At 63.2% G+C, this 46,878-nt stretch carries 45 protein-coding genes, 7 tRNA genes and 2 pseudogenes (1 of these 54 cut by a window edge); 48 read left to right on the plus strand and 6 right to left on the minus strand.

Translation table 11 applies throughout. The features are described from left to right. The 7 genes and pseudogenes from mfd to Q0H23_RS04675 all read left to right on the plus strand — a co-directional run. Positions 1-2,152: the 3' portion of a transcription-repair coupling factor gene (mfd, locus tag Q0H23_RS04645; RefSeq protein WP_293836214.1), read on the plus strand. Its footprint begins 1,313 nt before the window's first position; only the last 2,152 of its 3,465 coding nucleotides appear in the window; the start codon falls outside the window, past its left edge; its stop codon occupies positions 2,150-2,152. Positions 2,153-2,224: 72 nt separating this feature from the next. Next, on the plus strand, positions 2,225-3,310 hold the full coding sequence (locus Q0H23_RS04650; protein WP_293836217.1) for a Gfo/Idh/MocA family oxidoreductase: 1,086 nt from the start codon (positions 2,225-2,227) through the stop codon (positions 3,308-3,310). Positions 3,311-3,885: 575 nt separating this feature from the next. Beyond that, positions 3,886-4,455, plus strand: a pseudogene (locus tag Q0H23_RS04655) (SGNH/GDSL hydrolase family protein); the annotation flags it as partial. Positions 4,456-4,464: 9 nt separating this feature from the next. Continuing rightward, on the plus strand, positions 4,465-5,373 hold the full coding sequence (mazG, locus tag Q0H23_RS04660) for a nucleoside triphosphate pyrophosphohydrolase (RefSeq protein ID WP_293836267.1): 909 nt from the start codon (positions 4,465-4,467) through the stop codon (positions 5,371-5,373). 83 nt (positions 5,374-5,456) lie between these two features. Beyond that, on the plus strand, positions 5,457-6,245 hold the full coding sequence (locus tag Q0H23_RS04665; protein WP_293836220.1) for a hypothetical protein: 789 nt from the start codon (positions 5,457-5,459) through the stop codon (positions 6,243-6,245). Continuing rightward, the gene (locus Q0H23_RS04670; protein WP_293836222.1) at positions 6,242-7,225 is read left to right on the plus strand and encodes a phosphatase; all 984 of its coding nucleotides are present in this window, start codon (positions 6,242-6,244) and stop codon (positions 7,223-7,225) included. The genes Q0H23_RS04665 and Q0H23_RS04670 overlap by 4 nt, the downstream gene beginning before the upstream one ends. Positions 7,226-7,314: 89 nt before the next feature. Then, positions 7,315-7,399 (plus strand) — tRNA-Leu (locus Q0H23_RS04675). Positions 7,400-7,526: 127 nt separating this feature from the next. Here the strand turns inward: Q0H23_RS04675 and Q0H23_RS04680 are convergent. From Q0H23_RS04680 to Q0H23_RS04705, 6 genes are all read right to left on the minus strand, one after another. Beyond that, positions 7,527-7,841: a PTS sugar transporter subunit IIB gene (locus tag Q0H23_RS04680; protein WP_293814378.1), complete on the minus strand. Its 315-nt coding sequence runs from the start codon at positions 7,839-7,841 to the stop codon at positions 7,527-7,529. Between the two features lie 233 nt (positions 7,842-8,074). Beyond that, positions 8,075-8,770 carry an SdpI family protein gene (locus Q0H23_RS04685; protein WP_293836225.1) on the minus strand — a complete coding sequence of 232 codons (696 nt, stop codon included), beginning with the start codon at positions 8,768-8,770 and terminating at the stop codon, positions 8,075-8,077. After that, entirely contained in the window at positions 8,763-9,032 is a 270-nt protein-coding gene (locus Q0H23_RS04690; protein ID WP_293836228.1) for an autorepressor SdpR family transcription factor, read from the minus strand. The genes Q0H23_RS04685 and Q0H23_RS04690 overlap by 8 nt, the downstream gene beginning before the upstream one ends. Positions 9,033-9,346: 314 nt before the next feature. Next, positions 9,347-9,423: transfer RNA gene (locus tag Q0H23_RS04695), tRNA-Glu, on the minus strand. 115 nt (positions 9,424-9,538) lie between these two features. Next, positions 9,539-10,579: a hypothetical protein gene (locus Q0H23_RS04700; RefSeq protein ID WP_293836230.1), complete on the minus strand. Its 1,041-nt coding sequence runs from the start codon at positions 10,577-10,579 to the stop codon at positions 9,539-9,541. Further along, positions 10,576-11,619 (minus strand): response regulator receiver protein, encoded by a 1,044-nt coding sequence (locus tag Q0H23_RS04705; RefSeq protein WP_293814382.1) that lies wholly within the window; start codon positions 11,617-11,619, stop codon positions 10,576-10,578. The genes Q0H23_RS04700 and Q0H23_RS04705 overlap by 4 nt, the downstream gene beginning before the upstream one ends. Positions 11,620-12,125: 506 nt before the next feature. On the opposite strand from Q0H23_RS04705, the gene Q0H23_RS04710 reads away from it, so the two are divergent. From Q0H23_RS04710 to tnpA, 41 genes and pseudogenes are all read left to right on the plus strand, one after another. Beyond that, a complete protein-coding gene (locus Q0H23_RS04710) occupies positions 12,126-13,979 on the plus strand; it encodes a carbon starvation CstA family protein (RefSeq protein ID WP_293836232.1) in 1,854 nt (617 codons plus the stop codon). A gap of 1,246 nt (positions 13,980-15,225) precedes the next feature. Then, positions 15,226-16,323: a DNA integrity scanning diadenylate cyclase DisA gene (disA, locus tag Q0H23_RS04715; RefSeq protein ID WP_293814384.1), complete on the plus strand. Its 1,098-nt coding sequence runs from the start codon at positions 15,226-15,228 to the stop codon at positions 16,321-16,323. A 2-nt stretch (positions 16,324-16,325) separates the two neighbouring features. Further along, positions 16,326-17,093 (plus strand): 2-C-methyl-D-erythritol 4-phosphate cytidylyltransferase, encoded by a 768-nt coding sequence (ispD, locus tag Q0H23_RS04720; RefSeq protein WP_293836235.1) that lies wholly within the window; start codon positions 16,326-16,328, stop codon positions 17,091-17,093. Next, positions 17,090-17,572 (plus strand): 2-C-methyl-D-erythritol 2,4-cyclodiphosphate synthase, encoded by a 483-nt coding sequence (gene ispF, locus Q0H23_RS04725; RefSeq protein ID WP_293836237.1) that lies wholly within the window; start codon positions 17,090-17,092, stop codon positions 17,570-17,572. Before ispD ends, ispF begins: the two co-directional genes overlap by 4 nt. Positions 17,573-17,686: 114 nt before the next feature. After that, positions 17,687-18,418, plus strand: a complete 732-nt coding sequence (gene cysE, locus Q0H23_RS04730) for a serine O-acetyltransferase (RefSeq protein WP_293836239.1) — start codon at positions 17,687-17,689, stop codon at positions 18,416-18,418. Between the two features lie 3 nt (positions 18,419-18,421). Continuing rightward, positions 18,422-19,909 (plus strand): cysteine--tRNA ligase, encoded by a 1,488-nt coding sequence (gene cysS / locus Q0H23_RS04735; protein WP_293836241.1) that lies wholly within the window; start codon positions 18,422-18,424, stop codon positions 19,907-19,909. Between the two features lie 2 nt (positions 19,910-19,911). Beyond that, entirely contained in the window at positions 19,912-21,015 is a 1,104-nt protein-coding gene (rlmB, locus tag Q0H23_RS04740) for a 23S rRNA (guanosine(2251)-2'-O)-methyltransferase RlmB (protein ID WP_293836243.1), read from the plus strand. A gap of 9 nt (positions 21,016-21,024) precedes the next feature. Further along, positions 21,025-21,573, plus strand: coding sequence for an NYN domain-containing protein (locus tag Q0H23_RS04745; RefSeq protein WP_293814390.1), 549 nt, complete (start codon positions 21,025-21,027; stop codon positions 21,571-21,573). Positions 21,574-21,628: 55 nt separating this feature from the next. Next, positions 21,629-21,703, plus strand: a tRNA-Thr gene (locus Q0H23_RS04750). Positions 21,704-21,890: 187 nt separating this feature from the next. Next, positions 21,891-21,974 (plus strand) — tRNA-Tyr (locus tag Q0H23_RS04755). A gap of 1 nt (position 21,975) precedes the next feature. Continuing rightward, positions 21,976-22,051 (plus strand) — tRNA-Thr (locus Q0H23_RS04760). Between the two features lie 9 nt (positions 22,052-22,060). Then, positions 22,061-22,137, plus strand: a tRNA-Met gene (locus Q0H23_RS04765). Positions 22,138-22,234: 97 nt separating this feature from the next. Next, positions 22,235-23,425, plus strand: coding sequence for an elongation factor Tu (tuf, locus tag Q0H23_RS04770; RefSeq protein WP_293814391.1), 1,191 nt, complete (start codon positions 22,235-22,237; stop codon positions 23,423-23,425). Between the two features lie 196 nt (positions 23,426-23,621). Then, positions 23,622-23,771: a 50S ribosomal protein L33 gene (gene rpmG, locus Q0H23_RS04775; protein ID WP_293814392.1), complete on the plus strand. Its 150-nt coding sequence runs from the start codon at positions 23,622-23,624 to the stop codon at positions 23,769-23,771. A gap of 15 nt (positions 23,772-23,786) precedes the next feature. Continuing rightward, a tRNA-Trp gene (locus Q0H23_RS04780) sits at positions 23,787-23,862 on the plus strand. Between the two features lie 73 nt (positions 23,863-23,935). Then, the gene (secE, locus tag Q0H23_RS04785) at positions 23,936-24,295 is read left to right on the plus strand and encodes a preprotein translocase subunit SecE (RefSeq protein WP_293836245.1); all 360 of its coding nucleotides are present in this window, start codon (positions 23,936-23,938) and stop codon (positions 24,293-24,295) included. 4 nt (positions 24,296-24,299) lie between these two features. After that, positions 24,300-24,845 carry a transcription termination/antitermination protein NusG gene (gene nusG / locus Q0H23_RS04790; protein ID WP_293814394.1) on the plus strand — a complete coding sequence of 182 codons (546 nt, stop codon included), beginning with the start codon at positions 24,300-24,302 and terminating at the stop codon, positions 24,843-24,845. 101 nt (positions 24,846-24,946) lie between these two features. Further along, on the plus strand, positions 24,947-25,375 hold the full coding sequence (gene rplK, locus Q0H23_RS04795) for a 50S ribosomal protein L11 (protein ID WP_293814395.1): 429 nt from the start codon (positions 24,947-24,949) through the stop codon (positions 25,373-25,375). Between the two features lie 149 nt (positions 25,376-25,524). Next, complete coding sequence (gene rplA / locus Q0H23_RS04800; RefSeq protein WP_293814396.1) at positions 25,525-26,232, plus strand: 50S ribosomal protein L1; 708 nt, start codon at positions 25,525-25,527, stop codon at positions 26,230-26,232. Between the two features lie 298 nt (positions 26,233-26,530). Then, positions 26,531-27,049 carry a 50S ribosomal protein L10 gene (gene rplJ / locus Q0H23_RS04805; RefSeq protein ID WP_293814397.1) on the plus strand — a complete coding sequence of 173 codons (519 nt, stop codon included), beginning with the start codon at positions 26,531-26,533 and terminating at the stop codon, positions 27,047-27,049. Positions 27,050-27,145: 96 nt separating this feature from the next. Beyond that, entirely contained in the window at positions 27,146-27,523 is a 378-nt protein-coding gene (rplL, locus tag Q0H23_RS04810) for a 50S ribosomal protein L7/L12 (RefSeq protein ID WP_073296321.1), read from the plus strand. Between the two features lie 409 nt (positions 27,524-27,932). Continuing rightward, positions 27,933-31,442, plus strand: a complete 3,510-nt coding sequence (locus Q0H23_RS04815) for a DNA-directed RNA polymerase subunit beta (protein WP_293836248.1) — start codon at positions 27,933-27,935, stop codon at positions 31,440-31,442. 6 nt (positions 31,443-31,448) lie between these two features. Then, the gene (locus Q0H23_RS04820; protein ID WP_293836250.1) at positions 31,449-35,891 is read left to right on the plus strand and encodes a DNA-directed RNA polymerase subunit beta'; all 4,443 of its coding nucleotides are present in this window, start codon (positions 31,449-31,451) and stop codon (positions 35,889-35,891) included. Between the two features lie 136 nt (positions 35,892-36,027). Continuing rightward, a complete protein-coding gene (locus Q0H23_RS04825; RefSeq protein WP_293814400.1) occupies positions 36,028-36,237 on the plus strand; it encodes a helix-turn-helix domain-containing protein in 210 nt (69 codons plus the stop codon). A gap of 225 nt (positions 36,238-36,462) precedes the next feature. Next, positions 36,463-36,831: a 30S ribosomal protein S12 gene (gene rpsL, locus Q0H23_RS04830; RefSeq protein ID WP_293814401.1), complete on the plus strand. Its 369-nt coding sequence runs from the start codon at positions 36,463-36,465 to the stop codon at positions 36,829-36,831. 64 nt (positions 36,832-36,895) lie between these two features. Next, a complete protein-coding gene (rpsG, locus tag Q0H23_RS04835; protein ID WP_293814402.1) occupies positions 36,896-37,366 on the plus strand; it encodes a 30S ribosomal protein S7 in 471 nt (156 codons plus the stop codon). 24 nt (positions 37,367-37,390) lie between these two features. Beyond that, the gene (fusA, locus tag Q0H23_RS04840; protein ID WP_293836252.1) at positions 37,391-39,487 is read left to right on the plus strand and encodes an elongation factor G; all 2,097 of its coding nucleotides are present in this window, start codon (positions 37,391-37,393) and stop codon (positions 39,485-39,487) included. Positions 39,488-39,554: 67 nt separating this feature from the next. Next, positions 39,555-39,863, plus strand: a complete 309-nt coding sequence (gene rpsJ, locus Q0H23_RS04845; RefSeq protein ID WP_293814404.1) for a 30S ribosomal protein S10 — start codon at positions 39,555-39,557, stop codon at positions 39,861-39,863. 429 nt (positions 39,864-40,292) lie between these two features. Beyond that, positions 40,293-40,913, plus strand: coding sequence for a 50S ribosomal protein L3 (gene rplC, locus Q0H23_RS04850; RefSeq protein ID WP_293814405.1), 621 nt, complete (start codon positions 40,293-40,295; stop codon positions 40,911-40,913). A 42-nt stretch (positions 40,914-40,955) separates the two neighbouring features. Further along, positions 40,956-41,582 carry a 50S ribosomal protein L4 gene (gene rplD / locus Q0H23_RS04855; protein ID WP_293814406.1) on the plus strand — a complete coding sequence of 209 codons (627 nt, stop codon included), beginning with the start codon at positions 40,956-40,958 and terminating at the stop codon, positions 41,580-41,582. Further along, positions 41,583-41,885, plus strand: coding sequence for a 50S ribosomal protein L23 (rplW, locus tag Q0H23_RS04860; protein WP_293836254.1), 303 nt, complete (start codon positions 41,583-41,585; stop codon positions 41,883-41,885). Between the two features lie 166 nt (positions 41,886-42,051). Next, entirely contained in the window at positions 42,052-42,885 is an 834-nt protein-coding gene (gene rplB / locus Q0H23_RS04865) for a 50S ribosomal protein L2 (RefSeq protein ID WP_293814408.1), read from the plus strand. A 24-nt stretch (positions 42,886-42,909) separates the two neighbouring features. Then, the gene (gene rpsS / locus Q0H23_RS04870; RefSeq protein ID WP_293814409.1) at positions 42,910-43,170 is read left to right on the plus strand and encodes a 30S ribosomal protein S19; all 261 of its coding nucleotides are present in this window, start codon (positions 42,910-42,912) and stop codon (positions 43,168-43,170) included. Positions 43,171-43,184: 14 nt separating this feature from the next. Beyond that, positions 43,185-43,547 carry a 50S ribosomal protein L22 gene (rplV, locus tag Q0H23_RS04875; protein ID WP_293814410.1) on the plus strand — a complete coding sequence of 121 codons (363 nt, stop codon included), beginning with the start codon at positions 43,185-43,187 and terminating at the stop codon, positions 43,545-43,547. 6 nt (positions 43,548-43,553) lie between these two features. After that, positions 43,554-44,261 carry a 30S ribosomal protein S3 gene (rpsC, locus tag Q0H23_RS04880; protein ID WP_293814411.1) on the plus strand — a complete coding sequence of 236 codons (708 nt, stop codon included), beginning with the start codon at positions 43,554-43,556 and terminating at the stop codon, positions 44,259-44,261. Next, a pseudogene (gene rplP / locus Q0H23_RS04885) lies at positions 44,261-44,656 on the plus strand (50S ribosomal protein L16); the annotation flags it as partial. The gene rpsC and the pseudogene rplP, both read left to right, overlap by 1 nt. Before the next feature lie 119 nt (positions 44,657-44,775). Continuing rightward, complete coding sequence (gene rpmC / locus Q0H23_RS04890; protein WP_293814412.1) at positions 44,776-44,979, plus strand: 50S ribosomal protein L29; 204 nt, start codon at positions 44,776-44,778, stop codon at positions 44,977-44,979. A gap of 20 nt (positions 44,980-44,999) precedes the next feature. Next, positions 45,000-45,266 carry a 30S ribosomal protein S17 gene (gene rpsQ / locus Q0H23_RS04895; protein WP_293814413.1) on the plus strand — a complete coding sequence of 89 codons (267 nt, stop codon included), beginning with the start codon at positions 45,000-45,002 and terminating at the stop codon, positions 45,264-45,266. An 84-nt stretch (positions 45,267-45,350) separates the two neighbouring features. After that, positions 45,351-45,719 carry a 50S ribosomal protein L14 gene (gene rplN / locus Q0H23_RS04900; RefSeq protein WP_293836256.1) on the plus strand — a complete coding sequence of 123 codons (369 nt, stop codon included), beginning with the start codon at positions 45,351-45,353 and terminating at the stop codon, positions 45,717-45,719. 14 nt (positions 45,720-45,733) lie between these two features. Continuing rightward, positions 45,734-46,069 carry a 50S ribosomal protein L24 gene (rplX, locus tag Q0H23_RS04905; RefSeq protein WP_293814415.1) on the plus strand — a complete coding sequence of 112 codons (336 nt, stop codon included), beginning with the start codon at positions 45,734-45,736 and terminating at the stop codon, positions 46,067-46,069. A 209-nt stretch (positions 46,070-46,278) separates the two neighbouring features. Further along, the gene (tnpA, locus tag Q0H23_RS04910) at positions 46,279-46,737 is read left to right on the plus strand and encodes an IS200/IS605 family transposase (protein WP_055250296.1); all 459 of its coding nucleotides are present in this window, start codon (positions 46,279-46,281) and stop codon (positions 46,735-46,737) included. Positions 46,738-46,878 lie beyond the last annotated feature (141 nt).

Here is a 46,878-nt window from a genome sequence, read left to right on the forward strand (position 1 = left end):
GCGTGGCCAGGTGACCTTCACGGACCTGCCCGTGCCCGCCGGCGTCATCGTGCCGTCGGCGCGTCTCGCGATCCTCTCCGTGGGCGACCTCGCGATTCACTCCGCCAAGCGCAAGACGCGTCGCCGCGTCGATCCCACGAGCGTGACCTTCCCGTTCAAGCCCGGAGACTACGTCGTCCACGCCACGCATGGCATCGCGCTCTTCTCCGACATCGTGCGCCAGGAGGTCGCCGGCAAGGAACGCGACTACTTCCTGCTCGAGTACTCCGGTGGAGACAAGCTCTTCGTCCCGCTTGAGCAAGTCGATCGCATCACGCGCTACGTCGGCCCGGATGGCTCCGCGCCGCGCCTCACGCGCCTCAACACCGCGGACTGGAGCCGTGCCACCGGCAAGGCTCGCAAGAACGCCCGTCGCCTCGCCTTCGACCTCGTTGACCTCTACACGCGACGTGCGAGCGTCCAGGGCTATGCCTTCGCGCCGGACACGCCCGAGCAGCAGGACATGGAGGCGGAGTTCCCCTACCAGCTCACGCAGGACCAGGCCTCCGCCGTGGCGGACATCAAGTCCGATATGGAGACCGCCCGCCCGATGGACCGCCTGCTCTGCGGTGACGTGGGCTTCGGCAAGACGGAGGTGGCCCTGCGCGCCGCATTCAAGTGCGTCGCCGAGGGCCGCCAGGTCATGGTGCTCTGCCCCACGACGATTCTCGCCCAGCAGCACTTCGAGACGTTCTTCAACCGCTTCGCGCCGTTCGACTTCGAGGTCGACGTGCTCTCGCGCTTCCGCACGCCCAAGCAGCAGAGGCTTGCCCTCGAGGGCTTCGCGAGCGGCAAGGTGAGCGTCCTCGTGGGCACCCACCGCCTGCTTTCCGCGGACGTGAACCCGCACGACCTGGGTCTCGTCATCATCGACGAGGAGCAGCGCTTCGGCGTCCAGCACAAGGAGCAGCTCAAGAACATGCGCGAACAGGTCGACGTGCTCACGCTCTCCGCCACGCCCATCCCGCGCACCATGCAGATGGCGATGAGCGGCGTGCGCGACATGAGCCTGATCATGACGCCGCCGCCGGGGCGTCTCCCCGTCAAGGTGACGGTGGGGGAGTATGACCCGGACATCGTCTCCGCCGCCATTCGCGCGGAGATTGCCCGTGATGGCCAGGTCTACTACGTCTCCAACCGTGTGAAGACCATCGACGAGGCCGAGGCTCGCGTGCTCGAGGCCGCGCCCGAGGCCCGCGTGGGCGTGGCGCACGGCAAGATGAGCGCCAAGCAGGTCGAGGACATGATGATGAAGTTCCAGCGCGGCGAGATCGACGTGCTGGTGGCGACCACCATCATCGAGAGCGGCATCGACAACCCTCACAGCAATACCCTCATCATCGAGGATTCCCAGCGCCTGGGCCTGGCGCAGCTCTACCAGCTCAAGGGCCGCGTCGGCCGCGGCCGCATCCAGGCGTACGCCTACTTCATGTTCCCCGGCGAGCGTCCGCTCACGCCCGAGGCGACGGACCGCCTCATGGCGATTAACGAGTACCAGGAGCTTGGCAGTGGTATGCGCGTCGCCATGCGCGACCTCGAGATTCGTGGTGCCGGTTCGCTCGTGGGAGCGGAGCAGCACGGCAACCTCTCGAGCGTCGGCTTCGACCTCTTCACCCAGATGCTTGGCGAGGCCGTCGCTGAGGCGAAGGGCGAGGCGGGCGGCGAGCTTGCGCAGAGCGAAGTCAACATCAACCTTTCCGCGGACTTCTACCTCGCGGAAGAGTACCTGCCCGAGGTCGACAAGCGCGTCCTGGTGTACCGCAAGCTCGCGGGCGCCGTGGATCTTGCCGAGGTCGACGCTCTCGAGCAGGAGTGCGAGCGCGACTTTGGTGCGATGCCTGCCGCCGCGAAGAACCTATTCGACCGCGCGCGCATCCGCATCCGCGCCCAGCGCCTGGGCGTCACGAGCGTCACGCTTACGAGTGGGCGCATCATCTACCTGGGCCTCAAGTGCTCTCGCGACCTCACGCTCAAGTTCAAGGCGCGCGGGGCGATCGTCTATCCCAAGACCGAGAAGGTCGCCTATCCCTTCAAGCGCGGTGCCGAGGACCTCGTCGCCTGCGCCTTGGCCGTGCTCGAGGAGGCCGGCGGCGACGATGAGCCAGAAGAATAACCGCTGGTGAGGACTCTGGCGCCATACCGTAGTCCCACCAAGAGTCATCCCTTCGAACGAACGGAGAAGATCATGGCCGAGAACAGCCCAAACACCCCGATCGATGCGGCGGCCGCCGCGGACGCCGCCTTTGCCGCCGTTGCCGGCAAGCCCTTCCCCTCGGATGTCTTTACCGCGCCCGACCTGCGCTGGGCCGTCATCGGTTGCGGTGTCATCGCGAACCAGATGGCGGAGTCCTTCGCGCTCGCGGGTCGCAAGCTCGCCGGCGTCCAGAACCGCACGCGTGCCAAGGCGGAGGCGTTTGCCGAGCGCTGGGGCGTCGCGCGTGTCTATGACACGCCGGAAGAGCTCTATGCCGACCCTGACATCGACGCCATCTACATCACGACGCCCCACAACACGCACATCAAGTATCTCCGCGGTGCCCTTGGCTCAGGCAAGCACGTGTTGTGCGAGAAGTCCATCACGCTGAACTCCGAGGAGCTCGCTGAGGCACTGACGATTGCGGACGCCAACCACGTCCAGCTCGTCGACGCCACCACCATCCTGCACATGCCCCTCTATCGCGAGATCATCCGCCGCGCCATGGCGGGCGACTTCGGCCAGATGAACCTGGCGCAGATCAACTTCGGCTCCTACAAGGAGTTCGATCCCAAATCGCGCTTCTACAACCGCGACCTTGCGGGCGGTGCCCTGCTCGATATCGGCGTCTACGCGATCACCCTCGCTCGCCTGTTCATGATGAGCCTGCCCGAGGACGTGCTCTCGATCGCCAATGCCTGCTCCACGGGCGTCGACGTCACGAGCGGCATCGTCCTGCGTAACCCCGACATGCAGATGGCCACCATCACGCTGTCGCTCCACTCGAAGCAGCCCAAGCGCGCCGTCCTCTCGTTCGACGACTGCTACATCGAGGTCACGGACTACCCGCGCGCAGACCGCGCCACCATCGTCTGGACGGCCGACGGGCGCCGCGAGGAGATTCGTGCGGGCGAGGAGGCCTATGCGCTGTGTTACGAGGCCGCGAACCTCGAGCGCGCCGTCGCCGGCGACCAGGTCGAGCAGAATATGATTGCCTACACCGTCGACGTCATGGCCATCATGACGATGCTCCGTCGCCAGTGGGGCATTCGCTATCCCGAGGAGGAGCAGGCGTAAAGCAGCTCCACGAGCGGTGGCCGCATGCGTTCCGCCGTTGCCGCATCTTTGGCGTGGCGGGCGTAAGCGCTCTGTCAGGAGTCGGCGTCTTTTCAGACTCGAGCGCTACACTTGGGCAAAACCAAGGGAGAGAAAGAAGAAACATGACTGCTGCTAACATCGCGCCGTTCATTCGAGGCGCCCGCCACCTCATCTATCGTCCCGATGGCCTCGTGAGGCCGTCGCGCATGTCGAACAAGCAGGCGGAGGCCGCGGCCGACGCCGGTCGCGAGCGCGCCGCAAGCTATACCGCTGGCGCCACGATCAACCTCGTGACCACGGGAGACGAAGTCTCGTTCGACCTCTCCGTCATCGAGGGCATTCACTTCGAGAGTGCCTCGGTGCGCGAAACCATCGAGCTCGCTCGCGCCGCCGGCGATGACCGCGCCCCCGAGGAGGGCGTGGTTGACGGCATCGATCTTGTCGTCGACGGGGTCTACGTGAAGACTGCCCCCGTTCGCGAAGGCACGGTCACGTTTGACTTCGAGAACCCCTCTCACGCGCCCGCCTCGGTCACAATCTATCTGCCCTGCCTCATGAACGTCGCGGTGGGCAACCTCTCCACCAACGGTAGCCTCGAGCAGCCCGCCGAGCGCGGCTACCTCCTTGCGCTTGGAGACTCGATCACCCAGGGCTACGTCGTGGGTAGGCCGAGCGCGTCCTGGCCGGCGGAGGTCTCCCGTGCCCTCGGCCTCGACCTCATGAACCAGGCCATCGCGGGCCATCACTTCGACGACCGCACCCTGCGCGGCATGAGGGCCTTCCGCGAGAACCCGCCTGCGGCGATCATCGTCGCCTACGGCACCAATGATTGGGCCCATACCGAGCGAGAGCGCGACCTCGTGGAGAACATGACCAAGTATCTCCAGAAGCTCGTCGACAAATTCTCCGATACGCCCATCTTCGCCGTGAGCCCCATCTGGCGTGCGGACATCGACAGTGAGCAGCCCCACGGCCGCACCCTTGCGTGGGTGCGCAGCATCATGTGCGACGAGTGCGCGCGCCTCGGTGTCGAGTGCATCGATGGTGCGGAGCTTGTCCCGGCGGACCCCGCGCTCTATGCGGATGGCAGACTCCACCCCAACGCCGATGGCGCCCATCTCATGGCCGAGGGCATCCTTCGCGCCCTCGAGGAGCGTGGTCTCGTCGCCGCTCTTGGCGGTCGTCACGATGAGCCTCGCGAGCTCGCGGACGTCCAGACGCTTCTCCGCCCGAACGCCCCGCGCGGCCAGCGCGAGCTCGAGCAGGCCGTGAGGACGATCTGGCGCCTTCGCCAGGACGACGGCTGTCCCTGGGATAGGGAGCAGACCCACGCGAGCATCGCGAAGAACATGATCGAGGAGGCCTACGAGGCGGTCGACGCAATTGAGGCCGGTGACGCCGCACACCTGCGCGAGGAGCTTGGCGACGTGCTCATGCAGGTCCTCCTCCACGCCCAGATTGCCGAGGACGCCGGCGAGTTCACCTTTGCCGATATCTGCCGCGACCTCGATGACAAGCTCGTCCGCAGGCATCCGCACGTGTTTGGCTCCGGCGTGGCCGCGCATGACTCCGCCGAGGTGCTCGACATCTGGAGCAAGGTGAAGCTCGACGAGCGCCGCGACGCGGAGCAGTCCGGCTCGACCTCGAGCCTGCTCGATGCCGTCCCTCGCGCGCTTCCCGCCCTCATGCAGGCGCAGAAGATCTCGAAGAAGGCCGCCAACTGCGGCTTTGACTGGGAGACCACGGCCGACGTCTGGGCCAAGGTCGATGAGGAGCGCGCGGAGTTCGCCGCGGAGGAGACGGGTTCCGAGGGGGCGCTCGAGGAGTTCGGCGACGTGCTGTTCTCCGTCGTCAACGTTGCCCGCAAGGAGCACATCGATGCCGAGACGGCGCTGAGGCGTAGCTGCGAGAAGTTCCGCGAGCGTTGGGCCGCTATGGAGAAGGCAGCCGCCGAGAAGAGCCGGTCGCTCGCCGACGTCTCTCGTGAAGAGCTTGAGCAACTCTGGACCGAAGCGAAGAGGGCGGGTAGGTCTGACTCCTAATCTGTCATAATCGATTAACGCGCGAAGGCGCGACCATAACCGCAACATGTGCCCAAACACAGCAGAAACGAAGCAGACGCCACATGAGTGCAAGTAATTCCATTGTCCTTGGACGCTATAACCGTGCGAACACCCGTGCCTCCTCTGGCTACGGGCGCTCCTCAGGTGCAGCGAGCTCGAGCTTCAGCTCTCACGAGACCCGTCGGTCGTCGCGCGAGTCGGCAGACTTTGGCTTGCGAGAGAGCCGTCGTGCGTCCTCCAGCGGCACCTCCGCAGCGTATCGTGACATGCCGCGTCGAGAGCGCGCTCGCGGTGTCGTCGCTGCGAACAGGCCGTCCCGCGAGGCTTCCTCTCGTGGCCGCGCCGTGTCCGGTCGCGCCGCGTCCGAGGCTCGTCGGCATACCACGGGGGAGGGCGAGGACCATCGCCGCACCGCGAATGTCGCCTCGCAGGCACAGGGTGTGCTCGCCTGGGCGATGGAGCATCGTGCCCTTTCCATCGCGCTCGTTGCCATTGTGGCGCTTGCGCTCATGCTCTATCCGCCGCTCAAGGCCCTCTATGGAGCATCGCGCACCAACGCGCTTCTCTCCACCCAGCTCAGCTCCGTCACTGCTACCAACGACACCCTCCAGGGAGAGGTCGATAACCTCATGACCCGCGAGGGCATCGAGGACGAGGCCCGTCGTCGCGGCTATGTGACGGAGGGCGATACACCGGTAGATATGTCGGGCATCGAGGATTCCGGCGGTGCTTCGAGTGATTCGACCGTCTCGACGGACGAGTCCGCCCCGGCGGCAAGCGACCCCTGGTACGTCTCCGCCCTTGACTTCATCTTTGGATACAACCCCGCCGATCAGGGGGTTTCCCAGTGAGCCGCGTTGCCGTTATCGATATCGGCACCGTGACGGCGCGTCTTGGCGTCTCCGATGTCGCCGCCTCGCGCGTCGAGCGCTGCGCCAAGACGTCGACCATCTGCAGCCTTGGCGAGGACGTTGCCGAGACGGGCATGCTTCGCGAGGATGCGTGCGCGCGCGTGCTTTCGTGCGTTGATGGCTATCTGGCCCAGGCTCGCGAGTCCGGCGCTGAGGTGGCGTGCTGCACGCTCACGAGCGCCGCGCGAGACGCTGCGAATTCGAATGTGCTGCTTGATGGCCTCGCGGAGCGCGGCGTTGTCGCTCAGGTCATTCCCGGCGAGGTGGAGGGATCGCTCACGTTCCTCGGCGTGGCCCAGGACTTTCGGGCGTCGCGCATCGTCGTTGCGGATAACGGCGGCGGGTCGACCGAGGTGGCCGTGGGAGTGCTCGACGGCGAGCGACCCGGCGTGGCGCTTGAGGCCGTGCGTTCGCTGGATGTGGGCTGTCGCCGCGTGACGGACCTCTTTCTCTCTCGCGAGGACCCACCCTCGGCCTCTGCACTGGACGAGGCTCGTGCGTTCTGTCGCGAGGCCTTCGAATCCGGCCTCCCCGCCGAGGCGCGCGATCCGGAGCGCCTTGTCTGCGTAGGTGGTACGGTCACGACGCTTGTCGCCATCGACGCGAGGCTCGACCCCTATGACCCTGCGTTCGTCCATCTTCATTCGCTCGCGCTTGACGAGGTGGATGAGCTGGTCGGCCGTCTTGCCTCGCTTCCTCTGGAGCAGCGCCGCGGGGTCGTGGGCCTGCAGCCCAAGCGCGCCGGCGTGATTTTGGCGGGTGCCGTTTGCGTGAGCGAGCTCATGCGCGCGTGCCATGCGTGCGAGCTCACCGTGAGCGAGAGCGACCTGCTCTACGGCCTGTCGCTCTCCGCGGCAGCGGTGGCGGATGGGATTACCGCCCCAGTTTCTTGGACGCCGCAACTCTTCTCTTTGCGCTAAGGTAGTCAGCGCGCGACTTTGCGGCATGATGCGTGACGGCGCGATAAGGGTGCCAAGCACTTTCACGTGACGATGGCGCCGCATGATATGGGGGCGTGGCGGAATTGGCAGACGCAGGGGCCTTAAAAGCCCTCGCCGGAAGGCTTGTGGGTTCGAACCCCACCGCCCCTACCAGACGAAAAAAGCGGGACGACGGCTCTGTGGCTGTCGTCCCGCTTTCCATGAGGAGCGAGTTTGGGGCACGCGCGCTTGCTGGTCTTGGTGTGGGCGCCGCGCTCCCGTTGTCCGCGCCGGGCGCGGGCTAAGAGCAAACCGACGTGCGAGCGCGGCTGGGTGCGCGCATGAGCGCGAGCAGGGAGCGCTCTGACGCGCTGGCGTCGCCTCCCGTGAGGAACGGCGTGCCGTTCACGTACGGGATATCGAGGGTGCCGGGGATGAGCGTGACGGCGATGAGGAAGTCGTGCGACTCGGCAAGCGCCGGGACATCAGCCATCTTGCACGGGGTGACGTCATAGGTGCCGGCGAAGCCGTGAGAATCGAGAATCTGACAGACGCGATCGCGTACCGCAGACGAGGTGCAAATGCCCGTGCCGCAGGCCATGAGGATGTGCTTCATTGCCGTCCTTCTAAAACGACAGATACCTGGCGACTCGTGGAGGTGTGATTGCGAGTTCGTTTATGGCGTGGCACGTGCGCTCAGGCGTAAATACAATTCGACAAGCGCGTACTTTAGCCGTTTCTCTCCCGTTTGTGTAGGGGTTTATTCGCGTGGGCCGCTGCCGCTCGCCGAATCGTATGGCGTTGGAGCGGGCGGTTCGCGGGCTTTATATGGCGAGAGTGGGCGAACGATTAGCGAATCTTGCCGATAAACAGCAGGTAGGAATAGACGTACATCGCGATGCATCCCCCAAGGCAGATCACGCTGATCGCCGCTGCGGCAACAGCGTCCGAGAGGTAGGGCCCTGCGAAGCCAAATGCTGCGACGGCAATTCCCATAAGCACGAAACACTTGCCACCAAAGCGCTGGGTACGGCGCCAGTTCTCCGGGTCGTTGAGGGCCCAGGGGGTCTTCACGCCCATCGTGTAGTTCTGGCCGATACGGGGCATGTAGTTGCCGATGCCGACGAGCAGAGCGCCGATCAGCACGGAGACGATGACGTTCGTGGAGCCCTTGGCCGCTATCGCGCCCCAGACGGTAAGCTCGGGAAGCCAGCTGATGACGATCGTGAGCAGGGTAAAGCCGACAACGAAGTGCTGGTAGAACTTCCCGGCGCGGGCATAGCCATTGCCTCTGGGGTCGATGCGCGGAATCACGTAGAAGAGGACGAGCATCCCGAGGGGCAGCGCGCCCAAGGCGGCTGCCGTCCAGCTTGGCCCCCAACCGTTGACCTCACCGCTCGCACCCCAATGGATGGGAATTTGTGCGGGCAGGCTTGGGAGCGCGACGAGGTGCGCGATGACGTTTGCGCCGGAAAGCGCGGCGAGCGCGATGAGGCAGTTGCGTGAGATGAGGCCCCGGGTGCTGCCGTTGTTGGTGCTATTCATGAGAGTCCTCCTTGAAGCCAAGGAACCAACCAATCAGGTCCTGCATGACGGTGGTGTTGAGGCTATAGACGATGTTCTGGCCGTGGCGCTCGTCTGTGACGAGGCCGGCAGCCTTGAGCGTTGCCAGGTGGTGGCTGAGTGTTGGCTTGCTGACGTCAAAGTTCTTGGCGAGCTCACCCGCCGTGAGGTCGCCCGACTTGAGTAGCTCGAGAATGCGTCTGCGCGTCGGGTCGGCGAGCGCCTTGAATCCCTCTCCTGCCATAACGCCTCCTGGGTGAGGTGTTCGTATTCCTCTCGGCAATTAGATAGTTAGACAAACATCTAACAACTGAGAAGTATAGCTTCGGTGCCAGGGGAGTCAACGGGTGGGTTTTGCATTTGCGGAGTATGGCGTGACACCTCGCGTGTCCATGCGGTGTACCGCCTCGCGTGTCCATGCGGCGTACCGTTCTACAGCCCCATGCGGCGTACCGCTCCGCAACTCTGTGTGGCGCGACGCTCTGCAGCTCCATGCGGCGCACCGCGCAAAAAAGAAGCAGGTCAGAGGCGCGAATTCCTCTGACCTGCTGCAATTTCTGGTGCCCCCAGCGGGATTCGAACCCGCGATATCCACCTTGAAAGGGTGGCGTCCTGGGCCGCTAGACGATGGGGACGGCGAACGAGAGTATATCAGAGCTCACGGCCCGTCATGCTGCGTTTCGTGCAATTCGCATCGAGACGCGGCCTTGGCGTGCGTCGGAGCCTTCCGTGGCGAGCTCGGTGCTCCACCTACCAGTCGAGGTCGTTATCGCGTGCGAATTTCTCTGCCTGCGCGGCGAAGCCATCCTGCGCGGTCGCCCACGCGAGGAAGTCGGGCGTGTCCATCACGACGGAATCGCACTCGTGAACGGCGAGCGCCGCCTCCTCAAAGCTGCCCGGTTCGAAAGCGGGGCGATCGGGGAGATATCCCTCGACGAACGTCGGCCGAAGAAGGGCGTAGGCGCCGCCGTGGCACAGACTCGTGTACCCACGAAGGGCGCGGCGAGCGGCGGGCATGCGGTCAAGCTTGAACATGAGCAGCGTGCGCGCGAGGTGGTTCCACGCGTTGCCCTGCCTGCCGAATCGTGCGTCAAGGGCATCGAAGCCCTTCTCGTCCTCAAGGCGTGCGAGCGCGATTGCCCAGGTATAGCGAGCGCCGAGCTGGTCTGTGGGATCGAGCTCGATGAGACGCTCGCACGTTTTGCAGGCGTTCTTGTAGCGGGCGGTCTCGAGCCTCGCGCGAGCGATGGAGCTCAGTAGGCGCAGGCGAGGGCGCGCGAAGACGTCGTTCCACTCGGAGGCGCAGACGAGAGGGGCCTCGTCACTGTCTGACATGGGATCATCTGCCCCCGGCGCGGACGGGGAGGCGTCGCCTTCCTTCTCCCTCGGCTCCGTATCAAGTTCGATCTCATTAGCGAGCTCCAGGAGCGCCGCCAGCGAGGCGTCGGGGTCCTTGGCACCAAGCATGGCAGCGATCGTACGAGCGTCGAGGCAATCGCCGTCCATGGAGATCGCCTCCGCGCATGCCGCACGAAGCTTGTCGAGCCTGCGATTGCGAGAGGATTCGTATCCCTCGTCATCAAGAAACTCCTCCTCCGCCTGGGCGAGGTCGTTGGCGGCGAGTGCGTCGGCAAGGTGCTTGAACGCGACGTCTCCCTTGTGTTCGAGGAACGAATCGGGGTCTCTCGTGACGGCAAGCCTGAGCTCGTCGAAGGCATCCTCCGAGAGCTTGCCGAGTTTTTCGGCGCGTCGCCATGACAGGCGGTCAATCAGCTCGTCCGCAAATTTCATGACTGGCCCTCCTTGAGCGTCGGGTCGATTGCGACCTCGCGAGCGTAGGCCTCGGCGACATCGGGCCTCGAGGAGACCCATGAGCCGAGCGTGCCGCGTTCGTTGGCGTCGAAGCCTTCCTGCAGCAGGACCGTCGCCTCGGAGGTGGCGAGGATGAGCTCGTCTTCGCTCCCGGGCGCGACGCAGATGCGGCAGAAGATGCCGTCCGGTAGATCATCCTGGCGAGTGAGCGTGGTCCCCGCGTTGGGATATGCCGCTATGATTGCGCGAATCTCCTCCTCGGCGGCATCGCGGTCCTCCCGCTTGAAGGCGAGCGCCATGCGCGCGAGGGAATACCAGGCGGTACCGGGCAGGGGGCCGTTGCCGGCGGCCTTGCGGGCATCGGCGTAAAGCGATGCGAACGCCTCTTCGTCCTCGAGCTTTGCGTATGCGATGGCGAGCGTGAAGCGCACGCCAACAGGGTCGCTCGGGTCGAGCTCGAGTGCCTCATTGGCGAGCCGTATGCCAAGACGGTAGCGGCCGCAGACGAGCGCGTTGGATGCTTCGATGGCAATCCAACGGAGATAGGGGCGGAAGGCAAGCAACGTGGCGACATCCTTGAGGTCGCCCTCGGGAAGCTCGTATGAAGCTGCGTCGCGTTCGCACGCCTCGCGAACGCCGGCGGCGTTGTCTGCAAGGTAGCGGTGGTAGGCGTTGGGGGAGCCGCTAGACGCGGCGGCAAGCATGCGGCGTGCGTCATGGCACGAGGGGTCTAGGTCGAGCGCCTCGTTGAGGCATTTGCGGGCTTCGAGAATGATCTTCTGCGCGGCGGAATCATCCGTGGCGAAGGGCAACTGGTAATCAATGAGGTCACTCGCCTTGACCACGAGGTGGAAGGCGCGGTCTGCGTCTGTTTGCGGAAGTGAGTCCCTGTTGGAGCGATAGCGACGAGCGAAATCCGCCGCGGCGCGTGCGGCGCCAAAGGGATCTCGAGGGTCGAGATCGCGGGCAAAGCGCACGCTCAGGCGCTGGTAGTCTTCAAAATGTGGATCGATGGACATGCTCTCCTCCTTTGGTTCTTATGGTAGCAAGGAGAACGTTTGACCTGCGGCGGGACGGGCGTTTCTCCCGCCTTTGCCGCGCGGCCTTGGCAGCGCTTGTCTCAGCGTCGCCTCCCGCCGAGCGATGGGAATCGATTGTTCGAGCTACACGACTCGCGTGAGATAGTCTTAAGGGCGCGTGAAACTACATAACTTCTGCATAATGTTACGCGTCTGTTTCCAATGTTATTCAGTAAGCATCTTTTTGTTGACACTGTCGGGCCCCGCGACGAAGATGCTGAACCATCCACTGGGGATGGCGCGTGGGGATACGCGCCAAGGTGAATCAGGAGCACATCGCAATGAACAAGCAGCTATCCATTATTGAGGTCGTCATTATCTAAGACGGGTGGCTGAATGCGAGCCGCCCGAATCTTCGGGCGGCCTTATGAGGGGCCGCAGGGTGATAAACCCAGCGGCCCCTTTTCTTGTCTCGCGATTTTCTCTTGGTACGGAAGGAGCTTTTTGTGAACGGAATCGCTGTTATGGTCGTTTGTGCAGTCGTGCTCTTTGCCGGCTACATGCTTTATGGCCGCTGGCTGGCCAATAGGTGGGGCGTCGATGTGAACGCCGTCACCCCGGCTCGTCGTATGGAGGATGGCAACGCCTTCTCCCCGGCCTCTGCCTTCACCGTCTTCTCGCACCAGTTCAGCTCGATCTGCGGCGCCGGCCCTGTTACGGGCACCATCGTCGCCATGGCCTTCGGCTGGCTGCCCGTCGTCCTGTGGGTTCTCGTCGGCGGCATCTTCTTCGGCGCCGTCCACGACTTTGGCGCCCTCTATGCCTCGATGAAGAACAACGGCAAGTCGCTCGCCCAGCTCGTTGACAAGTACATCGGCAAGACTGGCCGCCGCCTGTTCCTGCTCTTCTGCTGGCTCTTCTGCATCATCGTCATCGCTGCCTTCACCTCGATGGTCTGCGGCACGTTTGCCCAGTCCGCCAAGGCTTCCGACGCCGTGAACTACGCTGCCGCCTCCACGGGCACGATCTCGATCCTGTTCACGTTCGTCGCTATCGCCTTTGGCTGGGCCCGTAACAAGTTCAACCTTACGGGCGCTGCCGAGTTCGTCGTCGCCGTCGTCATGGTCGTCGCCATGTTCGCCGTCGGCATGGTTGCCCCGCTGCGTCTCGGCACCAACACCTGGATCGCCATCGTCATGGTCTACCTGGTCTTTGCCGGCGCCATGCCCATCCAGACGCTCAAGCAGCCGCGTGATTACCTCACGACCATCATGATGCTCACCATGATCGTCTGCGCCGTCTTCGGCATCGTCGTCCTCGGCGTTAACGGTCAGGCTACGATGACCGCCCCGATGTTCACTGGCTTCTCCACGAAGTCCGGAATGATGTTCCCCGTCCTGTTCGTCTCCGTCGCTTGTGGCGCCCTCTCTGGCTTCCACAGCCTCGTCTCCTCTGGCACCTCCTCCAAGCAGGTCTCTAACGAGGCCGACGCCGTGAAGGTCGGCTATGGCGCGATGGTCCTCGAGTCCTTCGTCGGCATCCTCGCCATCGTCGTCGCTGGCATCATGTGGTCTACGGTCAACACCCTTGGTGCCGACGGCGCTGAGGTGGGCACGGCCTTCCAGGTCTTCGCCCGTGGCGTCGCCAAGGGCATGACTGCCTTCGGCGTCGATAGCACCGTCGCCACCGTGTTCATGCAGATGAACGTTTCCGCCCTCTGCCTGACCTCGCTTGATGCCGTTGCCCGCATCGCCCGCACCTCCTTCTCCGAGTTCTTCGCCTCCTCCAACGATGCCCTGGCCATCGACTCCAAGAGCGGCGCCATGAAGGTTCTCGGTAACCCCTGGTTCGCCACGGTCGTCACGCTGGTTCCGGGCCTGGCCCTCACCTTCGGCGGCTACCTCAACATCTGGCCGCTCTTCGGCGCCTCTAACCAGCTGCTCGGTGGCATGACGATGATCACGCTTGCCGTGTTCTGCAAGTGCACCGGCCGCAAGGGCTGGATGCTCTACGTGCCCGTCGCGTTCCTGCTGGTCTGCACCTTCACCTCGCTCGTTCAGAGCGCCCTCGGCTGCTACGCCGCCGTCTCCACCTATGGCTTCTTTGGCACCATCCCGGCCACCGAGACCACCGCTGCCGTGTCCGTGGCCGCCACCAAGGGCCTGCAGCTCGTCTTCGCCGTCCTGCTGATGGTCCTCGGCCTCATCGTTGCCGTGAACTGCCTCAAGGAGCTCTTCGGCAAGGAGGCCGGCTCCATGCCCGACGAGCAGCCCGAGTGGACCGAGCTCGGCCGCGAGCACGTCTCCGCTTCCGCTGGCAAGGGCGCCGCTTCTGGTGCCGCTGCCACCGAGAAGGCCTAGGCGCTCGACTCCTAGCGCCGCTCTCGTCGAGAGGGCGTGGGCGCTTCGCATCCTGGCGCCGCTCTCGTCGAGAGGGCGTAGGCGCTTCGCATCCTCCTCATTTCCATCGCCGACTTATCGACTCGCAGCCGGCTTTGGTGGGCCCGCATCCTCGTGGTGCGGGCTTTTATTTGTGCGCTCGTTTGGCGTGCGGGGATGCCGTGGGAAGAGGGCACCTTCACGCGTTGGTGGCCTGCTGACATCGGAGCACTGGCATGTGGCACATGACACACATAAGCGCCCTAAGTGCGACGAAGCATGCGCGTGCCGCCGGGGCTGCGGTCGGGGACAGCCTGCGGCCGAGACGACCGGGACCCTGGCGCTCCTTCGACACATATAAGTGTCCTAAGCGCGACGAAACTGAGCGGCGGCGTTGGCCAAGCAATCCGTGGCGACAAATTGCACGCTTAAACGGATTGAATGCCTGTATCTATGTCGAAGCGTCGCCACGGATTCGGCGGGGTGTAGTGCGACTCTTATTTCGACGCACAAAGGACGGGGATGCGGCGTTCCTGCACGCTGGCTCCATTGCTGCGGCGTTCCTGCACGTTGGCTCCATTGCTGCGGCGTTATTGCGCGCTGCGCGGGCCTTGAGCGTGCAGAAGCGCCATGCCAACGAGCGGGACGTGCAAAAGCGCCACGGTAGCGAGAGGAGCGGCGCGGCGGGCGGGGCGGCGCGGCGAGACACGGCGCAGTGAGACACGGCGCAGCGGGGGGGGACGGCGCGGGAGAGTCGATTTGACGCGTATGAGCCGTCTAAGCATGCCGATTTTCGCTAAGCGTCCGCGCGTCATGGGGCCGCCCGCAGGATGGCGCACATGGACGGCTTAAGCATGTCGAATTATGCGTCCTGCCTGGGGAAACGAACTATGCGGCGCGGCCTCGCACCCGGGCTATCCCGTACGCCTCCACCCTCGCGCCCCGCGCCCGGGTCACCTTGCGCAGCTGTCCTCGCGCCCGGGCTATCCCGGACGCCTCCACTTTCGCACCCGGGCTATCCCGTACGCCTCCACCCTCACGCCCCGCGCCCGGGTCACCTCGCGCGGCTGTTCCTGCGCCCGGGCCATCCCGGACTCCGCCTATCCGACGTTCCGCTCCTGCCGCGCGCTTCACATCGACTGTCCGCTGATTTCGAGCTTATGTCGATAGGGAGAAGGCAAGCCGCGGGCGCGTATACTTGAAAAAACATGCAACTTGAGGGGGCGTTATGGATCAGGAAGTCGAGAAGAACGTCGAAAACGAGGGAGTGCCTGTTGAGGAGTCCCTCGAGGAACGTCTTCAGCGGGCAATCGCGGTCACTGCTCCCGGCACCGCCGTGCGTCGCGCGCTCGACATGATTATCGCCGGCCACCTCGGCGCGCTCATTTGCGTGGGCGACACGGAGACCGTTCTCGGCGCTGGCAATGACGGCTTTCCCCTGAACATCTCCTTTACCGCGAACCGCCTCTTCGAGCTCTCGAAGATGGACGGCGCCATCGTCGTCGATCGCGACCTCACCCAGATCCTTCGCGCGAACTTCCACCTGAATCCGGACCCGAGCCTCCCCACAAGCGAGACGGGCATGCGTCACCGCACCGCCGCTCGCATGAGCCTCCTCACGAAGGCGCTCGTGATTTCGGTCTCGGAGCGCCGCCAGGTCGTCAACCTATATGTGGGGGGAAGGTCCTTCCAGCTCAAGAGCGTCCCGCAGCTTATGGCGAGTGCCTCGCAGCTCATCACCACCCTCCAGACCACGCGCCAGTCGCTCGACCGTGCCCTGCTGCGCCTCTCCACGCTCGAGCTCGACAACTACGTCACCCTTGCGGACGTCACGACGATCCTCAACTACTTCGAGACCCTCATGACCGCCGCGGACGAGCTCGATCGCATCGTCGACCAGCTGGGCAGCGAGGGCCGCACCGTCGAGATGCAGCGCGAGCAGCTCGCTGGCGACATGGACCACGAGTACCTTCTCATGATCCGCGATTATGCCCGCGATTCCTCGGAGGAGAACGCCGAGGCAATTCGCGCCAAGCTCCATGCCGCCGCGCCCTCGCAGTGGCGTTCTCCCAATCGTGTCGCCAAGGTGCTCGGCTACGATGACCTGCACGAGGACAGCGTCCTCGTGCCGCTGGGCCTGCGCACGCTCAATCGCGTCTCGGTCGTTCGCGAGGGCATGGCCGATAAGATCGTCGACGAGTACGGCAACCTCCGCGAGCTCATGGATGATATCGAGCAGAATCCCAACCGCCTGGGCGAGCTGGGCGTCAGGAACCCGAACATCCTCACGGATAGCCTCTATCGCATGTGGGGCAAGAAGGAGTAGCGATGGACGCGAGCCTCATCAATACTTCTGCGCCTGATACCTGCGCCGTTATCGCCGCTGGTGGCCTTGGCATGCGTTTTGGCGATCCGCGCGGCAAGCAGTATGTCGAGCTTTGCGGCTTGCCGGTCCTGTGCTGGTCCATCGCCGCGTTCGACGACTCGCCCTCCGTGGGTGCCATTGTGGTCGTGTGCCCGAGGGGCCGCGTTGACGAGACTCGCGCTGCCGTGAGCCGTCTTGCGCCCGCCACGCCTGTTGTCTACGTTTCCGGCGGAGCGACTCGCCAGGAGAGCTGCCTTGCGGGCATCCACGCAATTCCCGAGGGCTACGAGTTCGCTGCCATCCACGATGGAGCTCGTCCCCTCATCGAGCCGGAGACGATCGAGCGCGTCATTGCTCGCGTTCGCGATGACGACTCCATAGCCGGAGCCATCTGCGCTCACCCCTCCGCTGACACGCTGAAGATCGTGGAGGACGGCGTCGTGTGCTCGACGCCGGAGCGCTCGCGTTACTGGGCGGTGCAAACTCCGCAGGTATTTCGCCTGGATGAGGTTCTTGCCGCGCATGAGCGCGCCGCGAGTGAGGGCTTCTTGGGCACGGACGATTCCTCCCTCGTCGAATGCATGGGCGGGGTTGTTGCCTGTGTCGAAAGCCCGAGCGACAACATGAAGGTCACGGTGCCCGAGGACCGCCTTCCCATTGAGGCCATCCTCAAGCAGAGGCTTGCGGCGCGTCACGCGGGTTCCATGCGTATGGTGGGTGATGCCTCATGACATTGAGGATCGGACACGGCTATGACGTCCACAAGCTCGTTGAGGGCAGGAAGCTTATCCTCTGCGGCGTCGAGATTCCCCACAAGGTGGGGCTTCTTGGCCATTCGGACGCGGATGTCGCCACGCATGCCGTAGCAGATGCCATCTTGGGTGCCACGCGCCTGGGAGACCTCGGCAAGCTATTCCCCGACACAGACCCGGCCTACGCCGGTGCCAACTCGCTCGAGCTCCTCGCCCAGGTCATGCGCCTCGCGCGTGAGCGTGGCTATGAGCTCCTGGACTGCGACTGTACGATCGCCGCCGAGGCGCCCAAGCTTGCGCCCCATCGAGAGCAAATGCGCGCGAACCTTGCGCGGGCACTTGGCGTGGGGGTCGAGAGCGTGGGTGTGAAGGCCACCACTACCGAGCGCCTTGGGTTCGTCGGGCGCGAGGAGGGGATGGCAGCCTGGGCGGTCTGCATCATGGAAGACGCACGCTAGAGCTACCCCTCGTTCACCCATTTGTAACCCGGCATTGTTGGCCCCGCGCTATTCTGTGGGGCCATGCTCTGGTTACGAGCGAGGGAAAGCACCCAGGCACAAGTTAGGACCAACATGTTTGATCGCATTCGCGAGGACATCGCGACCTTCAGGTCTCATGACCCGGCCGCGACCTCAACCATATCCATCCTGCTCAATTCGCCCGGCATGCGTGCCATCTGGGCGTATCGGCGCCAGCACTGGCTGTGGACTCACGGGCACAAACTCCTCGCGCGCACGCTTTCCACCTGGAGTCGCCACCGCTTCGGCGTGGAAATCCACCCGGGAGCGACCATCGGCCGCCGCTTCGTTATCGACCACGGCATGGGCATCGTCGTGGGGGAGACGACCATCATTGGCGATGATTGCCAGCTCTACCAGGGCGTGACCCTCGGAGGAACCGGCAAGGAGGGCGGCAAGCGCCACCCGACGCTTGGCAACAACGTCGTGGTGGGCGTGGGCGCGTCGGTCCTTGGCAACATCACGCTTGGCGACAATGTCAAGGTTGGCGGAGGCGCTGTCGTCGTGCGCGACGTCCCGGCCGACTGCACGGTCGTCGGAATTCCTGGTCACGTCACCACAAAGGGAGGCGTGCGCGTGCGTACCGCCGCGGGCGACCGTCTCACCTGCATTTCAATGGCTGACCAGTCTACAATTGACAAGATTATCCGTGAACGCGAGGACGTAGAGCACCGCGAGTACCTTCCCGATCCCATCGATCGCACGGTCGACGACCTCGCCTCGAAGGTGGAGCGCCTCGAGAGGCGAATCGCCGAGCTGGAGAGCCAGCTTCAGGACAAGGAGTAGCCAATGCTCGTCTATAACACCCAACTTCACAAGAAAGTCGAACTTACGCCCATCGAGCCCGGCAAGATTCGCATGTACGTCTGCGGTCCTACCGTCTATGACCAGATTCACGTCGGCAACGGCCGCACGTTCCTGGCCTTCGACGTCATCCGCCGCTACCTCATGTACAAGGGCTACCAGGTCACCTTCGCCCAGAACCTGACCGACGTGGACGACAAGATCATCAAGCGCGCCAACGAGCAGGGCCGCACTTCCGAGGACGTCGCGAGCGAGTTCTCCGACGCCTTCATCGAGCAGATGCACCGCATGGGCGTCCTCGACCCGGATATCCGTCCTCGCGCCACGCAGGAGATCGAGGCCATGATCGAGATGATCTCCGGCCTCATCGAGCAGGGCCACGCCTATGCGCCCGGCAACGGCGACGTCTACTTCTCTGTTCGTAGCGATCCCAGCTACGGCACCGTGTCCGGTCGTAACATCGACGAGCTCAAGGTCGGCGCCCGCATCGAGGCCAACGAGGAGAAGGACGACCCTCTGGACTTCGCCCTCTGGAAGGCCGCCAAGCCGGGTGAGCCCATGTGGGACTCCCCGTGGGGCAAGGGTCGCCCGGGCTGGCACACCGAGTGCTCCGCGATGGTCCACCGCTACCTGGGCACCCCGATCGACATTCACGGTGGTGGCCAGGACCTGCAGTTCCCGCACCACGAGAACGAGTACGCGCAGGCCGTGTGCTGCTGGCACGAGCCTCTGGCCAACGTGTGGATGCACTCGGGCATGCTCCTCATCAACGGCGAGAAGATGTCGAAGAGCCTCGGCAACTTCTACACGCTCAAGGAGGTCCTCGACAAGTATCCGGCGGATGCCGTGCGCCTGCTGATGCTCCAGACCCACTACCGCTCGCCGCTCGACTTCTCCTTCGAGCGCCTCGACGGCGCCGTGGGCACGCTCGAGCGCGTGCGTGGCGCCGTTGCCAACCTCCGTTGGGCCGCGGAGAGCTCGAGCGCGAGCGGCCACGAGCTCAATGATGCGGACCGCGCCTTCGGCAAGGCCGTGGATGACGCCGCCGCCGAGTTCACCCGCCAGATGGATGACGACTTCAACACCGCCGGCGCCCTCGCCGCGCTCTTTGGCCTCGTTACGGCTTCGAACACCTACCTTGACGAGGCCGGCGCGAACGTTGCCGGCTCCGTGGCCCTTCGTGCCTCGGACACGCTCGTCGAGCTCCTCGGCGTCCTCGGCGTCGAGTCCGTGCGCCCCTCGGCGTCCGAGCTCCCGCATGAGATCGTCGACCTTGCCCGCGAGCAGGCTGGCTATGAGGGCGACGACGCGAACGAGGCGGCGGACGCTCTCGTTGCCGCCCGCGCCGAGGCTCGTGCCGCCAAGAACTGGGGCGTTGCCGACGCCATCCGTGATGGCATCGCAGCCCTTGGCCTTGTCGTCGAAGACACGGCCGCCGGCACGCGCATCAAGAGCGCCCAGAAGGAGGACTAGGAATGGCACGTCGATCCGGCGGACGCCCCGCGTCCCGTGACAACCGCTCGGCTTCCGGTCAGCGCCAGGGCGGCCCTTCTAAGGGCCGTGGCGGGGCTGGCGGCCGTTCGACCCAGGGCGGCGGCAGGGGCCGTGGCGCCGGGGCTCGCGGAGGCGCTCCTGCGCGTTCCCAGCGCCCGCAAAAGCGCGATGCCGATACCCAGTCTGCGCAGAGTCGCCGCCCCGACCGCTCCCGCGCCGGTTCGAAGGGCGACCTCATCGAGGGCCGCCGCGCCGTTGCGGAAGCCCTCGAGCTGGGTCTGCCCGTTTCTCGCGCCTTGATCCAGAAGGACCAGGGCGGCGCCGACCAAGCGCTCGCAGACCTCGCCCGCACCTTTGAGGCCGCCGGCGTCGAGGTCGAGCGAGTCGCCAAGCCGATCCTCGATTCGCTTTCCTCGCACGGTGCCCACCAGGGCGTCATGGTCAAAGTGCGCCCCTATCGCTATGCGTCCCTGGCGGACGTCATCGCTCGGGCGGGGGAGGGCAACGCCCTCGTCATCGTCCTCGACCACGTGACGGACGAGGGCAACTTCGGTGCCATCGTGCGCACGGCAGAGATCGTGGGAGCGGCAGGCGTCGTCATCGCGAACGCCCGTGCTGCCCGCGTTGGCGTAGGCGCCTACAAGACGAGTGCCGGCGCGGTCATGCACCTGCCCATTGCGCAGGTGCCCAACCTTGCGACGGCTCTTGACGAGCTCAAGGAGCATGGCTTCTGGGCTGGTGGTGCCACCGAGCACGCGCATGACGTCATTTGGGATGCGCCGGTTCACGGGCGCCTTGCGCTCGTCATGGGCTCTGAGGGCTCCGGTATCTCGCGTCTCGTGCGCGAGCACTGCGACTTCGAGTTCCGTCTGCCCCAACGCGGCGTCGTCGAGTCCCTGAACGTCGCCCAGGCGACCACGGCAATCGCGTACGAGTGGCTTCGCCGCGACATGACTCAGGCGGAGGCTGCAGGCGGAGTTGCTGGTGCCGCGGCGGGAGCTGAAACCTGTGACGCGACGGACGAAGTCGTCTTCGACGAGTCGGGCTACTACGACCTGCCCGATACGAGCGATTTCGACTTCTAGGTGGCGCACGTGGCTAAGCGTTCCAAGAACGAACTTCTCGTCGTTGACGGCTACAACGTTATATTCGGCACCCCGCGGTACAAGGAGCTCGCAGACGAGCCTGAGCCTGGCTCTCGCGATGGCGACCCCTTCGAGCGCGCTAGAGACATGCTCGTGGGTGACGTTGCCGCCTTTGCCCAGGGCCGCTACGACCCCGTCATCGTCTTTGACGCTGCCGGAAACGTGAACCCGGAACACCCTGAGCTCAGGCGTGCCGGCGTGCGCATGATCTTCTCGCCCACGGGCGTCACGGCGGATTCCGTCATCGAGAAGCTCGTGACCGATTGCCGCCGAGAGATGCGCGAGGTAACGGTTGTGACCTCAGACAATGCGATCAGGGCGACGGTCGGCGGGATTCCCGTGACTCGAATCTCGAGCTCGATGCTCGCTCACGAGATAGATACGCTCGATGCCGAGCGCGAGGTGGACGTGGCGGATCGAAGCCACGGCCGTCTTACGGTGGAGGACCGCCTCGACCCCAAGACGCTTGCGGCGCTCAACGCGCTGTTGGGGAGGTAGCCGAAACGGCTTGATTCGGCTACCATGCAAGAACGCGGCTTGTCCGCGAATGCGTGCCAACGTAGCTCAATGGTAGAGCCCCTGTCTTGTAAACAGGCCGTTGTAGGTTCAATTCCTATCGTTGGCTCCATGATCTGGCGAAGCGGGGCGACGTGCCGAGAAGGCTGTCGCCCCGCTTTTTGTTGCTCCTAGCGAGAAGTGAAGGAAATGTGAAGGTGGGCGGCTTCCCCATTTCTGTTGACAATATTTTCTCAGCCTTGTAATATCTCTTCCGCTGCGAGGGGCGACGGCCCCAGACGGCGGCTTGAAAACGGTATGGGGATGTGGCACAGCGGCAACTGCGGCGGACTGTAAATCCGCTCCCTCTGGGTTCCTTGGTTCGAGTCCAAGCATCCCCACCATGCCCGTGTAGCTCAGTAGGTAGAGCACTTCGTTGGTAACGAAGAGGTCACCGGTTCGAATCCGGTCGCGGGCTCCATTCAAGCACGGCGGTGTAGCTCAGTTGGTTAGAGCACGCGGTTCATACCCGCGGCGTCACTGGTTCGAATCCAGTCACCGCTACCAGAGCCCTCGCGGCGTCGAGCAATCGGCGCCGCTGGACATATTAATAGGCAAAAAGGCCGTCAAGGCCTAAAGCTAGCATCCATGAGGAGGATGGCAAATGGCCAAGGAGAAGTTTGAGCGCACTAAGCCGCACGTGAACATCGGTACGATTGGTCACGTTGACCACGGCAAGACCACGCTGACGGCTGCTATCACCAAGGTCCTCTCTGAGACCGAGGGCTGCAAGGCCGACTTCACCGCGTTCGAGAACATCGACAAGGCTCCCGAGGAGCGCGAGCGTGGCATCACCATCTCCGTCGCTCACGTCGAGTACGAGACCCAGAACCGTCACTACGCTCACGTTGACTGCCCGGGCCACGCTGACTACGTCAAGAACATGATCTCCGGTGCTGCCCAGATGGACGGCGCTATCCTGGTCATCGCCGCCACCGACGGCCCCATGGCTCAGACCCGCGAGCACATCCTTCTCGCCCGTCAGGTCGGCGTGCCCTACATCGTCGTCTTCCTGAACAAGTGCGACATGGTCGACGATGAGGAGCTCATCGACCTCGTCGAGATGGAGACCCGTGACCTCCTCTCCGAGTACGACTTCCCCGGCGACGATCTCCCGATCATCCGTGGCTCCGCTCTCGGCGCCCTCAATGGCGACCCGAAGTGGATGGACTCCGTCCGCGAGCTCATGAAGGCCGTCGACGAGTACATCCCGACGCCCGCCCGTGACAACGAGAAGCCGTTCCTGATGGCCATCGAGGACGTCATGACCATCTCCGGCCGTGGCACCGTTGCCACCGGTCGTGTCGAGCGCGGCGAGCTCAAGCTCAACGAGCCGGTCGAGATCGTCGGCATCAAGCCCACGCAGTCCTCTGTCTGCACCGGCATCGAGATGTTCCGCAAGACCATGGACTTCTGCGAGTCCGGCGACAACGTCGGCCTGCTTCTCCGCGGCATCAAGCGCGAGGACATCGAGCGCGGCCAGGTCATCTGCAAGCCTGGCACCGTTACCCCGCACTCCAAGTTCACCGCTGAGGTCTACGTTCTGACCAAGGAGGAGGGCGGCCGTCACACCCCGTTCTTCACCAACTACCGTCCGCAGTTCTACTTCCGCACCACGGACGTCACCGGCTCCATCGTCCTCCCCGAGGGCGTCGAGATGGCTATGCCGGGCGACCACGTCACCATCGAGGCTGACCTCATCCACGGCATCGCCATGGAGGAGGGTGACCGCTTCGCTATCCGTGAGGGTGGTCACACCGTCGGCGATGGTCGTATCGCTACGATCATTGAGTAGATCTAGGTTTTCCTAGCAACTACTGGGCCCGGTGCCGCTTGGTACCGGGCCTTTTCTTGTGAAGGTTATGTCGAGACGAGAGATCTTTCTTTCGTTACGGTCTCTTCGTATTGACAAACCCAATGACACACTGGTAACATTCTCGCTCGCGCCATGGCTGAGACAGTCTTGGCCATGACCCATCAGGAGGAAAGCAATGCGTACCATGGTTACCCTCGCCTGCACTGAGTGCAAGCGCCGCAATTACACCACGGACAAGAACAAGCAGAACAATCCTGAGCGCATGGAGCTCAAGAAGTACTGCCCGTGGTGCCGCAAGCACACCCTGCACAAGGAGACCCGCTAGTCTCCAACACCCCACAGGCCAGTAGCTCCAATGGTAGAGCGGCGGTCTCCAAAACCGTTTGTTGTGGGTTCGAGTCCTACCTGGCCTGCCAGCAACCTCACCGGCCTCCCATTGGGGGAGGCCGGTTTCTATGATTGTACGAAGCCCGCCCGAAGGGAATGAGCATGGCCAACAAGGATCGCCAGAAGAGGAGCGTGCGCAAGGCGCGTGCCGCCGAGCGTAAGGAGCTCGAGGAGAAGCACGCCATTTCCTCGGCCAATGGCTCCAAGAAGGCAACCTCGGCGCCTGCTAAGGCTCAGGCCAAGAAGAGCGAGCCCAAGAAGGTCGGCTTCTTCGGTCGTATCAAGAATTGGTTCAAGGATGTCAAGACCGAGATGGGCCGCGTCACCTGGCCGTCCAAGTCTGAGCTCAAGAACTATTCTGTCGCGGTCATTGCCATGCTCGTCGTCTTCGGCGTCGCTGTTTGGCTTGTCGACACTGGTGTCGTCGCCGCTCTCATCGGCTTTACCGGACTGAGGGGTTAAGACTATGGCGAAGCGTTGGTATGTCGTTCACACCTACTCTGGCTATGAGAACAAGGTTAAGAACGACCTTGAGCACCGCATCGAGACCTACGGCCTCGAGAACGTCGTTGTCGACATCAAGATCCCGACCGAAGAGGTCACTGAGATCAAGGACGGCGGCAAGCGTGAGACGAAGGAGAGCAAGGTCTTCCCGGGCTATGTTCTCGTTCGCATGGAGATGGACGACAATTCGTGGTCTGTCGTTCGCAACACCCCTGGCGTGACTGGTTTCGTTGGCGTTGACGGCAAGCCTGCTCCTCTTTCTCGCGAGGAGTTCAACAAGATCATGCGCCGTAGCACGCCTCGTGCGGGTACTCCGGTGCCGCATCGCACCGCGACCAACCTTGAGCCCGGCATGACCGTCCGCGTGCTCTCTGGCCCCCTTGCTGACTTTGACGCTCAGGTCACCGAGGTCAACGCTGAGGCCGGCAAGGTCAAGGTCGTTATGATGATCTTTGGCCGCGAGACGCCCGCCGAGCTTACGCTCGACCAGGTCAGCGTCATCGCCTAAGACTGGCAATCCCGCGGGCCTCTTTCGGTGAGGAAAGCTTCTGAGGACCGCGCACTAGATAGCTCGCTTTTAACACGTTATTCAATCAGGAAGGTATGACCATGGCTGAGAAGAAGGTTGTTAACCTCATCAAGCTCCAGATTCCCGCCGGCGCTGCTAACCCCGCGCCCCCGATCGGCCCGGCCCTCGGTGCCGCTCAGGTCAACATCATGCAGTTCTGCCAGGCGTTCAACGCCGCCACGGCAGACAAGAAGGGCGACATCATCCCCGTTGAGATCAGCGTCTACGAGGATCGTTCCTTCACCTTCATCTGCAAGACCCCGCCTGCGGCTCACCTGATCAAGAAGACCCTCGGCCTCAAGGGCGGCTCGGGCGTTCCCCAGCGTGACAAGGTCGGCCAGCTCACCCAGGAGCAGCTCACCCAGATCGCCGAGACCAAGATGCCGGATCTCAACGCCAACGACATCGAGGCTGCCAAGAAGATCATCGCTGGCACCGCTCGTTCCATGGGCGTCACCATCGCTGAGTAGCTCTTTCGCTTTGCCTCGTCCGCTCTCGGGCGAGGCTTTGCCCTGATTGGGCACCTAGGTATCCCGCCGGCGCAAGCCGGCTCAAGCGCGGTCTTGAGACCGCACGATGTGGGAGGGCGTCAGCCCGTTGACCACATGGAGGAAAGAACATGTCTAAGCACGGTAAGAAGTACGCTGCCGCCGCCGCCAAGGTTGAGGCCGGCAAGCTCTACACCCCGAAGGCCGCCGCGGAGCTCGTCAAGGAGATCTCCTTCGCCGGTTTCGACGAGACCATCGAGGCCACCTTCCGCCTCGGTGTCGACACCCGCAAGGCTGATCAGAACATCCGTGGCTCCATCGCGCTGCCCCACGGTACCGGCAAGTCCGTCCGCGTTGCCGTCTTCGCCGAGGGCGAGCAGGCTCGTGCCGCCGAGGAGGCCGGCGCCGACATCGTTGGCTCCGACGACCTCGTCGCTCAGATTCAGGCTGGCAACATCGACTTCGACGCTGCCATCGCCACCCCGCCGATGATGGCCAAGGTCGGTCGTCTCGGTAAGGTCCTCGGCCCCCGTGGCCTCATGCCGAACCCCAAGCTTGGCACCGTCACCATGGACGTCGCCAAGATGGTCGGCGAGCTCAAGGCCGGTCGTGTCGAGTATCGCGCTGACCGCTACGGCATCTGCCACGTCCCGGTGGGCCGCGTGTCCTTCCCGGTCGAGCAGATCGTCGAGAACTACGGCGCTCTCTACACCGAGATTCTCCGCGTGAAGCCCGCCACCGCCAAGGGCAAGTACGTTAAGTCCATCGCCCTTGCTTCCACCATGGGCCCTGGCGTCAAGGTTGACTCTTCCGTCACCCGCGCCTTCCTCGAGGCCTAAATCTCACCTAACGTGCGCCGCATAATTGGCGTGTAGGAGATTTGAATTTGATGCAGCCGCTTGACTCTTAGTCGGGCGGCTGCAATCATATTGACTGTTCAGCACATAGCACGTCCGCTGCCAGAGACAGCCGGTGCCCAATCGGGCCTAAGGGGTTCGTCCCGCCTGCCGAGGTGGTCCAACGAGTGAAACTCTTGCGACCCCGTCTGGCCAAGCGCCGGCGGGGTCTTTTGTTCTCCTCGAGCGAAGTCCCGCCTACTGGCGAGACGTGCACGTTCGCTCGAGGGGAGGTGCAACTATGCCAGCCAAGTCCAAGATCGATATGCTCGAGAAGGTCAACAAGTCCCTGGAGGCTTCCAGCGGCCTGTTCGTCATCGACTATCGCGGCCTCTCCGTCAAGGAGTCGCAGGAGCTTCGTCACGCTCTTCGTGAGGCGGGCGCGGAGATGAAGGTCTACAAGAACAACATCGTCCGTCTCGCGCTCAAGAACGCCGACATGCCCGCGATCGATGACTGCCTCGAGGGCACCGTCGCCTGCGTGTTCTACGAGAGCGACCCTGCCGCCGCTGCCAAGGCCATCAAGGAGACCTCCAAGAAGCTCAATAAGATTGAGTTCCGTGGTGGTATCACCGATGGTCAGGTCGTCTCCGCTGAGGAGGTCATCGCTATCGCCGACCTTCCCTCCAAGGAGCAGCTCCTCGGCCAGATCGCCGGTCTCATCAATGGTTTCGCGCGCGACATCGCCGTGTGCGTCAACGGTGTTTCCTCCGGTCTCGCCCGCTCGATCCAGCAGGTTTCCGAGCAGAAGGCTGCCTAGGCAGTCTTGCGGCCTAGCCGCAACCCGTATGCGCAATCGCGCTTCGGATAAGACTAACCTCATGCAAGCTGCATGAGCCACGAAAGGAATTTAGCAATGGCTAAGCTCACCACCGATGAGATCATCGACGCCCTTAAGGAAATGACCCTTCTCGAGGCCTCCGAGCTCGTCAAGGCCATCGAGGACACCTTTGGTGTCTCCGCCGCCGCTCCTGCCGCCGTCGTCGCCGCCCCTGCCGCCGGCGAGGCCGCTGCCGAGGAGAAGACGAACTTCGACGTCGTGCTCGAGGGCTTCGGCGACAACAAGATCGCCGTCATCAAGGTCGTCCGCGAGCTCACCAGCCTTGGCCTGAAGGAGGCCAAGGAGGTCGTCGAGTCCGCCCCCAAGGCCGTCCTCGAGGGCGCCAAGAAGGAGGACGCCGAGGCTGCCAAGGAGAAGCTCGAGGCTGCCGGCGCTGCCGTCTCCCTTAAGTAACTTCTAGCAGGCTTGATGCCTGCCGCATAGGTTCGAACTTGGTTCGAGCTATGAGTTAGTTACGAGGCCCCGCATCGAGAAATCGGTGTGGGGCTTTTCTGTTTACAGCCGTTCTATTGGCTTGAGTGAGGATCGATGGATGCGGCGGGGGAGTGGCAGAAGCAAGAGAGAGAAGTCGCCAAGCGGTAGTGCGCGGCACTTGAGTGGTAGAGAGGGTGACTGCTCACAGGTCCTTCATAACCAGAGGTCGCCGAAAACGGCAAAGGTGCAGGAAATAGCTAAAGAGCGACAAAATAGTTGAAAAAAATAATGAAGTCAAGACTGTTCATTGACGAAAGACTTGAGCTTCGTTAGATTATTAGGTTGCGACAACTGCCGCCATATGCCATGTTGAAGGAGGAAATGCCTGGTGCGTACCGCTAAGTCTACTACCACCTCCGCAGTCAAGCACGATCGCGTGAGCTTTTCCAAGATCGCTCCCGCGATGGAGCTCCCCAACCTGATTAGGATCCAGAAGGAGTCGTTCGAGCGCTTCATGACCGATGGCCTTGCCGAGGCTTTTGCCGAGGCTTCGCCCATCGAGAACAACGCTGGCACGATGGAGATCACCTTCGGCGAGCACCAGTTTGGTGATCCCGCCAACACGATCGCCGAGTGCCGCGCCAAGGACATGTCGTATCAGGCCCCGCTCCTGGTCGACGTTCGCTTCGTTAACAAGGAGACCGGCGAGATCAAGGAGCAGCTCGTCTTCATGGGTGATTTCCCCCTGATGACCGAGCGTGGCACCTTCATCATCAATGGCACTGAGCGCGTCGTCGTCTCGCAGCTCGTCCGTTCGCCGGGCGTGTACTTCGCTGCCGAGATGGACAACGGCGTCCAGGTTCACCGCGTCCAGTTCATTCCTGCCCGCGGCGCCTGGCTCGAGTTCGAGGTCGACAAGCGCGGCCAGCTCGTCGTCTCCATCGACCGTAAGCGTCGTCAGAGCGCCACGATGTTCCTTCGTGCCCTCGGCATCGCCGAGAGCGACGAGGAGATCATCAACCTCCTCGGCGATTCTGAGATTGTGCGCTCCACGCTCGAGCGCGACGTCGCCCAGACCCGCGAGGACGCCCTCATCGAGATTTACAAGCGTCAGCGTCCCGGCGAGCCGCCCACCGTCGACTCCGCCCGCAGCCTGCTCGATGGCCTGTACTTCAACGCTCAGCGCTATGACCTCGCGAAGGTCGGCCGTTACAAGATCAACAAGAAGCTCGGCATCGACGTCGACGCCTCTGAGTCCGTTCTCACGGCTGAGGATCTCGTCTGCGCCCTTCGCTATCTCCTGGCCCTCCACGCCGGCGACCCCACCAAGAAGGTCGACGACATCGACCACTTCGGCAACCGTCGCGTTCGTACCGTGGGCGAACTCGTTGCGAACCAGTTCCGCATCGGCATGAGTCGCATGGAGCGCGTCGTTCGCGAGCGCATGGCCGCTCAGGACGCTGACGACATCACGCCGCAGAGCCTGATCAACATCCGTCCGATCGTGGCTGCCATCAAGGAGTTCTTCGGCTCCTCGCAGCTCTCCCAGTTCATGGATCAGTCCAACCCGCTGGCTGGCCTGACCCACAAGCGCCGTCTCTCGGCCCTCGGCCCGGGCGGCCTCGCCGGCCACAAGTCCGGCTCCAGCCGTCGTACCAACGTCCCGACCGCCGTCCGCGACGTCCATAACTCGCACTATGCTCGCATGTGCCCCATCGAGACCCCCGAAGGCCCGAACATCGGCCTCATCGGCTCGCTGGCCCTCTACGCTCACGTCAACGACTTCGGCTTCATCGAGGCCCCGTATCGCAGGGTCGTCGACGGTAAGGTCACCGATCAGATCGACTGGATGACCGCAGACGAGGAAGAGGATCACGTCATCGCGCCGGCGAACACGCCGATCGACCCGAAGGACGGCTCCTTCATCGCTGTTGACGAGGACGGTAACCTCTACAACCCCAAGCGCGTCGTCGCCCGTACCCGCGACTTCGACGGCTCCTTCGGCGCCCCTGCCGAGTGCCCCGTCTCCGAGGTCGACTACATGGACGTCTCGCCGCGCCAGCTCCTCTCCGTGGCCGCCACGCTCATTCCGTTCCTCGAGCACGACGACGCGAAGCGTACCCTCATGGGCGCTAACATGCAGCGCCAGGCCGTGCCCCTGATTCACGCCCACGCGCCGTACGTCGGCACTGGCATGGAGGCTCGCGCCGCCCTCGATTCCGGCGACATCATCGCCGCCGAGTTCGACGGCACCGTTCTCGAGGCCGACGCGGCGCACATCGTCGTCGAGGGCCCGAAGGGTCCCGTGACGTACGACCTCCCGAAGTACCAGCGCTCTAACCAGAGCACGTGCATCAACCACCGTCCGATCGTCCACGCCGGCGAGACGGTCAAGGCTGGCCAGCCCCTCGCTGACGGTCCTTCGATCGACCACTCCGAGCTCGCCCTCGGCGCGAACCTCACCGTGGCCTACATGCCGTGGGAAGGCTACAACTACGAGGACGGCATTGTCGTCTCCGAGCGCGTTGTCCAGAATGACCTGCTCACCTCGGTGAACATCTCCCGTCACGAGATTGACGCCCGTGACACTAAGCTTGGCCCCGAGGAGATCACTCGCGAGATCCCGAACCTGGGCGAGGACATGCTTGCCAACCTCGACGATGACGGCATCATCCGCATCGGCGCCGAGGTCGGCCCTGGTGACATTCTCGTCGGCAAGGTCACGCCCAAGGGCGAGACGGCTCTCACTTCCGAGGAGCGCCTGCTCCGCGCCATCTTCGGCGCCAAGGCGCACGACGTCCGCGATACCTCTCTGAAGATGCCTCACGGTGCCTATGGCCGCGTTGTTGACGTCGTCCGCTTCAGCCGCGAGGCTGGCGACGACCTCCCGCCGGGAGTCAACGAGCTCGTCCGCGTGTTCGTCGCTCAGCGTCGCAAGATCCAGCAGGGCGACAAGATCGCCGGCCGTCACGGCAACAAGGGTGTCGTCTGCCGCGTCCTGCCGGTCGAGGACATGCCCTACATGGCCGATGGCACGCCCGTCGATGTCCTGCTCGACCCGCTGGGCGTTCCGTCCCGTATGAACGTCGGTCAGCTGCTCGAGTGCCACCTTGGCTGGGCTGCCGCGAATGGCTGGGACATGGAGGATGCCAATTCCGACAAGTACATCCCCGGCCCGATCCCCGTTGCGACTCCGGTCTTCGACGGTGCCACGGCCGACGAGGTCGCCGAGGCCATTCGCCGCACCAACACCAACCTGGTGAACCGTGCCCGCGAGCGCTTTGGCGAGCACATGGACGAGACCTTCGTGCCGCAGCTCAACAGCTTTGGTAAGACCACCCTCTATGACGGTCGTACCGGCGAGCCCTTCCGCGACAAGATCACCGTGGGCACCTCCTACATCCTGAAGCTCGGCCACATGGTCGACGATAAGATCCACGCTCGTTCGACCGGCCCGTACAGCCTCGTCACCCAGCAGCCGCTCGGCGGCAAGGCCCAGTTCGGCGGCCAGCGCTTCGGCGAGATGGAAGTTTGGGCGCTGTATGCCTACGGCGCTTCCAACGTCCTCCAGGAGATCCTCACCGTCAAGTCCGACGATACGAACGGCCGCGTGAAGACCTACGAGTCCATCGTCAAGGGCGAGAACGTCCCCGAGGCCGGCATCCCCGAGTCCTTCAAGGTGCTCGTCAAGGAGATTCGTTCCCTCGCTCTCGACATCGAGCCGATCTCCTACAAGAAGCGTGCCGCCAAGGCTGCCGCCGAGGTCAGCGCCGAGAACCCGGTCGACGTCTTCGCCGACGCCGGCTCTGCCGATGACCTGATCGGTGCCCCCGTCGACCTCAACTCCTCCGACGAGGAGCCCGAGCTCGTCGCCGAGACCACGAACGAGAAGGAGTAGCGAACCGTGGCAGATTTCGATACCACTGACTTCGACGCCATTAAGATCTCCCTCGCCTCTGCCGATGACATCCGCAGCTGGTCGCACGGTGAGGTCAAGAAGCCCGAGACGATCAACTACCGTACGCTCAAGCCGGAGAAGGACGGCCTGTTCTGCGAGAAGATCTTTGGCCCGGTCAAGGATTGGGAGTGCGGCTGCGGCAAGTACAAGGGCATTCGCTTCAAGGGCATCGTCTGCGAGCGCTGCGGCGTTGAGGTCACGAGCGCCAAGGTGCGTCGTGAGCGCATGGGCCACATCGAGCTCGCGGCTCCCGTGAGCCACATCTGGTACTTCAAGAGCCCGAACTGCTTCCCGCTGTCGCGTCTGCTCGACATGAAGTCCAAGGACCTCGAGAAGGTTCTCTACTTCGCGAGCTACGTGATCACCAACGTCGACACCGAGGCCCGCGAGGCCGACGCTGCCGACCTCAAGGAGGAGCTGGCCGCCGACCTCGAGCAGCTCGACGCCGAGCGCGATGAGCAGATCGAGCGCATGCGTGCTGACCAGGCCGAGGGCATCGTCGACGAGTTCAACGGCGACGACGTCCTGACCGATGACGAGCTCGCTGCCGCGATTGTCGACCTCCGCGAGGAGTATGAGGAGGAGAAGCAGCTCCGCTCTGAGGCTTACGAGAAGTTCATGCAGCTCGAGACGCGTGAGCTCATCTCCGACGAGAGCCTCTTCCGCGAGATGAAGCGCTACTACTCCATCTACTTCCAGGGCGGCATGGGCGCCGAGGCCGTTCGCGACCTTCTCCGCGCCGTTGACCTTGAGAAGACCGCGGTTGAGCTCCGCGCCATCATCGCCGACGACAAGGGCCAGAAGCAGCGTCGCGAGAAGGCCGTCAAGCGCCTTGAGGTCGTTGACGCCTTCCTCGAGGGTCACAATGACCCTGCCAACATGATTCTTGACGTCATTCCGGTCATCCCGCCCGACCTGCGCCCGATGGTGCAGCTCGACGGCGGCCGCTTCGCCGCGTCTGACCTCAACGACCTCTACCGTCGTGTGGTCAACCGCAACAACCGCCTGAAGCGCCTTCTTGACCTCGATGCTCCCGCGATCATCGTCAACAACGAGAAGCGCATGCTCCAGGAGTCCGTGGACGCGCTGTTCGACAACGGCCGTCGCGGTCGTCCCGTCACTGGTCGTGGCGGTCGTCCGCTCAAGTCGCTCGCCGAGGCCCTCAAGGGCAAGCAGGGCCGCTTCCGTCAGAACCTGCTTGGTAAGCGAGTCGACTACTCCGGCCGTTCCGTCATCGTCACCGACCCGCACCTGCTCCTTCACCAGTGCGGCCTCCCCAAGACGATGGCCCTCGAGCTCTTCAAGCCGTTTGTCATGCGTCGTCTCGTCGAGCTCGGCAAGGTCGAGAACATCAAGGGCGCCAAGCGTGCCATCGATCGCAGCCTTCCCGCCGTTTGGGACGTGCTCGAGGAGGTCATTGACGGCCGTCTCGTGCTCCTCAACCGTGCACCTACGCTGCACCGTCTGTCGATTCAGGCCTTCGAGCCGGTCCTCGTCGAGGGTAAGGCCATCCACCTGCACCCGCTCGTGTGCGCCCCCTTCAACGCAGACTTCGACGGCGACCAGATGTCGGTTCACGTGCCGCTGTCCACGAAGGCCCAGACCGAGGCTCGCGTCCTCATGCTCTCGAGCAACAACCTGCGTTCGCCTGCATCCGGCAAGGTCCTGACCGTTCCTTCCCAGGACATGGTCTTCGGCGTGTACTTCCTCACGACGGAGAAGAACGACATGCCGGGCGAGGGCCACGTGTTTGCCAACTTCGACGACGCGCTCGCTGCCTATGATTCGCGTGTCGGCATCGACATCCAGGCCAAGGTCATCGTCCGTGTCTCCGCGGCCGACGCCAATGCCGAGGTCGACGGCCGTAAGATCTTCCGCGTCCGCACCGCTTGGGGCAAGGAAGAGGACCTCGACGTCACCGACAAGCCGGCTCGCTTCGAGACCACCACGGGCCGCATCATCTTCAACCGTCAGTGCCTGCCTGCCGATTACCCCTTCATCAACTACAAGATGGTGAAGAGCGACATGGGCAAGCTCGTCAACGACTGCTGCGACCGTTATCCGCTCGCTCGTGTCGAGCCTATCCTGGATGCCATCAAGTTCGCTGGCTTCCACTTCGCCACGCGCGCCGGCCTGACCGTGTCCGTCTGGGACGCTGTCATCCCGGGCTGCAAGGAGCACATGCTCGCCGAGGCTCAGGCCAACGTCAACGAGATCAACGAGTACTACGAGGACGGCTTCCTCTCTGAGGCGGAGCGTCACGCTGAGGTCGTTAACGCTTGGACCGAGTGCACCGAGGCCCTTGGTAAGGCAATGCTCGAGGGCTTCGACGACGACAACCCCATCTACATGATGGCCGACTCCGGTGCTCGTGGTTCTAAGACGCAGCTTCGTCAGCTCGCCGGTATGCGAGGCCTCATGGCTGACATGTCCGGTGACACGATCGACCTTCCCATTAAGGCGAACTTCCGTGAGGGCCTGCTCCCGCTCGAGTACTTCATCTCGACCTACGGTGCTCGTAAGGGCCTCGTCGACACCGCGTCCCACACGTCTGACTCCGGTTACCTCACGCGTCGTCTCGTCGACGTCGCGCAGGACGTCATCGTTCGTGAGGAGGACTGCGGCACCGCCGAGGGCGTTTCCTACGTCCTGGTGAAGCCCGGCACGACTGACCTCAACGTCGACCTTGTCGGCCGTTGCGCCCTCAACGACGTTATCGACCCGAAGACCGGCGAGGTTCTCATCCCGAAGGACGGCTACATCGAGTCCGCCGCTGACATTCAGCGCCTTGTCGATGCCGGCCTCAAGAAGGTTGAGCTCCGCGCGCTTCTCACCTGCCGTTCCAAGAACGGTGTCTGCCAGAAGTGCTATGGCTGGGACCTCTCCACGCGTCGTCCGGTCAACGTCGGCACCGCGGTTGGCATCATCGCTGCTCAGTCCATCGGCGAGCCGGGTACCCAGCTCACGATGCGTACGATTCACTCCGGCGGCGTCGCAGGCGTCGACGACATTACGCAGGGCCTGCCTACGGTCGGCCGTATGTTCGACGTCGTCGGCAACGTCAACGAGAAGATCCTTGGCCGCGAGGCTGACCTCGCTCCGCTCTCCGGTAAGCTCACCATCTCGCCTGAGCAGACCGAGTACCTCGTCCGCATCGTCGACATCGACGACCCGACCCGCATTCTCGACGAGAAGCGCATTCCCGCGAGCGCCCGCTTCATGCCGGGCATCGAGGACGGCTGCGAGGTTCGCGCCGGTGACCAGATCACCAAGGGCTTCGTGAACTTCCGCAACCTGCGCAAGCTCACCGACATCGAGTCGACCATGCACACGTTCGTCGAGAGCGTCAAGGACGTCTACACCAGCCAGGGCGTTGAGCTGAACGACAAGCACATCGAGGTCATCGCCCGTCAGATGCTGCGTCGCGTCCAGATCACCAACCCGGGTGACTCCAAGTACCTCATGGGCCAGTACGTCGACCGCTACGAGTTCGCTGACACCGTCAACGAGATCACCCTCGCCGGTGGCGTTGCCCCCGAGGCCGAGCCCGCGATCCTCGGTACCCTCAAGGTCGCCAGCTCCATCGACTCCTGGCTCTCCAGCGCGTCGTTCATCCGCACGGCTGGCGTTCTCACCGAGGCCGCCATCTCCGGCGAGGTCGACAACCTCATGGACCTGAAGTCGAACGTCATCGTCGGCAAGAAGATTCCCGCCGGTACCGGCCTTGCCGCCTACAACGACGTCGAGCTCACCTACCGCGGCCAGAAGATTGACGGCCCGACGAGCCCGCTTGCGAAGAGCCTGCCCGACTGGGCTCCCGAGCAGCTCAAGGAGGTTGAGGAGCAGCTTCCTCAGCAGCTTGACTGGGTTGGCGACGAGTATGGTTACCCGGGCGTCTACTCGAAGAACGGCCGCACCCTCTCCAGCGAGGATGCCAAGCTCTACCTCTTCGACGACCTCGGCGTGTCGCAGCGTTGGACCAACAAGTTCGGCGAGGTTGGCATCGAGACCGTGGGCGACCTCATCGGTAAGACCGAGGACGACCTCCTGCACATCGACGGCATTGGCGCCAAGGCGATTCAGGAGCTTCGCGACGGCCTTGAGGCTCGCGGCCTGCTCTACATCCTCGAGCCCGAGGATGAGGGTGCTGACGACGAGGACCTGTCTCAACTTCTGAACATGGTCTTCTCGCCTGACGGAGACTCCGACGTTCTCCTTGGCTCTGCCGCTCCGTCGGCGCACCACTTTGACTCGGAGGACGAGCTCATTGGCGCTCCTGCCGAGAGCGGTCAGAAGGCCGATGTCATCAACGAGGGTCTCGACTCCCTTGATGCGCTTCTTTCCCAGGTCGTCCGCCACGACGACTCGATGGACGAGGACGACGAGTAGTCTTTAGTTCGCCGTCGTTTACGAAAATTTAAAGACCGGGAGGGCCGTGGGGTTATTCCACGGCCCTCCCGTTTTATATAGAATTCAACTATCTGTTGGGGGGCAAATTGAATATGAAAGGGGGCCATGTACAACCATGAAGGGGGATACCAGAAACCAGTACTCTTACGAGGACAAAGTTGGCGCTGTCAAGGCGCACATCGAAGGCGGCATGACGTCTACGAGTGCCATGGATGCCTATGGCGTCAAGAGCAAGAGCGCCTTCTTCAGGTGGTGCTCGACCTATAGGGAGGAAGGCGCCGAAGCCTTGCGCCCTAAGAAGAGGGGTAGGCCTCGCAAGGCCTAAACGGTCTTTAGAGAGCATGCAGTGTAAAGTGGGACGACCTCGATCCGGGGCGCCCCATTTTTTGTGCCGAATGTGAAGATGGATACGCCCGGCCCCGTGGCTTTTTGACACATGAATCTAGCACGAGTAATCTACTCACTTGCGCCAATCCGGGGTGACGTCGTGCTGCGTCGCCTTCAAGTATGTAATCAGCACAGGTCTAGATAGGTATGAAGGAGAGAAGCTTTGCCTACTATCAACCAGCTTGTCCGTCAGGGCCGCACCACGATCAAGAGCAAGTCCAAGAACGCGGCACTCAAGCACAACCCGCAGAAGCGCGGCGTTTGCACCCGTGTCTTCACCACCACCCCCAAGAAGCCTAACTCCGCTCTTCGTAAGGTCGCCCGTGTGCGCCTCGTGAACGGCGTCGAGGTTACCGCCTACATCCCGGGCGAGGGTCACAACCTCCAGGAGCACTCGATCGTGCTCGTCCGTGGCGGCCGTGTCCGTGACCTCCCTGGTGTCCGCTACAAGATCATCCGTGGTGCCTACGACTGCGCCGCTGTTCAGGATCGCAAGCAGGCCCGTTCTCGCTACGGCGCCAAGCGCGGCTAAACCAGCCCAGTACCAGTAACTACCACGCCCGAACGTCTGGGCTGATTTCGTTAGGAGTTTCAATATGCCGCGTCGTGCAGCAGCCAACCGTCGTGAGATCACGCCGGATGCCGTCTACAACAACCGCCTCGTGACCCAGCTCATCAACAAGGTCCTCCTCGACGGCAAGAAGTCCGTCGCCGAGCGCATCGTCTACGGCGCCTTCGACCTCGTCAAGGAGAAGACCGAGTCTGATCCGCTGACCGTCTTCAAGAAGGCCATGGACAACGTCCGCCCGACCCTCGAGTGCAAGCCGAAGCGTGTCGGCGGTGCCACCTATCAGGTGCCGATGGAGGTCAACTCCCGTCGTGCCACCACGCTGGCCATTCGCTGGATTGTCACCTTCTCCCGCGCCCGCAAGGAGAAGACCATGGCCGAGCGTCTCGCCAACGAGATCATCGACGCCTCCAACGGCATCGGTGCCTCCGTCAAGAAGCGCGAGGATATGTACAAGATGGCCGAGGCCAACCGCGCCTTCTCGCACTATCGCTGGTAATCGCGTAGGTTAGGGAGAACACTCATGGCAAAGAGCAAGTACACGCTCAAGGACATGCGTAACATCGGCATCATGGCCCACATCGATGCCGGTAAGACCACGACCACCGAGCGAATCCTTTACTACACCGGCAAGACCCACAAGATCGGTGAGGTCCACGATGGCGCCGCCACCATGGACTGGATGGTTCAGGAGCAGGAGCGCGGCGTTACCATTCAGTCCGCTGCTACCACGTGCTTCTGGGGCGACAGCGTCATTCAGATCATCGACACCCCGGGCCACGTTGACTTCACGGCCGAGGTCGAGCGCTCCCTCCGCGTCCTCGACGGTGCCGTCGCCGTCTTCGATGCCGTTGCCGGCGTTCAGCCGCAGTCTGAGACCGTTTGGCGTCAGGCTCACAACTACAACGTCCCGCGCATCGCCTTCATCAACAAGTATGACCGCATCGGCGCTGACTTCTTCCATGCCATCGACACCATGAAGGAGCGCCTGCACGCCAACGCCGTCGCCGCTCAGATCCCGATGGGCGCTGAGGACCAGTTCTGGGGCCTCGTCGACCTGGTCACCATGACCGCTTGGGACTTCAAGGAAGACGACAAGGGCATGATCTACCCTGAGGCCATGGACGCCATCCCGGCTGAGTACGCCGAAGTTGCCCAGGCCAAGCGCGATGAGCTTCTCGACGCTGCCGCCAACTTTGACGACGACCTCATGGAGAAGATCCTCATGGAGGAGGAGATCGAGGTCTCCGAGCTCAAGGCCGCGCTCCGCAAGGGCGTTATCTCTAACGAGCTGAACCTCGTCTTCGTCGGCTCCGCCTACAAGAACAAGGGCATCCAGGAGCTCCTCGACGCCGTCGTCGACTACCTCCCGAGCCCGCTCGACGTTCCCGCCGTCGAGGGCACCAACCCGAAGTCCAAGGAGACCGAGACCCGCGAGGCCGACAACAAGGCTCCGTTCAGCGCCCTGGCCTTCAAGATCCAGACCGACCCGTTCGTCGGTAAGCTGACCTACTTCCGTGTCTACTCCGGCACCGCTGAGGCTGGCTCCTACGTCTACAACGCCACCAAGGGCAACCGCGAGCGTCTGGGCCGCATCCTCGAGATGAACGCCCACGACCGTACGGACCGTGAGTCTTGCGCCACCGGCGATATCGTCGCTGCCGTGGGCCTCAAGTCCACCACCACCGGTGACACCCTGTGCGACGAGGCTCACCCCATCATCCTCGAGTCCATCGAGTTCGCCGACCCGGTCATCGACGTCGCCGTCGAGCCCAAGACCAAGGCCGAGCAGGACAAGATGAGCGTTGGCCTCGCCAAGCTCGCCGAGGAGGACCCGACCTTCCAGGTTCACACGGACCAGGAGACCGGTCAGACCATCATCGCCGGCATGGGCGAGCTGCACCTCGAGATCATCGTCGACCGCCTGAAGCGCGAGTTCAACGTTGACTGCAACGTGGGTAAGCCGCAGGTCGCCTACCGTGAGACCGCTGGCAAGGCCGTTCAGCACGTCGACGGCAAGTTCGTTCGCCAGTCCGGTGGTCGTGGTCAGTACGGTCACGCCGTCATCGACCTCGAGCCGCAGGAGTCTGGCAAGGGCTACGAGTTCGTCAACGCCATTGTTGGCGGTGTCGTTCCGAAGGAGTACATCCCCTCGATCGACAAGGGCATCCAGGAGGCTCTCGAGAGCGGCGTCATCGCCGGCTACCCGGTTGTCGACATCAAGGTCACCCTTGTTGACGGTTCTTACCACGAGGTCGACTCCTCCGAGGCCGCCTTCAAGATCGCTGGCTCCATGGCCATTAAGGAGGCCCTGAAGAGGTCCAACCCGGTTCTCCTCGAGCCCATCGAGGACGTCGAGGTCGAGACCCCGCAGCAGTACCTCGGCGACGTCATGGGTAACCTCAACTCCCGCCGTGGCCAGATCCAGGGCATGGAGGAGCGCAATGGCACCACGTCCATCAAGGCCAAGGTGCCCCTGGGCGAGATGTTCGGCTACGCTACCGACCTTCGTTCCCAGACCCAGGGCCGCGCGAGCTACACCATGCAGTTCAGCGACTACGAGCCCGTCCCGAAGAACGTTGCCGACGAGATTGTCAGCAAGGCCGGCGGCAACGCCTAAGTTCTAGCCCTAGGAGAAACGACCGGGCGCATGCAGGCACGCGCGCGCCCGCCGATGGAGGTACCAAGTGTCTAACCAGAAGATCAGGATTCGTCTCAAGGGCTTTGATCACGAGGTCATCGATCAGTCCGCGAAGCTCATCGTCGACACCGCCCAGAAGACTGGCGCCAAGGTGTCTGGCCCCATCCCCCTGCCGACCGAGCGCAACCTTTACACGGTTATCCGCTCGCCGCACAAGGACAAGGACTCCCGCGAGCAGTTCGAGATGCGCACCCACAAGCGTCTCATCGACATCCTCGAGCCCACGAGCTCGACCGTCGACTCGCTCATGCGCCTCGACCTTCCTGCCGGCGTTGACATCGAGATCAAGCTCTAAGTTCTCGAACGAATAGCTCTTCCTAGGAGGTCCCGGATACCCGGGGCCTCCTTCTTTGTAAAACCTGATAAAGGGACAGTCCCTTTTTCAGGTTTTTGCCGCATCGCCGACGCGCGGGAGGGTGGGGGAGCGGTCGCCGATATGCCACTGCTAACCAGCAAATATAGAGATTGTGAAGGGCATCAGACGCGTGTATACTAGTCAGGCTGCGCTTTTAGGGGCATGCTGTGTCGGCACCTAACCCCGGTGCCGGGCGTATCCTTCGAACGGGCACGAGAAGCACGTAGGTGTTTCCGCCGGCAACGCGAAGGAAGCCGCAGGTCACAGCCAACGCCCTCACCCGCGCAGCGCACAGTAGGATGTGGTCCGCTGGGAACTGGCGCAAGGGGCGTCAGACACACCCAAGACCACCGAAGGTAAGGAACGTGTATGGTCAGCACCATCCTCGGCCGCAAGATCGGGATGACCCAGGTGTTTGACGAGGACGATAACGTCGTCCCCGTTACGGTCATTCAGGCCGGCCCCTGCGTCGTTTCGCAGGTCAAGACCGTTGCCACCGACGGCTACGACGCCGTCCAGATTGGTTTCGGTGAGATTAAGAAGTCTCGCGTCAACAAGCCCATGGCGGGTCACTTCGCCAAGGCCGGCGTCGAGCCCATGCGCTATCTCCGCGAGGTCCGCGTTGCCTCCGGCGAGGAGCACAAGGTTGGCGACGTCGTCTCCGTGGCTGACTTCGCTGAGGTCAAGAACGTTGACGTCACCGGCACCTCCAAGGGTAAGGGCTTCCAGGGCACCATCAAGCGCTGGAACTTCGCCTGTGGTCCCATGACCCACGGTTCGCGTAACCAGCGTAAGCCGGGTTCCATCGGCCAGTGCGCCTATCCGTCTCGTGTCCGCAAGGGCCTCCACATGGCTGGTCACATGGGCGACGAGCGCGTCACCGTCAAGAACCTCAAGCTCGTCCGCGTTGACGCCGAGCAGAACCTCATGCTCGTCAAGGGTGCCGTCCCCGGCGGCAAGAACGCCCTGGTCTCGATCCGCATGGCCTAAGGGCCTAGAGATACACACCTTTAGGCTATCAAGGAGAACATGATGTCCAACATCGAAATCAAGAACGCGGAGGGCAAGGCGGCCGGTACCGTCGAGCTCAGCTCCAGCGTGTTCGGCATCGAGCCGAACATCCCCGTTATCCACCAGGTCGTGACCGTTCAGCTCGGTAACCTCCGTCAGGGCACCCACGACACCAAGGGTCGCTCCGAGGTCTCCGGCGGCGGCGCCAAGCCTTGGCGTCAGAAGGGCACCGGTCGTGCCCGCCAGGGCTCCATCCGTGCCACCCAGTGGGTTGGCGGCGGCGTGCCCTTCGGCCCGACCCCTCGTTCCCACGCTCGTCGTCTGAACAACAAGGAGGTCAAGCTCGCCATGCGCGGCGTGCTCTCCGGTAAGCTTCGCGACAACGAGCTCGTGGTCGTCGACAACTATGGCTTCGACAAGCCCTGCACCAAGCAGGCCGTTGCCATGCTCAAGGCTCTTGGCCTCGAGGGCAAGCGCCTCACCGTCATCGTCCCCGACGACGACGTCTACACCTACCTGTCCTTCCGTAACGTCGAGACCGTTCGCATCATCGGCGTTGGCGAGGTCACCACGCACGCCCTCATCGACAACAACGCTCTCGTTATGTCGACCGAGGTCGCTAAGAAGCTCGAGGAGGTGCTCGCTTAAATGAACTCCGTCTACAACGTCATCATTCGCCCGGTCGTCTCCGAGCGTTCCTTCGACCTCATGAACCAGAACAAGTACACGTTCGAGGTCGCCAAGCAGGCTCCCAAGGAGGAGATTGCTGACGCCGTCGAGAAGCTCTTTGACGTCCGCGTCGTCAAGGTCAACACCATCTCGGTGAAGCCCAAGACCAAGCGCGTCCGCTACCAGGCTGGCAAGACCCGTTCCTGGAAGAAGGCCATCGTGACTGTCGCCGAGGGCGATTCGATCGAGCTCTTCGGCCAGCAGGCTGCCTCCGAGGAGTAGGGTACTCCCGCCCTCGCAAAAGCGAGGGCGTGTTCGCGCCGCGCTGAAGGATACGCGCGGCACCGTGGTAATCCGGCGTCATCTCGCCGAGGCCACTGCCGATAACGGCTGCAAGGCCTCATCCCTTGAGCGGGATGGCCAACGGACCTAAGAAAGGGAAAGTAACATGGGAGTTAAGCACCTCAAGCCGACCAGCGCAGGCAGGCGCTTCCAGACGGTCTCGGACTTCGCCGAGATCACGACGGACAAGCCCGAGAAGTCGCTTCTCGAGCCGCTGCCGAAGAAGGCCGGTCGCAACAACAACGGTCGCGTGACCACCCGTCACCAGGGCGGCGGCCACAAGCGTCGTTACCGCGTTATCGACTTCAAGCGTCGTAAGGACGGCGTGCCCGCTAAGGTTGCCACCATCGAGTACGACCCGAACCGTTCCGCTCGCATCGCGCTGCTTCACTACGCTGACGGCGCCAAGGCGTACATCCTCTGCCCGAAGGGCCTCAACGTCGGCGACACCGTCGTTTCTGGCGAGGGCGCCGACATCAAGCCCGGCAACGCCATGCCGCTGTCCGAGATCCCCGTCGGTACGCTCATCCACGCCGTCGAGTTCCAGCCCGGCCGTGGCGCTGCCATCGCCCGTTCCGCTGGTAACTCCTGCCAGCTGATGGGCAAGGAGGGTGGCTACGCCATCCTTCGTATGCCGTCTTCCGAGATGCGCCGCGTCCTCATCACCTGCCGCGCCACCATCGGCGAGGTTGGTAACGCTGAGCACGCCAACATCAAGATCGGCAAGGCTGGTCGTAACCGTTGGGCCGGCGTCCGTCCGACCGTCCGTGGTACGGTCATGAACCCGGTCGACCACCCGCACGGCGGCGGCGAGGGCAAGAACCACACCTCTGGTCGTCCGTCTGTGTCCCCGTGGGGCAAGCCGGCTAAGGGCAAGAAGACCCGCGACCCGAAGAAGGTCACCAACCGCCTCATCATCCGTCGTCGCAAGACGAAGTAACGCGAGAAGTAGGAGAAAGCACCTATGAGCAGAAGTCTCAAGAAGGGCCCGTTCGTGGAGACTCGCCTCCTTTCGCGTGTCGCTGCGATGAACGAGGCTGGCAAGAAGGAGGTCATCAAGACCTGGTCGCGTTCCTCCACCATCTTCCCGGAGATGGTCGGTCACACGATCGCCGTCCACGATGGCCGCAAGCACGTCCCTGTGTACGTCACCGAGTCCATGGTTGGTCACAAGCTGGGCGAGTTCGCCCCGACCCGCACCTTCCGTGGTCACAAGCAGGCTTAAGGGGGTACTGACAAATGGCTAAGAACACCAACCCGAACTGGGTCTCTGCGACCGCCAGGTACGTCCGTGTCGCCCCGCGCAAGGCCCGTCTTGTCGTTGATCTCATCCGCAACAAGTCCGTTGCTCGTGCCAACGAGATCCTCCAGTTCTCTGAGCGCGCTGTCGCCGTCGACGTGGAGAAGGTTCTCCGCTCTGCCGTGGCCAACGCCTATCAGAACAAGGGCTTCCGTCCCGACGACCTCGTGATCGTGGCCGCCTACGTCGACGAGGGCCCGACGCTCCGTCGCATCCGTCCGCGCGCTAAGGGCTCCGCGAGCCGCATCAATAAGCGCACGAGTCACATCACCATCACCGTCGCTCCCCGAAAGGAGGCGTAAAGCCACATGGGTCAGAAGGTTTCCCCCACTGGTTTCCGCCTCGGAGTCACCGAGAACTGGCGCTCCCGTTGGTACGCCGACAAGGACTACGCCACCACCCTCGGCAATGACCTCGAGATTCGCAAGTACCTGGAGAAGCGCCTCAAGAACGCCGGTCTCTCTCGTGTTGAGATCGAGCGCGCTGGCGACAAGGTGAAGGTCACCATCTACACCTCCCGCCCGGGCATCGTCATTGGCAAGAAGGGCTCCGAGATCGACGGTCTCCGCTCTGAGCTCGAGAAGATCGCCAAGGTCTCCAAGGGCCAGGTCAACGTTGACGTCATCGAGGTCAAGCGCCCCGAGCTCGACGCCTCCCTCGTTGCCCAGTCCATCGCCGACCAGCTCGAGCAGCGCATTGCCTTCCGTCGCGCCATGCGCAAGGCCGTGCAGTCCGCTCGCAAGGCTGGCGCCAAGGGCATCCGTATTCAGTGCTCCGGTCGTCTCGGCGGTGCCGAGCTTGGCCGTCGCGAGTGGTACCGTGAGGGCCGCGTGCCCCTGCACACCCTCCGTGCCTGCATTGACTACGGTGAGGCCACCGCTCGCACCACCATGGGCGCCTGTGGCGTCAAGGTGTGGATCTACGTGGGCGAGAAGCTCCCCGGCCAGCCCAAGCCGCAGCCGGCTCTCGAGGGCTCCTCTCGTCCCCGTCGTCGCAATGAGAGGAGGGGCAACTAATGCTCGCACCTAAGCGAATCAACCACCGCAAGGTTCAGCGTGGCTCCATGAAGGGCCAGGCTAAGGGCAACACCCAGCTCTACTTCGGCGAGTATGGCATCCAGGCCCTCGAGGCTCACTGGATCACCAACCGTCAGATCGAGGCCGCTCGTATCGCCATGACCCGTTACATGAAGCGTGGCGGTAAGGTCTGGATCACGATCTTCCCGGACAAGCCCATCTCCAAGAAGCCCGCCGAGACCCGCATGGGCAAGGGTAAGGGTAACCCCGAGGAGTGGGTGGCCGTTGTCAAGCCCGGCCGCATCATGTTCGAGATCGGTGGCGTGACGGAGGAGGTTGCTCGCGAGGCCCTGCGTCTTGCCCAGCACAAGCTCCCCATCAAGACCAAGATCGTCATCGCCAAGGACGCCGAGGAGCGCGCAGAGGCCGAGATGAAGGCCGAGGCCGAGCTCGAGGCCAAGTGGGCCGCCGAGGACGCTGCTAATGGTGTTGCCACCGCGGAGGAGGATAACTAATGAAGCCCGCAGAGATTCGCGAGCTCTCCGACGAGCAGCTCGCCAAGAAGCTTGAGGACGGCCGCGCCGAGCTCTTCAACCTGCGTTTCCAGATGGCCACCAGCCAGCTGGACAACACGGCTCGCGTGACCAACGTCAAGCGTGACATTGCCCGCATTCTCACCGAGATGCGCGCCCGCCAGATCGCCGCTGAGGCGAAGTAGAAGAGTCTAGGGAGAAGAACATGAGCGATACCGAGGCTCGCAATCAGCGCAAGGTGCGCACGGGCGTCGTCACCTCTATCTCCGGTGCCAAGAGCATCGTTGTGACGATCAGCAACCGTAAGCGTCACCCCAAGTACGGCAAGATGATCACCATGTCCAAGAAGCTCCACGCCCACGACGAGGAGCAGGTCGCCAAGGTCGGCGACACCGTCAAGGTCATGGAGACTCGCCCCCTGTCCAAGACGAAGCGTTGGCGCCTCGTCGAGGTCGTTGAGGAAGCCAAGTAACAGCCAAGGCCCTCTTCTGGTACATGTGCGTCGCACGTGTGGGCGCACCTCTGTACCGGACGAGCTCTTGAAAGGGATTTAGCAATGATTCAGATGCAGACCATGCTCACCGTCGCCGACAACTCCGGCGCCAAGCGTGTGAGGTGCATTAAGGTCCTGGGCGGCTCTAAGCGTCGTTACGCCGGCCTCGCCGACGTCATCATCGCTGCCGTGCAGGAGGCCACTCCGGGTGGTTCTGTGAAGAAGGGTGACGTCGTTCGTTGCGTCGTCGTCCGCACCGCCAAGGAGAACCGTCGCAAGGACGGCAGCTACATCAAGTTCGACCAGAACGCTTGCGTCCTGATCGACAAGGACGGCGGCCCCGTGGGCACCCGTATCTTCGGGCCTGTCGCCCGCGAGCTGCGCGACCACAAGTACATGAAGATTGTCTCGCTCGCACCTGAGACGCTTTAGAAGGAGTCGCCACTATGGCTAAGATGAAGATCAAGAAGGGCGACACCGTCGAGGTCCTCTCTGGCAAGGACAAGGGCAAGCGCGGCCTGGTCGTGCGCGCCCTTCCCTCCGAGGGCAAGGTCGTCGTCGAGGGCGTTGCCGTCGCCAAGAAGGCTGTCCGCCCGACGCAGGAGAACCAGCAGGGTGGCTTCGTGAACAAGGAGATGCCCATCGACGTCTCCAACGTCGCGCTGATCGACCCCAAGACCGACAAGCCCACGCGCGTCGGCTACCGCTTCGAGGAGGACGGCACCAAGGTCCGTTACGCCAAGAAGTCCGGCGAGGTCATCCCCGACCCGTACAAGAAGTAGTCTGAGCGGTTTCCGCTAGTTCGCTTCTGAAGGCGCCCCATATTTGGGGCGCCTTTTTTGTTCAAGACTTTAGTCTGCTGGCCGCGCAGCGGCCAGCTTTAAACCACCCGCTATGCGGGTGGAGACAAACGGCTTTACAAAGCCACCCCTCCGACCGATATTGACGATTGTTCAGGCCGTCAAGAATTCGAGTCGAAGGGGTGGTCGCTATGGCCCAGAAGGCCTACAGCCTTTCCCACACGAAGTGGATGTGCAAGTACCACATCGTGTTCACGCCGAAGTATAGGCGCAAAGTGATCTACAACCAAATCAGGAGCGACATAGGGGAGATCCTCAGGAAGCTGTGCGAGTACAAGGGGATCGAGATAATCGAGGGGCACCTGATGCCCGACCACGTGCACGTGCTGCTGGCGATCCCGCCGAAGTACAGCGTCGCGAGCGTCATGGGCTACCTGAAGGGGAAGAGCTCGCTGATGATATTCGACAGGCACGCCAACCTCAAGTACAAGTTCGGCAACAGGAAGTTCTGGGCGGAGGGCTACTACGTGTCCACCGTCGGCCTGAACGAGGCGACGATCGCGAAGTACATCAGGGAGCAGGAGTCCCACGACATCGCGCTGGACAAGCTGAGCGTGAAGGAGTACGAGGACCCCTTCAAGAGGAGGTGAGCCTGCCGGTTTGACCGGCGCGCCACGGGTCAAGACGCACTAGGCCTGGACGAAGTCCGGGCCCGCGCCTTTAGACGCGAGCCCGGGGCCCGTGGGTTATACCCTAAGAGCAAACCACCCTTTTTAAGGGTGGTTATGATT

It is taken from the genome of uncultured Parolsenella sp. (genome assembly GCF_934660935.1).
GTDB lineage: Bacteria > Actinomycetota > Coriobacteriia > Coriobacteriales > Atopobiaceae > Parolsenella.

Coding starts and splice junctions, on each gene's coding strand:
- nusG (WP_293814394.1), top strand. CDS start 24,300: ATGGCGAAGCGTTGGTATGTCGTTCACACCTACTCTGGCTATGAGAAC.
- rpsG (WP_293814402.1), top strand. CDS start 36,896: ATGCCGCGTCGTGCAGCAGCCAACCGTCGTGAGATCACGCCGGATGCC.
- rplN (WP_293836256.1), top strand. CDS start 45,351: ATGATTCAGATGCAGACCATGCTCACCGTCGCCGACAACTCCGGCGCC.
- rlmB (WP_293836243.1), top strand. CDS start 19,912: ATGGCACGTCGATCCGGCGGACGCCCCGCGTCCCGTGACAACCGCTCG.
- rplX (WP_293814415.1), top strand. CDS start 45,734: ATGGCTAAGATGAAGATCAAGAAGGGCGACACCGTCGAGGTCCTCTCT.
- rpmC (WP_293814412.1), top strand. CDS start 44,776: ATGAAGCCCGCAGAGATTCGCGAGCTCTCCGACGAGCAGCTCGCCAAG.
- cysS (WP_293836241.1), top strand. CDS start 18,422: ATGCTCGTCTATAACACCCAACTTCACAAGAAAGTCGAACTTACGCCC.
- Q0H23_RS04650 (WP_293836217.1), top strand. CDS start 2,225: ATGGCCGAGAACAGCCCAAACACCCCGATCGATGCGGCGGCCGCCGCG.
- rpmG (WP_293814392.1), top strand. CDS start 23,622: ATGCGTACCATGGTTACCCTCGCCTGCACTGAGTGCAAGCGCCGCAAT.
- rpsC (WP_293814411.1), top strand. CDS start 43,554: ATGGGTCAGAAGGTTTCCCCCACTGGTTTCCGCCTCGGAGTCACCGAG.
- rpsQ (WP_293814413.1), top strand. CDS start 45,000: ATGAGCGATACCGAGGCTCGCAATCAGCGCAAGGTGCGCACGGGCGTC.
- rplD (WP_293814406.1), top strand. CDS start 40,956: ATGTCCAACATCGAAATCAAGAACGCGGAGGGCAAGGCGGCCGGTACC.
- Q0H23_RS04680 (WP_293814378.1), bottom strand. CDS start 7,841: ATGAAGCACATCCTCATGGCCTGCGGCACGGGCATTTGCACCTCGTCT.
- disA (WP_293814384.1), top strand. CDS start 15,226: ATGGATCAGGAAGTCGAGAAGAACGTCGAAAACGAGGGAGTGCCTGTT.
- ispF (WP_293836237.1), top strand. CDS start 17,090: ATGACATTGAGGATCGGACACGGCTATGACGTCCACAAGCTCGTTGAG.
- rplB (WP_293814408.1), top strand. CDS start 42,052: ATGGGAGTTAAGCACCTCAAGCCGACCAGCGCAGGCAGGCGCTTCCAG.
- rplC (WP_293814405.1), top strand. CDS start 40,293: ATGGTCAGCACCATCCTCGGCCGCAAGATCGGGATGACCCAGGTGTTT.
- Q0H23_RS04825 (WP_293814400.1), top strand. CDS start 36,028: ATGAAGGGGGATACCAGAAACCAGTACTCTTACGAGGACAAAGTTGGC.
- rplL (WP_073296321.1), top strand. CDS start 27,146: ATGGCTAAGCTCACCACCGATGAGATCATCGACGCCCTTAAGGAAATG.
- rplJ (WP_293814397.1), top strand. CDS start 26,531: ATGCCAGCCAAGTCCAAGATCGATATGCTCGAGAAGGTCAACAAGTCC.
- rplA (WP_293814396.1), top strand. CDS start 25,525: ATGTCTAAGCACGGTAAGAAGTACGCTGCCGCCGCCGCCAAGGTTGAG.
- cysE (WP_293836239.1), top strand. CDS start 17,687: ATGTTTGATCGCATTCGCGAGGACATCGCGACCTTCAGGTCTCATGAC.
- rplV (WP_293814410.1), top strand. CDS start 43,185: ATGGCTAAGAACACCAACCCGAACTGGGTCTCTGCGACCGCCAGGTAC.
- Q0H23_RS04690 (WP_293836228.1), bottom strand. CDS start 9,032: ATGGCAGGAGAGGGATTCAAGGCGCTCGCCGACCCGACGCGCAGACGC.
- Q0H23_RS04700 (WP_293836230.1), bottom strand. CDS start 10,579: ATGAAATTTGCGGACGAGCTGATTGACCGCCTGTCATGGCGACGCGCC.
- tuf (WP_293814391.1), top strand. CDS start 22,235: ATGGCCAAGGAGAAGTTTGAGCGCACTAAGCCGCACGTGAACATCGGT.
- fusA (WP_293836252.1), top strand. CDS start 37,391: ATGGCAAAGAGCAAGTACACGCTCAAGGACATGCGTAACATCGGCATC.
- tnpA (WP_055250296.1), top strand. CDS start 46,279: ATGGCCCAGAAGGCCTACAGCCTTTCCCACACGAAGTGGATGTGCAAG.
- rplK (WP_293814395.1), top strand. CDS start 24,947: ATGGCTGAGAAGAAGGTTGTTAACCTCATCAAGCTCCAGATTCCCGCC.
- secE (WP_293836245.1), top strand. CDS start 23,936: ATGGCCAACAAGGATCGCCAGAAGAGGAGCGTGCGCAAGGCGCGTGCC.
- rpsS (WP_293814409.1), top strand. CDS start 42,910: ATGAGCAGAAGTCTCAAGAAGGGCCCGTTCGTGGAGACTCGCCTCCTT.
- Q0H23_RS04665 (WP_293836220.1), top strand. CDS start 5,457: ATGAGTGCAAGTAATTCCATTGTCCTTGGACGCTATAACCGTGCGAAC.
- rplW (WP_293836254.1), top strand. CDS start 41,583: ATGAACTCCGTCTACAACGTCATCATTCGCCCGGTCGTCTCCGAGCGT.
- ispD (WP_293836235.1), top strand. CDS start 16,326: ATGGACGCGAGCCTCATCAATACTTCTGCGCCTGATACCTGCGCCGTT.
- Q0H23_RS04705 (WP_293814382.1), bottom strand. CDS start 11,619: ATGTCCATCGATCCACATTTTGAAGACTACCAGCGCCTGAGCGTGCGC.
- Q0H23_RS04685 (WP_293836225.1), bottom strand. CDS start 8,770: ATGAATAGCACCAACAACGGCAGCACCCGGGGCCTCATCTCACGCAAC.